Raw genomic sequence first — 56,973 nt, 5'->3', positions numbered from 1 at the left:
GACCTTCCTGCCGTTGAAGTCTTCCTTCACGACCGCGGCCAGTTCGCCTCTGATGACATGGATGTTCGCCACCATCGGCGCGATCTGGTTCGTGGCGATGCAGCGGTCGACGTAGGCCGTGAAGCCGTCCAGGTCGGCAAAGACCGACATCAGCGACATGCGCACCGAGTTGCTGGGCTTGAGGACGCCGAAATCGATGCTGCTGAGCGGAGGCTCATGGTGGTGGAAGTGGAAGACCGCCTCGCTTGCTAGGCTCTCCATCAGCACGGTGTCCGTCTGCAAAGACCAGATCGCGGCATCGACTTGGTTGCGGATCGGCTGGGCATCCTGCGTCCAAACGGGGCGCCCGAGGCCCTCGTTGAAATACTTGAGGCGCTCGGTGTCGGAGAGCGCCATGGCGCGCTCCATGAGCAGCGACCCCGTGCGGAGCTGCCCGATCACGGCGCGGGCGTTGTCGCTAAGGAAGATCCCCGGCGTGTCCCCGGCCGCAATCTTCGCCGCGTGGTTCGCCGGCTGTCCAAGGAACAGCGGCTCCGGCTCGTGCTTCCTGCCGCTGCTGATGGCGACCGCCTTGCCCGTGTCGATGCCGATGCGCACGCGGGTGTTGAGCTTGGTCTTGCCCAAGCGTGGGGCGGCCGCCTCGATGGTGTCCTTCAGCGCGTTTGCCATGGCGATGGCGCGAAGGACGCGCTGCCGCTCGTTGCCGCTGCCGGGAGGGGTCACGACGACCGCGTGCAGCCGGGGTCCGTGGAAGTCGACCCGCTGCGCCTCGTAATCGGCGACGATCCGGTCAGCTGCCGAGTAGTGCAGGTGCAGAAACTGCATGAGACGTCGGCTTGCGGCCTCGGTCTCGCGCCCCTCCTCAAGCATGACATCGTGGTAGTCGATGAGGTTCACGTAGACGTGGACGCCGTCGACCAAGACAGCCTTGCGATCCGGGACACTGAAGATGGGCGCCTCGTCCCGACCTAGGGACTTACCGCGCGCCCGCAGGTCGATACGACGCCTGTCGAGATAGCCTTGGTCGAAGCTTTCGACGACCACCGCCGCTTTCGGCACGGTGCCCATCAGGTTGGAGATGCGCGCGCGGCTGCGCGTGACGTCCCAGGCCATGGTCGGTCTTTCCTCAGTCAATGGAGAAGTGGGCAGGGTAGGTGCGGCCATGCTTGGCCGGCATGGCGAAGGGCTCGGGGCCAAACCGTGCCCGGGCGTCGGTGTCGAGGCGGTCGAAAACCCGGTCGCTGATGCGCACGGGCCCGTTCGGCTGTCCGTCCTTGGGCTTGTACTGCTCGAACCGGCTCGCGGTGTTCACGGTCTCGCCGATGATGGTGTAGGCGCTCCGTCCCCCAGCGCCGAAATCGCCGACGATGGCCTCACCAAGGTGCAAGCCGATCCGCAGGCCCATCGGCAGGCCGTTATCCGCCGCGGCCACGCCGACATCCCGCACGGCCGCCAGGGCCGCGTTCGCAGCGGCGTTAGCTGCCTTGACCAAGCGGGCCTCGTCCGGGCATGGCCAGAACGCCATCAGGCCGTCGCCGAGGAACTTGTCGACCTGCCCGCCGGCGGCGCTGATCGCGCGGACCTGCGGCTCGACCATCAGTTCGAGTGCCGCCGCGGCCGCCGCTGGCTCAAGTCCTTCCGCATAAGCGGAGAACCCCGAGATGTCGCTGAACCAAACGACCATGCCCTTGTTGATCGGCTTGATCTTGGTTGCGGCCATCCGCATGGCGCCGAGCGCTGCCTGAACACCGTCCGGGCAGACGAACCGTGAGACCATGCTCTCGATGTCCACAACCTCGCCGGTCAGCGCAGCCCGGTGCACGACGGCTTCGTCGAGCTTGACGACGAGCGCGCCGCAGACGGCTTCCAGCCACATTGCCCTGCACTCAGGGTCCAAGAACTCCAAAACCGACCGGTCAATTCTCCAGGCCGACGACCGCCGCGACGCGATGACATCGGCTCCACGCCGGGCCGGACCGCCGTCCTGACGGGGTCGGAAGAAAGCAGCCTCACCGATGATGTCTCCGGGCCCGCGGCCCGCGAGCTTGTGCGTCGAGCGGATGCAGAACTCCCCCGTCTCGACGATCCAGACGCAATCGGCCTCATCGCCGGCCCTGCACAAGACCTGGTCCTCCTTGCACGAGACCAGGTTGAACTCGGTCACGAGCGCGGCGGCCAACCGCTCCGGATTGGAAACGTAGCGGCGCAAAAACTGGTGCACGCCGGTTTCTTTCTGGGTGTCAACAGCCATGCCGAATCCTCAAAAATACGCTACTTAGCTTATCGCGCGATTAGCTGAGGTCAATAGCGGCGAGGTCCGCCTCGGACCACCCTGGTCGTTGGGCGGTCAGGTATCGGGAAGCGCTACCCGATACCCGACCTCGGAGTCGCTTTTGGCGCCTCCGAGGGGGACTCCGTAGCGCGCGCTTAACCCCCTCCGGGTCATGGTTTCCCCAGCCCCAGGGAGCGCACCCATGCCGTCGGAGTCGACCGTCTTCCACGTGGCCGACGTCCTGCTGGCCGCCGGGGAACGGCCCAGCCTGCGCAACGTGCGCGCGAGAATCCCGGCCGGCGGATCGCCCCGCGACGTCTGCAAGCACCTGCGCGCCTGGCGCAAACGGCGCGGCTACGACGCCAGGCTCGAACCCACCGACATGCCGAAGGCCGTGCGCGACAAGGGGCAGGCGCTCGCCACCGAGATCTGGAAACAGGCCAAGCGCGAGGCCACCCAGGCCTTCGCCCGCGAGCGCGCCACGGTCGAGGCCGACGCCGCCGACGAGCGCCAGGACCGCGAGCACCTGCTCGGGATGATCGAGACCCTCCAGGCCGACAACGCCTCACTAGTCATCCGAGCAGAGGCGGCCGAAGGCGAGGCCGCCCGCGTCCTCGCCCGCCTCGCCAAGGTCGAGAACCAACTCGACCGCTTCCGCGCCGAGGAGTTCTGGGACCGGGTCATGCGCGAGGTCGCCGAGGTCCTGGCCGAGCGCGGCGCCCTGACACCGGGCGAAATCCTACCCGAACTCAGGAGCTGGACCGTCCGCGGGGCGGCGCTCCACCGGGAGCCGCTCACCGCCGCCGTGCTCAGGAAGAAGATGGACGTCCGCGTCTCCTTCGGACGCTACTTCGAGCACCGGGATGAAGGGCGCTATTCACGCAGGGTCGGATAAGGGGGCGACGGCGAAGGCCCGTGCCGCCTCGCCTGCTTCGGCCCGAGCCGCTCGCGAAAACCTTTGGATCAGCCGCGGAGCGGCGGCGGCTTGCGGCCCTCTGGGAGCATGTCCCGCAGATGGTCGTGGACGATCCGGGCGCTGAACGGCTTGGCGATGAAATGCGCACCGTCCGGAAGGTCGGCCGGGCCCGGCGTGGCCTGCCCGGACGCGACGACGATGCGGATGTGCGGCCAGTGGCCCGCGGCGTGCCGGGCAAGGGCGAACCCGTCCAACTCCCCGGGCATCTGGACGTCGGTGAACAGCACGGAAAGCTCGGGGTGCCGTTCCCGCAGCAGGGCCAGCGCCGCGTCGGCATCCGTGGCTTCCAGGGTCTCGAACCCGGCGTCTTCGAGGATGTCCAGCGCGTCCATGCGGATGAAGGCATCATCGTCGACGACGAGGGCGCAGGGGCGGGACTGTGGGGTGGGATCGGTCATGGCGGGGATTAAAGCCCGTCCGCCGTGAAAGGCTCCCTGGCCTCCGGCGTCGATGAAAATCCGTCGTGCGTAGGCCCGGTGCCGTCAGGCTGCGCCATGTGCGTCCAGCAAAGTTCGCGCATCACGCCCGCGGCCGGCGCCACGACCCGGCAACCATGGAACGCGAGCCGCGGGACATCGACCGGGAAGACAGCGCCCGCATCCGCTACGAGTTCATCGATAGTTGCCGCGTGGACGCCGGCGTCCGGAGCGTCCTCAGCCCGGCTCGTCACCCCGGGGCATGCCCGTCGCGGCGACACGCACGGCGAGATCCTTCAACTCCTGGCGCAGGTCGGCGAGGTCGCGCTCGCCGAGGCCGGTGCGGCAGACGACGGCCTGCTGCGCCTGCGAGACCCTGTCCTCCAGCAGCCGGCCCGCCTCCGTTAGGCCGACGAGGACGACGCGCCGGTCCGCGGCGCGGACCCGGGTGACGAAGCCTGCCGCCTCCAGCCGGTCGACCAGGGGCGTGACCGCGCTGGACGAGAGTTGCAGGCGGGCGGCCAGGTCGTGCACCGCCGTCACCCCGTCTTGCCAGAGCGCCAGCATGACGAGGTATTGCGGGTAGGTCAGGCCGAGCTCGCCCAGCAGCGGCCTATAGGCGCGCACCACCGAGTTCGTCGCGGCGTAGAGGGCGAAGCAGAGCTGATCGTCCAGCCAAAGCCCGCGTTGCTTCGTCGATGTCGCCATTGACCGGCGCTCCGTCCAGACGTTAATCGTTCACGCGTGAGCGATGCCGTCAACCAGCCGCCACGGCGGATCGCCCCGAGGGTCAGGTAACGGTCCCGGCCCGGATAGAGGGCGCCGCGGCGACAACCTCGGTGCGGCGCCTGGGCGGCCCCCGGTTGCCCGCTTATCCCTCGATGTCGTGCGGATACGTCGACGACGCAACCGGCATGGCAAAGGCTGGGACATCGGGAGCGGACTCATGGATGCGGTCAGCGCGCAGGACATCGTCGACACCGTGCGGTCGAGCCTGCTGGTGCTCGACCTCGACCTGCGGGTGCAGTCCGCCAACCGAGCCTTCTACCGGACCTTCGCGGCCGCCCCGGACGAAACCGTCGGACACCCCCTCTTCGCGCTCGGGAACGGGCAATGGGACATCCCGGAGCTGCGCAGGCTGCTCCTGGAGATCGTGCCGCGCGACGAGGCTATCGAGGGCTACGAGGTCGGGCACGACTTCCCCGGCATCGGCGTGAAGTGCATGCGGCTCAACGCGCGCAAGGTCCATCGCGAGGGCGGCGGCGCCTCGTTCGTGCTCCTGGCCATCGACGACATCACCGAGGAGCACGAGGCCCGTAAGGAAGCCGAACGGCAGAGGAGCCTCGCGCAGAGCATCGTCGACACCGTGCGCGACCCGCTCGTCGTCCTGGAGCAGGACATGACCGTCGTCACTGCCAGCCGGGCCTTCCTGCGCCTGTTCGAGGTCGAGGCCGGCGACCTGGCGGGGCTGTCCCTCTACGACCTGGCCCAAGGCCAGTGGCGCGTCCCGAGGCTGCAGGAGCTCCTCGGCCGGATCGTGCCCGACGACGCAACCCTCGACGGGTTCGAGATCGAGGACGAGTTCCCGGGCCTCGGCCGGCGCATCTTCAAGCTCAACGCCCGCAAGGTCTTCCGCCCCGGCAACCACGTGACGCGGCTGCTGCTGGTGTTCGAAGACGTGACCGAGACGCGCCTGATGGAGCGCCACCGCGACCTGCTCGCGGCGGAACTCGCCCACCGCATCAAGAACAGCCTGCAGATCATCACCTCGTTCGTCTCGTTCGAGATGCGGCGGGCCGCCGAGCCCTGCGTCGACGGCTACCGGGCGATGCAGGCGCGCATCAACGCCGTGGCCGAGCTCTACGACGTGATCTCGCGCTCGGCGACGCTCGGGCCGGTCCCGGCGGAGACCTACCTGAACGGCATCGCCGGCAGCCTGCGGTCGAGCCTGCTCGGCGAGGGACCCGGGGTGTCCATCGTCGTGACGGCCGAGCCGGTCGCGATCCGGACGGAACACGCGGTGACGCTCGGCCTAATCGTCAACGAGCTCGCGACCAACGCGGTCAAGTACGCCTTCTCGGACGGCAGGGGCCGCATCGACATCGGCCTGCGCCGCATCGACGACGGGGTCGTGCTCACCGTCAGCGACGACGGCATCGGCCTGTCGGGGTCCGCCGCGGGCAAGCCGAGCTCCGGGCTGGGCTCGCGCTTCGTCGAGGCGTTCGTCAGGCAGCTCGGCGGAACCATGGCCACCGCCGCCGGCGGCCCGGGGACGACCTTCACCGTGCGCTTGCCGCCCTCCGTGTTCGCCGAGGCCTGACCTCGACCGCGCCCGTGTTCCAGGACCGTGCCGTCGTGCCGCCGGAACGGCCAAGCTGGCCCGACGTTGGGCCGCTCGAACCCCGGCATCACCATGTCCCGATTGGATAGCCATTGCCGCCCTGCACGCCGACCGCCATCCATGAGGACCATTCGGGCATCGATGCGACCGGGCAGGAGGCGAGACGGCTCGCGGCGCTCGCCGGGTACGCCATGCTCGACACGGTGCCCGAAGCCGAACTCGACGACATCGTTCGCCTGGCCGCCCGGATCTGCGGCACGCCGGTCTCGCTGATCACCCTCGTCGACGACGTTCGCCAATTCTTCAAGGCCCGGTCGGGCTACGCGGGCGCGGAGAACGCGCCGCTCGATTCCGGCTTCTGCCCCCTCGTCGTGAACGCCGGTGCGCCGCTCGTCATACCCGATGCAAGCTCCGACCCCGCCTACGCGGAAAACCCGGCGACCCGCGACGCCGGCGTGCGGTTCTACGCCGGCGTGCCCCTGCTCACGGCCGACGGCCTCGTGCTCGGGACCCTGTGCGTCGTCGACGGCGACGCGCATCCCGGCGGCCTGGATGCGACGCAGGTCGAGGATCTTCTGGCGCTCGCCCGGCAGGTCATGGCCCAGTTCGAGCTCCGCCGAGCCGTGCGCGACCGCGACGAGGCATTGCGCCGGCAGCGGGCGGACGAGGCCCGCCACAGGCAGGTCCTGGCCAGCGCGGTGGACTACGCCATCGTCACCACGGACCTCGACGGTCGGGTCACCGGCTGGAACGCCGGGGCGGAGATGATCCTCGGCTGGAGCGAGGCCGAGGCTCGCGGCCGCCACGCCGACCTCTTCTTCACGCCGGAGGACCGGGCCGACGACATCCCCGAGAGCGAGATGCGGGCGGCGCGCGAGGAGGGGCGCGGGAACGACGAGCGCTGGCACCTGCGCAAGGACGGCTCGCGCTTCTGGGCCCTGGGCGAGATGATGCCGCTCACCGCCGAGGACGGGGGCCACGTCGGCTACCTCAAGATCCTGCGGGACCGCACCGAGCAGCGCCGGCGGGGCGAGCGCCTGCAACTCCTGGCCCGGGCCGCCGCCGAGTTGCTGTCGGCCGCCGATCCGGACGCGGCGCTGGTCCCGATCCTTGAGGCCGGCACCGAGGCGCTCGGCTTCGACCAGACCTACATCTACGTCTCGGCCGCGGAGGGCGAGCGTCTGGCGCTGACGCAGTCCGTCGGGCTCGGGCCGGAGTTCAGGGCGGTCCTCGGGGACGTGTCCTGCGACCTGCCCCTGTGCGGGATCGTGGCCCGCACGAGACGACCTTTCGTGCTCCCGCACATCCAGGCGAGCGACGAGCCACGGCATGCCATGGCGCGCGGAGCCGGGCTGACCGCCTTCGCCGGCTACCCCGTGCTCAGCCACGGGCGTCTCTCCGGGGTGATCTCCTTCGCCTCGACACGCCAGCCCGACTTCGACGCCGAGACCTTGGCCTTCTTCACCACGGTCGCGCAGTTCCTGTCCACGGCGCGCGGCAGGCTCGACGACGAAGCCGCCCTGCGGGCCAACGAAACGGACCTGGAGCGGCAGGTGGGCGAACGCACGCGGGCCCTGATGATGGCCGAGGAGGCGCTGCGTCAGTCACAGAAGATGGAGGCTGTCGGGCAACTGACCGGGGGCGTCGCGCACGACTTCAACAACCTGCTGACCATCATTCGCTCGTCGGTCGACTTCCTCCGCCGGCCGGACCTCGCGGCCGAGCGCAAGCAGCGCTACCTCGACGCCGTCTCCGACACGGTCGAGCGGGCCGCCAAGCTCACGGGGCAGCTCCTCGCCTTCGCCCGGCGTCAGGCGCTCACCCCGGAGGTGTTCGAGGTCGGGGCCCGCCTGCGCGCCGTCGCGGACATGCTCGACACCGTCACCGGCGCGCGCATCCGGGTGGTGACGGAGATGGATGGGGCGCCCTGCCACGTCCGCGCCGACGTCAGCCAGTTCGAGACCGCGCTCGTGAACATGGCGGTCAACGCCCGGGACGCGATGCAGGGCGAGGGAACCCTCACCCTGCGCCTCGTCTGCGGGGCGGCCCTGCCGTCGATCCGGGGCCATGCCGGATCGGCCAGCCCGTTCGTCGCCGTGTCGCTCACGGATACGGGCAGCGGCATCCCGACGGACGCGCTGCCGCGGGTGTTCGAGCCGTTCTACACCACGAAGCCCGTTGGCCAGGGCACTGGGCTCGGCCTGTCCCAGGTGTTCGGTTTCACCAAGCAGTCCGGCGGCGACATCGCCGTGGAGAGCGAGCCGGGCCGGGGAGCGACCTTCACCCTCTACCTGCCCGAGGTGCCGGCGCCGGTCGTCGTCGAGGGCACCCGGGCGGCCGAGGTCCCGACCGCCACAGGGCTTTGCCTACTCGTCGTCGAGGACAACCTGGAAGTCGGTCGCTTCGCCACGCAGATCCTGGAGGACCTCGGCAACGAGACGGTGTGGGCGACGAACGCCGAGGAGGCGCTCGCCGAGATCGAGCGGACGCCGGACCGGTTCGACGCGGTGTTCTCCGATGTCGTCATGCCCGGAATGGGCGGGGTCGCCCTCGCGGAGGAGCTGCGCCGCCGCCTGCCGGACCTGCCGGTGGTCCTGACCTCCGGCTACAGCCACGTCCTCGCCCAGGACGCCTCGCACGGGTTCGAGCTCGTGCATAAGCCGTACTCGGCCGAGCAACTCTCGCGCATGCTGGGCAAGGTCACCGCGCCGCGACGCGACGGCATCGTCCGGTAAGCCCGCGAACGGTCACGGGCAGAAAGGCAACCCCCGCCTTTTGCAGGCCCGTCTGAAACCTTTCGGGACGAGCCATCGTACAGGCCGGCATACGCCCGGCCAGGGCACGGCACGGGGCCCGGCCCCGGCGCCCGAAGTGGTGTGTCCGACGCCGCTCGGCTGGAGACAATTTGTTCGTAAGATCAGGAGCTTGCGGCACGTTCCTTACCTTGCCTCCTCGTGCGAAGGGGATTCCTTCCCCGTACAGGAGACATCGAATGAAGATCACTACCCTCGCGCTCGCCGCCTCGGTCCTCGGGGGCCTCGCGCTCGGAACCGGTGCCGCCTCCGCCGCCCCGATGGGCCCGAACGGCCTCCAGGCCGGCCCGGCCGGCATCACGCAGGTCCGCATGACGCATGGCGAGCGCATGATGATGAAGAAGCGCATGATGCATAAGAAGATGATGAAGCGCCGGATGATGAAGCGGAAGATGATGATGAACCGCATGTAAGCGGCCATCACGAACGCGGCGGTCCAACCCTCGGGTTGGCTGCCGCGCCCCGCGGTTCCCAGGATATGTACGCCTCGTGCCCCGCACCTATCTGACGCGCTCCGCCCCCGACACGGGCGAGGTGGAGCATCGGCGCTGGATGTTCCGGCACCCCGCCGTCATCCGGATCACCCACTGGATCAACGCCCTCTGCCTGTTCGTCCTGCTGACGAGCGGCCTGCAGATCTTCAACGCCCACCCGGCCCTGTACTGGGGCAAGGTGTCGAGCTTCGACACGCCGCTGATGGCGATGTCCTCCACCGAGGACGATCCGCCCAAGGGCGTCACGACGGTCCTGGGCCGCACGTTCGACACCACCGGGTATCTCGGTTCCTCGGCGGGCTCGGACGGCGAACCGGCCGACAGAGGGTTTCCGTCGTGGCTGACGCTGCCGAGCGACCAGGATCTCACAGGCGGGCGTAGCTGGCACTTCTTCTTCGCCTGGGCCTTCGTCCTGAACGGCGCCCTGTACCTTCTGTACGGGCTGCTGAGCGGACAGCTTCGCTTCCGCGTCGTCCCCCAGCGCGACCAAGTCCGACACTTCGGCGCCTCGGTGTGGGAGCACCTGACGCTGCGCTTCCCGCAAGGCGACGAGGCCAAGCGCTACAACGTCATCCAGAAGCTCACCTACGGCGCCGTCCTGTTCGTGTTGCTGCCGGTGCAGGTGCTGGCCGGGCTCGCGATGTCGCCGGCGATGGACGCGGCGTTCCCGTTCCTCCTGACCCTATTCGACGGCCGGCAGTCGGCCCGGACGGTCCATTTCGTCGTGGCCGCGCTGCTGGTCCTGTTCGTGGTCGTCCACGTCGCCCTCGTGGTGCTGTCGGGGTTCCGGAACAACATGCGCGGCATGCTCACCGGATGGTTCGTGATCGAGCGCCGGATCGAACCCGCGGCGGGGGATGATGTCCGGGAGCACCGCGCATGATCCGGCAGCCGAACCGACGGTCCCTCCTGCTCGGTGCCACCGCGGCCGTTGGCACCGCGATGCTCGGCGGATGCGACCGTCTCGGCGAGGCCGAATGGTTCCGGCGCACGCTGAAGACCGGCGAGGATGCCAACCTGTTCGTCCAACGGCTGCTGCTGACGGAGCGGACGTTGGCCCCCGAGTACGCCGAGGCCGACATCTCGCCGTGGTTCAAGCCGAACGGCACCGAGGACCCGCCGGACAAGGCCTACAAGGCTCTCGCGCGGCGCAGGTTCGCGGATTACCGCCTGGAGGTCGGCGGGCTGGTCGAGACGCCGCTGAAGCTCTCGCTGGCGGAACTGCGCAGGCTCCCGTCCCGGACGCAGATCACCCGCCACGATTGCGTCGAAGGCTGGAGCGCCATCGGCCAGTGGACGGGTGTCCCTTTGGCCGACCTTCTGGGGCAGGCCAAGCTCAAGCGTGAGGCGCGCTACGTCGTGTTCCACTGTGCCGACACGATGGATCAGGGCGAGGACGACGGCGCGGATGCGGCGGACGATGGCGACCCGGGCGGCCAGGAGGCTGGCGGCAACGCCAACCCGGCCATGACGAAGCAGTCCGGTGGTGGAGAGGACAAGCGCGACTCCGGCGGGCAGCAGGCCGCGGATGCCGAGCCGGCATCCGAGCCGGTGCGATACTACGAGAGCATCGACCTGGTGGACGCGTTCCACCCGCAGACCATCCTGGCCTACGAGATGAACGGTAAGCCGCTGCCGGTGGCGAACGGGGCGCCCTTGCGCCTGCGGGTGGAGCGCAACCTCGGCTACAAGCAGGCCAAGTACGTGATGCGCATCGAGGTCGTGGACAGCTTCGCCGGCATCGGCGGGGGCAAGGGCGGCTACTGGGAGGACCAGGGCTACGCTTGGTACGCGGGCATCTGACCGGATACGGCAGCCGTAAACCCGGTCCGGCGCAGAGCTAACGCTCCGCGATCAGTTCCCTGATCCGCGAGGCGAGCGCCTCCATGGCGAACGGCTTGGTCAACACCTGCATGCCGGGTTCCAGGTGCCCGTGGCCGAGCACCGCGTTCTCGGCGTAACCCGTGATGAACAGCACCTTGAGGTCCGGGCGCCGTTCCCGCCCGGCGTCGGCCATCTGACGCCCGTTCATTCCGCCCGGTAGGCCGACATCGGTCACCAGCAGGTCAATGCGTACGTCCGATTGAAGCACCTTGAGGCCCGCGACGCTGTCGGCCGCCTCGATGGCCGTATAGCCGAGATCCTCCAGCACCTCGGTGACCAGCATGCGCACCGAGGGCTCGTCGTCGACGATCAGCACCGCCTCGTCCCGTCCCGCGCGGGCGGCCTCGGTCAGCCTCGGCATCGCGTCGTCGACGTCGGCGTCACCGTAGTGGCGCGGCATGTACAGGCACACGGTCGTGCCTTGACCGACCTCCGAGTAGATCCGGACCTGTCCCCCCGACTGCTTGGCGAAGCCGTGGATCATCGAGAGCCCGAGGCCCGTGCCCTGGCCGATGGGCTTGGTCGTGAAGAAAGGCTCGAACACCCGGGCGACCACCTCCGGGGGCATGCCGGTGCCGGTATCCGTCACGCACACCGACAGGTACTGGCCCTCCGGGACGTCGTGCTTGACCGCGGTCGGTCGATCCAGCCACTTGTTGGCCGTCTCGATGGTGATGCGGCCGCCGTCCGGCATGGCGTCGCGGGCGTTGATGCACAGGTTGAGCAGCGCATTCTCAAGCTGGCCCGGATCGATCAGCGCCGGCCACAGGCTCGCGGCCCCCACGACCTCCAGGGCCACCTGCGGACCGATGGTCCGGCGGATGAGTTCCTCCATGCCGGCGATGAGGCCGTTCACGTTCGTCGGCTTGGGCGTCAGCGTCTGGCGGCGCGAGAAGGCCAGCAGCCGGTGCGTCAGCGCGGCCGCGCGCTTGGTCGCCCCCTGCGCGACCGTCATGTAGCGGTCGAGATCGCCGAGCCGACCCTGGCCTATGCGGGCCTGCATCAGTTCCAGCGAGCCGGAGATGCCGGCGAGCAGGTTGTTGAAGTCGTGCGCCAGGCCGCCGGTCAACTGCCCGACCGCCTCCATCTTCTGGGACTGGCGCAGGGCCTCCTCGGTCCGGGTCAGCGCCTCCGCCTGCTCCCGTTCGACGGTGACGTCCCGCCCCGTCGCGTAGGCATAGTCGCCGGCCGGCGCCGCGACCCAGGATATCCAGCGGATCGAGCCGTCCCTGTGACGGTAGCGATTGACGATGCGGGGCTGGCCGCCCACCGAGGCGAGGGCGTTCGCGTCCGCGGTCCCGGCCTGGTCGGCTGGGGCTATGAACTCGTTCACGTGATGGCCGACGAGTTCCTCGGGCGCGTAGCCGAGCATCGTCGTCCAGGCCGGGTTGACGCGACGGAACACGCCGTCGAACCCGATGACCAGCAGGAGGTCTGGCGAGGTGTTCCAGAGGGTGTTGAGCTCCAGGGTGCGTTCCTGGACCTGCTGTTCGAGCGTGTCGTTCAGCGTCCGAAGCTCCTCCTCCGCACGCTTGCGGGCGGTGACGTCGTTGAAGAAGATGGCGATCTGCCGCTCGGCCGGGTCGCCGACCCGGATGGCGCGCACGTCGAACCAGCGTTCGAACGCTTCCGCGTAGCTCTCGAAGTTCGCCGGCTCGCCGGTCGAGGCGACGCGCCCATAGGTCTCGAACCAGAACCGCTCAAGGTTGGGCGCGAACTCGGTGACCCACTTACCGCGCAGGTTGACCCCGGCCTGTCGCTCGAAGGCGGGATTGGCCTCAAGGAAGCGGTAGTCCACCGGCCGGTCGTCGACGTCGAACTTCACCTCGACGATGGCGAAGGCGGTCTCGACCGTCTCAAGCAGCGTCCTGAAGCGGTCCTCAGTCCGACGGAGACGCTGACCCGCCTCGTGCTGCCCGGTGCGGTCGCGCAGAATCTTGACATAGCCATGGTGGCCGCCGTCGTCGCCGCGCAGGGGCATCAACTCGCCGGAGGCCCAGAACTCGGTCCCGTCCGCGCGGCGATGCCAACGCTCGTCGTTCGCCCGACCCTCGGCGAGGGCGGTCCGCATCTCCGTCTCCGGTATGCCGGCGGCCCGGTCCCGTTCGGTGAAGAGGCGGTCGGCCGGCGTACCGAGGATCTCCTCGCGTCGCCAACCGAAGATGGCCTCCGCCCCGGCGTTCCAGTCCGTGACGATGCCGTCGAGATCGGTCACCACGACCCCGAAGTCGATGGCGCTCTCGATGACATGCTGGAGGTGGCGTCGTGCGGGCATGGTTCCCTGTAGCCGATTCCCCGGCGAAAGTTGGGGCCGCCCCGCGCGGGGCGGCTCGACACGCCGGTGCTCGCAGGCCCACGCGGGTGGCCGTCAGGCCTCGCCCCGGAACCCGGCGACCGGTGCCGTCAGCGTGCAGACGACGCCCTCGGGCGGGTAATCGAGCTCGGTGATCCCCCCGACCGAACCCGCCAAGCCCCGTTCGATGAGCTTCGAGCCGAACCCCCGGCGCGTCGGGGGCGTCACCGTCGGCCCCCCGCATTCCCGCCAGACCAGGGTCAGGTCCCGCCCTTCGGCGCCCCCGCCCAGCGCCCAGGTCACGCTGACCCGCCCCTCCGGCCGGCTCAGCGCGCCGTACTTGGCGGCGTTGGTGGCGAGTTCGTGCATCATCAGCGCGACGGACAGCGCCGGCTGCGGTGCGCAGGTGACCGGTGGACCCTCGATGCGGAAGCGCGTCCAACCGTCGTCGTCATGGACCGCCAGGGCGCCCTCGACCACGACGGCGAGGTCCGCGCTCTCGCCCGTGCCGTGCATCAGGATGTCGTGCGCCTTGCCGAGCGCGATCAGGCGCGAGGCGAGGGTTTCCCGGGCCGAGGCGGCATCGGGCGCGTTCCGGAGTGTCTGCGTGGCGATGGCCTGCACCATCGCGAGGATGTTCTTCAGGCGGTGGGACAGCTCGTGGTTGAGCAGCGCTTGCCGCTCCTCCGCGTGGCGGCGCTCCGTCGCTTGGCGCACGAGGCTGGCGACCTGGCGTGCGAACGCGACCTCGTCCGGGTCCCAGGCACGGGGCCGCGCGGCGTTAAGGTAGAGCACGGCGACGATGCGCCCGCGCTCGATGACCGGCAGGTTGACCAGGGCGCGCACCGACACCCTCTCCAGGACAGGGGCGCTGTCGACCGTGCGCGGGTCCGCGCGCGTGTCGGCGATGACCACGTCGCGACCCTCGCGCAGGTCCCGGGCGTAGCCGCCGTAGTCGTCCATCCGGTAGGTGCCCGCGAGCGACGGGAACGCGGGCGCCGTCCAGTCCCGCGTCACCGTGAACGTCTCGCCGTCGGCCGCGACGGTGCCGTAGCCGACCCGTCCGACCCCCAGGGTCTCACCCAGCACACGCGCGCCCATCAGGGCGATGGCTTCGGGGGTGCCGCCGTCGCGCAGGCCCGCACTGAGTTCGAGCAGCGCGGCCTGGCGCTCGCCGGCTCGCTTGCTTGAGGTGACGTCGGTGACGACACCGGTGAAGCGCACCGGGTGCCCGGCCGGGTCGTAGCTGATCCGGCCGAGCGAGTGGACCCACGTGACGGTCCCGTCGGCCCCGACCAGACGGTATTGGCTGTCGAAGCCCGGGTGGCCCATCATGGCGGTCTGGATCTCGACCCCGACCGCCGCCAGGTCCCCCGGGTGGATCGCCCGCATGAAGTCCGCGAGGGGGGCGCCGGCGGCCGCCATCCCCGGGCTGACCCCGAACATCCGCGCGAAGGCATCGCTGCCGCGCATGCGGTCGGGGGGGATGTCCCAGTCGTACCAACCCACCGTGCCGGACGCCTCGAAGGCGAGGCTCAGGCGCTGCTCGCTGTCAACCAGGGCCCGTTCGGCATCACGCCGGGCCGTGACGTCGCGGAACAGCAGCGCCACCTCGCGCCGGTCCGCCGGCTCGACCCGGTGCGCGGCGACCTCGATACGCCGCCCGGCCGCGACGAAATCGCGCTCGAAGCGCACCGCCCGCCCGGTATCCAGCACCTCGCGGTAGGTCTCGACCCAGCCGTCGGCCTCGTCCGGTGCCAGGTCGCGGATGGTCCGCCCGACGATCCCGGCGATGCCGGTGTTGCGTTCGTAGCCCGGGTTGGCCTCGACGTGCACGTAGTCGCTCGACGGACCGTGCGGGCCGTCGAGGAACCGGATCACGCAGAACCCCTCGTCGATGGTCTCGAACAGGGTTCGATAGCGTTGCTCGCTGGCGGCCAGCGCGGCGCGGATGGCGCGCTGCTCGGTGACGTCGCGCGACACCCCGGAGAACCGCGCCGGCCGGCCCCGCCCGTCGGCGAGGATCTCGGCCTTCCGTGCGATCCAGCGCAGGGCGCCGTCGTCGGCGCGGCGGATGCGATACTCCACGTCGCGAGGCGGCGCGCCGCTGTCCCGCGTGGCGGTCGTGGACACGAGATGCGCGTCCTCCGGGATCACCAACGCCTCGAACGCCGTGGCCGGGTAGCTGTCACGCTCCGGCAACCCGTAAAGCCGGCAGAACTCGGGGGGCGCCAGCAGGACGTTGTCGGACAGGCGGACGGTGAACAGGCCGATCCCGCCGGCCTCCTGGGCGCGCTGCAGGTTGGCCGCCGTCTCGGCCAGCGCCTCGCCGGTGCGGCGCTGCTCGGTGCGATCCCGCAGGATCTTGACGAAACCCAGATGCGAGCCGTCCGGCGCGCGCAGTGGCATCATCTCGCCGTTGGCCCAGAACCGCTCGCCGGACTTCCGCAGGTGCCAGCGCTCGTCGACGCCGCGCCCCTCGCTCAGGGCGCCGTGCATCTCCTTCTCCGGAATGCCGGCGGCACGGTCCTCCGGGGTGAAGAACACGTCTGCCGGCTTGCCGACCATCTCCCCGGCCGACCAGCCGAGGATGCTTTCCGCGCCGGCGTTCCAGTCGGTCACTTCGCCGGCGCGGTCGAGCACGATGATGCCGTGGTCGGTCGCGCTCTCGAAGATCGCCTTGTAGTGGGCCTCACTGACGGCGACGCGCCGTCCCGCCGTCCGGCGTTCCTCGGCCAGCGACAGCAGGCGCGCGACGGTGCCGAAGAACTGCAACGCCTCCTCGTCATAGGCCGACTGCAAGGTCGAGCCGAACGAGATTACCCCTAGCGTTTGCCCCGCGCCGGTGACCGGATAGCTCGCGAAGGCATCGATGCCGCCGTCCCGGGCGATCCGGTGGCGGGGTTCGCTGCCGGCCTGGACCGCTTCGAGGATCAGCGGGCGGCCGGTTTCGGCGACGATGCCGCAAAGGGGAACGTCGAACGAGACCCGTCGGAGGGACGCACGGACCGCCTCGTTGACGCCGATGGCCCCGGTGAGGGTCAAGGTGCGGTCCCCCGCATCGACGGCGTAGACGTAGCTCTGGTCGAACCCAAGCGCGTGCGCCGCCCCGGCCAGGATCGGCTCCAGCGCCCCGGCCGGATCGTCGCTGCCGAACAGGGCCTCGGAGGCGAGCGCGAGCGTCTCCAGGCGACGCTCGCGGCGCAGGGCGGCATCCTGCAGGGCGAGGACGTCGTTGCGCTCGGCCAGCGCCCGCCGCGCTTCGAGGTGCTGCATCGCCTGCGCGGCGAGCAGGCGCAGGCCATCCGCCTGCGTCGGGCCCAAGCCGGCCGGGCGGGGCCGATGGTCGAGCACGCACAGGCTGCCGAGCACTCGCCCTTCGTCGGTGCGCAGCGGCGCTCCGGCATAGAAGCGCACGAAAGGCTCGCCGGTGACGAGGGGATTGGCTGCGGTCCGCGGATCGGCGGCGAGGTCCGGGATCACCAGCACGTCCGGCTCGGCCAGCACGAACTTGCAGACCGAACTGTCGAGGTCGGTCTCGCAACGGGGGAAGCCGGCGTTCGCCTTGAACCATTGTCGGTCGTCGCCGACGAGGCTGACCAGGGCGACCGGCGCGTCGCAGAGCGTCCGGGCCAGTTGCACCAGACCGTCGAAACCCTGTTCGGCCGGGGTATCCAGGATGTCGTACGATGCCAGCGCACTGAGACGCCGGGCGTCCGGGGCGAGGGCGGCGGGGGAGTTCGGATCGGGCCTTACGGACATGCTCGTACGACGGGAAGTATCTCGCCGGAATCCTAGCGCATGCGCGGGCACGCTGTCAGCGGCCAAGCCCGGCTTAACGAGGCCATCCCTGAAGGAAGGCCGGTCACATCGTCGACAAGCCGCTGGCGGGACCGTAGACCGCGGCACGGGCGCCGGCTGATGGCCGCTACATCGCGAACGACCGGATCGACTCGATGAAGCGGCGCTCGTCGAACGGCTTGCCGTGGAAGACGCCGCGCGCCGGGATGGCCGCCACGTCCGGCCTCACCGCCCCGGTGAGGATCAACTCGATGGGCGGCCAGCGTTCGCGCACCATCGCGGCGAGCCTCAGGCCCATGAGCGAGCCGCGCACGTCGAGGTCGGCGACTACCACCCGGATGTCGTCCCGCGTCTCCAGGATGCCGACGGCCTCGGTGGCGTTCACGGCCTCGACCGCCTCGCAGCCCGCATCCTCGATGAAATCGGCCAGCATGAAGCGCAGCAGCGGCTCGTCCTCGACGAGCAGCACGCACGGACGACGGGGTGGGGCACGTTGGGCCAAGCGCGACGACCTCCGGGAAAAGCCGCGACGCCGGACGCCAGGGCATGGCCCCGCCGACGCCGCACCGGTGCAGATAAGCTTCGCGGAGGCATAATCGAGCGGCACGCGTCGGGTGGCCGCCGGCCCGTACGGACCGTGGGCGGTCGCCATGACGGGAAACGGGTCCCGGAACCCGGCATGGCGTCGCTCCGTCCTCAGTGAGCCGCGGACGACCGATGAGGCGCGAGCATGCCGGCGCTGGCGGCCAACGGCACGTCGAGCGTACAGCGCAGCCCGGCGGCTCCCATGTCGATGGCGACGCGACCGTCGAGCTCGCGTTCCACGCTGGCGCGGATCAGGCGCGAGCCGAAACCGGGCCGCCCCGGCGTCCCGGCGGACGGTGCGCCCTCCTCGACCCAGTCCAGGCACAGGCGGCGCGCGCCGACGTCGTCCACAATCGTCCGCCAGGTCACGCGCACCGTCCCGTCCTCGACCGACAGCGCGCCGTGCTTGGCCGCGTTCGTGACGAGCTCATGGACCGTCATGCCGAGCGACAGCACGTGCCGGGCCGGGAGGTCGACATGCGGCCCGTCGACGACGAAGCGGTCGGGGCCGTCGCGGTAGGGGCCGATCTCGCCCTCAAGCATCTCGCGCAGGGAAGCGCCCGACCAGTCCTCCCGGGTGAGCAGGTCGTGGGTCTTCGACAGCGCCAGGATGCGCGCCTCCAGCCGCTCCCCGGGTGCCTCGCCGCCGCGGCTTGCTTGGCGGGCCAGGGCCTGGACGGTGGCCAGCGTGTTCTTCACCCGGTGGTTCAGCTCGTGCAGCAGCGTGACCTGCCGCTCCTGCATCTCGCGCCCCCGGGTGATCTCGTCCCTCAGGTCGGCCTCGTTGCGCTGCAGGCTCGCGGCCATGCCGTCGAGCTTGCGCCCGAGACGCCCGAACTCGTCGCCGCGGGTCATGCCGATCCGGGCGGACAGGTCGCCCCCGCGCCACGCGGCTGCAGCCCGCAGCAACCGGTCGAACGGGCGGCGGATGAAGAACCGTGCGGCCAGGAGGGCGGCGCCGAGGGCGAGCAGGACCCCGAGCCCGATGAGGACCAAGCCGCGGCGGGTCGCGGCGTCGACGTCCGCGAAGGCGACGTCCCGGTCGCGCCCGACGGTGACCCAGGCGCCGGCGGCCGGTCCCTTGGGGGTGGCGTTGGCGAGGACGCGCTCGCGTCCGTCGATGCCGAGGTCGACCCGCACGCCCTCGCCGCGGTCCGCGAGGATCTTCTGTCGCTCCCCGGGGATGGGCTTGCCGACCCACTCCTGCCCGTCGGGTCGGCGGATCATGATGACCTTGTCCGGGTCGGCGACGGTCAGGGTGGTCGACGGGAGCCGCAGGTCCTTCTGCAGGTGCAGAGACAACCAGTCGAGGTCGACGGCCGCGACGAGGACGGAGCCGACCGCGCCGTCGGGCCCGGGCAGCGGCTTGGCGAAGTGGACGCTGTCCTTGCCCGTGGCGACCCCGCGGGCATAGCCGCCCATGGCGAAGCCACCCTTGGCCATTGCGGCGCGATGGTAGGCCCGGCCCGCGTTCGAGTAGGAGCCCGGCGGCGAGCCGATGCTGTTGCAAACGACCGTCCCGTCCGGGCGCGTCAGCGCAAGGAGGTTGAGGTGGGGCAGGTCGGTGGCGGCGCCGCGGAGGTAGTCGGTGCACGCGGCGGGATCGAGGGCGCGTACCCGCGGGTCGCGGGCGACCAGGTCAAGCGACTGCCGCACCGTATCGGCGACCTGGGCGAGGTCGTCGGCGACCGCGCGCGCCGTGGCGACGGTGTCGGCTCGCACGGCCTCGTCGCGGGAGGCGCGCAGCGCGTACTCGTTGTAGCCCTGGATGACGAGCGCCGGCGCGAGGGCGAGCAGGACCAGCAGGACGATGCGCGTGGTGAGCGTCATTCCGCGGTCATCCCGGGGACGCGGGCCGCGAGGGCGTCGACGGGGAACGGCTTCGTCGCCCCCCCAATCGCCGGTCCGAGGTGGCCGCGGTCGGGCGCTGCGCTTTCCGGGTCGCCGGGGAGGCCGAAGTCCGTGACGCGCGGGTGAGCGGTCCCGACCCGCCGCGTGACCGCCGCACGCATGGCCCCGCCGCCGCGCGGGGAGGAGTCCTTGGTACGCATGATCTCAGCGGCTTGCCGCGTGAACGGTCGAGTTGACGTTCCGGTGGTCCCGATAGTCGTTCTCGCGCTCGTCCAGCAGGCGCAGGGCCGCGCGGACGACCTCGCTGAAGTTTCCGTAGCGTCCCGAGGCCAACAACCGTTCGGCGACGGCGTGCAGCTCCGGACTGAGCGAGATGGTGACTGATCGGCGAGCGGCCATGCCGGTCCTATCGCCTGTGTGACCTGTTCACACAATGAGCTAGGTCGTCACGGCCTTCGGGGCTTGCATTTCAGGCGCGGGGAGCGGGATGCGGACGCCGACCCGCAGCCCGTCGCCCTCGAAGGCGATGTCGACCTCGGCCGCGACCTGTGCCGTCAAGATCTTGTTCAGGAGACGCGTCCCGAATCCCTCGCGCGTGGGAAGGGTCGGGGGCGGCCGGTCATGCTCGCTCCAGGTCCAGGCGAGCCAGTGGCCGGCCGGGCCATCCTCGATCTTCCACGACACCACCACCCGCCCGCCCGGATGCGCCAGCGCGCCATGACGCAGGGCATTGGTCGTCAGTTCGTGCAGCGCCATGCTGACCGGCACCGCGAGTTCCGAGGGTAGCTTAAGCCGCGGCCCATCGAGGGTAACCCGGCCTCCCTCGTCGTAGGGATCGAGCTCGGCGCGGAGCAGGCCCTCGAAGGAGGCGACCTGCGCCTCGTCCTCGGTGATCAGCGCGTGTGTCCGTGCGAGCGACACGATGCGACCGCCGAAGGCCTTGGAGAACTCTGCCATTGTGACCGACGAGCGCATCGTGGCGTTCAGGACGGCCTGGACGGTGGCCAAAGTGTTCTTCACCCGGTGGTGGAGTTCGCGCACCATCAGGGCCTGGCGGTCCTCGAACGCGCGCCGCTGGGTGACGTCTCGCTGGGCCGAGACCCAGTTGGTGATGCGCCCTTCCGCGTCGCGGACCGGGGTGATCAGCCATTCGACTCGATAGGTCGAGCCGTCCTTGCGATAGTTGAGTGCCTCGCCTTGGAAAGCCTCGCCGGCGAGCAAGGACTTTCGTGCCGCGTCGAGGGGTGCCCGTTCGGTTTCCGGTCCCTGGAGGAAGCGAGGTGAGCGCCCGACAACCTCGTCGGGTGCATACCCGGTAAGGCGGACGAAGGCAGGATTGGCGTAGAGGATGGAGGGTCCGGGTTCGTCGAGGACAGCGGTCGTAATCAGCACGGCCTCCCCGGTGGCCTCGACCGCGGCCAGGAGGAGACGCAGGTCTACCCCGTTGAGGCCTTCATCCACTCGCCCTGACAACTCTACGCCCCTTCGCCCGAACCGGCCGCTTCCAGAACCCGCGATGGCGTGGATCAGGCGATGCACCTGGCTTTACAACCCGCCGACAGACCCCCGGTTGCGACCAGGTTTGCGAGCACTACGAACGATGCGGGCGTCCCCATCGGCGGGTGTCCGCGTTTCGTCATGGACATCGCCGCCGGGTTCGATTCCCGTTGTAATGGACATGCCGGTCGTCGCCGCTGAGGCCGGGAGCACGAAACTGAAAGTCGTGCCGCGGTCGAGGACGCTTTTCGCGTTCAAGACCCCGCCCTGTCGCTCGACCAGGTCCCGGCACAAGAGCAGGCCCAGACCACTGCCACGCTCACCCGCCGTTCCGTTCGTCGTCGTCCGCCTGTCCAGCCGGAACAGGTCATCGACCTTGCCAGGCGGCATGCCGATGCCGGTGTCGGTCACCGAGATCTCGACCTCGCCGCCGTCGCGCCGACCGGCCACCGTGACGGTTCCGCCCGGCAGCGTGAACTTGACCGCGTTGCTCACGAGGTTGCGCAGCACCGTGGCGAGCATGTCCCGCTGTGCCCGAACGACGACCCGCTCGCACGTTACCACCAGTCCGATGCCCTTATCGGCGGCGGCCTCGGCCGCACCTTGCATCACCTCGGTCGCGACGGCGCCGAGGTCGACGTCGGTCAGGGTCACCGCCATCGTGTCCATCTGCAGGCTCGCCCAGGAGAACAGGCTCTCCAGGAGCGCGTAGGCCTGCGTCGCCGCCTCGTGAATGCCTTTCGCGCGGCGCTCGATGGCCGTGGGGTCGCGCGCCGCGACGGCGTTGCCCAGCACCTCCGAAAGGCCGAGCAGCGCCTGGAACGGGTTGCGCAGGTCGTGGGCGATGATCGAGAACAGCAGCGACTTTTGCCGGTTCAGCGTGTCGAGTTCTAGCGTCTTCGCCTCCGCCTCCCGCCGCGCGGCGGCGAGTTCTGCCTGGAAGGCCTGCCGGGCCTCGGCGTAGCGGATCGCACGGGCCAGGCCGGAGGGCGTGACCTCTGCCTTGTCGAGGTAGTCCAGCGCGCCGGCCCGCATCAGCCGCGTCGCCAAATCCGGGTCGGCCTCGCCGGTCAGCATCAGCACCGCCCGCGCCTGCCCCTCGGCGGCCAGCAGCGTCCTGAGCAGCGCGAACGTGTCTATGCCCGGCAGCCGGTAGTCGAGCAGCACGCAGTCGAAGGTTTCCGCCGCGGCGAGGCGCAGGCCCTCGTCGCCTCCGGACGCCTCCGTCAGCGTGTGCGCGAGCCCGGACTTGACCAGCGCACGGCGCACGGCGGCCCGGTCGACCGCGTCGTCGTCGATCAGCAGGATGCGGGTCGGGGGCGTCACCGGGGTGGCTATGCCGGGAACTCCACGACCTTCCAGTAGTGTTCCAGCAGCGCCACCGCCTCCATGAAGGTGTTGGCCGGGTCGCGCTTGACGATGTAGCCGGCGACGTTGTGCCCGTAGGCACGCATCCGGTCCTCGTCCGCCTTCGACGTGGTGATCATGAACACCACCGCCGAGCGCAGGTCCTCGTCGGCGCGCACCGCCTCCAGGAACTCGATGCCGTTCATGCGCGGCATGTTCAGGTCGAGCAGGATCAGGTGGGGCTTCGCCAAGCGCTCGCGTCCGTTCTCGCCGCGCAGGATCTCCAGCGCCTCGATGCCGTCGCGGGCGACCGTGATCGGGTTGCCGATCTTGCTCTTCTTGAACGCGCGCTTGAGCCCCTGGACGTCGACCTCGTCGTCGTCGACCAGCAGGATGTTAACCGTCGAGCCCATCCGCCTGTCCCTTCCGGCCGTCGAGCGGCCACGTGAAATGCACCGCCAGCCCGCGACCGTCCGGCCCGTCCGCGAGCCAGACCTTACCGCCCTGCCGGTCGACCAGCTTGCGCACGATGGCGAGCCCCATGCCGCTGCCCTCGACTTCGTCGCGGGGTTTGAGCGTCTGGAACATGCCGAACACGCGTTCGCGGAACTGCTCGGGGATGCCGGGGCCGTCGTCGGTCACAACGAACTCGACCGCGCCCCCCGCCGGCTTGGCCTCGACCCGGATGTGCCCTTCGGCCGGCCGGTCGTGGTGCTTGATGGCGTTGCCGATCAGGTTCTGCAAGGCTTGGGTGAGCGGCGCCCGGGCGGCGTGGAGCGTCGGGAGGGAGGTATCCGCCGTGATGGTGAACCCTTCGGGCGGGCTGACCAGGACCGCGAGTTCCTCCACGAGCGCCCGTGTGTCGACCATGTCCATCGTCGCGTCCGCCCGTCCGGCCCTGGAGTAGGCCAGGAGGTCGTCGAGGAGGCTGTCCAGCCGACGCACGCGGCTCTTGAGGAGCTCCATGTTCGTCTGCACGTCGCCGGTCAGCGAGCCTTCCAGATCCTCCTCGATCCACCCGACGAGGTTCTCGATGCCGCGCAGCGGCGCCTTCAGGTCGTGGGAGGCGACGTAGGCGAACTGCTCCAGTTCCTCGTTGGAGCGGCGCAGGTCGATGGCGTGGCGGGCGAGCCTGCGCTCCATCCCCTTGCGTTCGGTGATGTCGGTGTTCGTCCCGAACCAGCGCAGGATGCGACCGTCCGGCCCGCGATGCGGTTGTGCCAGCGACAGGAACCAGCGGTACTCGCCGTCGGCGCCGCGGAGCGGGAAGGTGTCCTTCCACGGCTCGCCGGTCCGGAACGCCTCGCCGATGCGCTCCACGACGCGCTCGACGTGGTCGGGGTGGTGGACGTCGCGCCAGCCCCACCCGCGCATCTGTTCGAGGGTGGTTCCGGTGTAGTCGTACCAGCGCCGGTTGTACCAGATGATGTCGCCATTCGGCTCGGCGACCCAGGCCATCTGCGGCAGCGCGTCCGCGAGGGCGCGGAAATCGTCCGTGGTCAGGTTCGCGGCTCGCTCCACGCGAGGGGCTCCTTCAGATGGGGGCGTCCGTGGGGCCCGGCACGGGACCCCGGCACACGCCATACACATGGCTTGAGGCCGCGTCATGCGGTCCCCGACGCGATGGTTGCAGCCGTCACGCGCCGGAGCCAGGCAACCATGTGCCCGCTCGCGAGCTAACCCGGTCCATCATTCCGGAGACAACCATGCGCATCATCACCGCGCTCGCCCTGTCCTTCGCCACGGTGGCCGCCGCGGCGGCCGAGCAACCGAAGGAGGACGCCGTCGCCATCGGGCCGTGGAAGATCGAGGCCATCTCGAAGGGCCAGAAGTTCGAGCGGTGCACGATGAGCCGGACGACCGATGACGGGGTCGACGTCCGCTTCACCCGTGACGCGGACGGGCTCGACCTGACGATGAGCTCGCCCAAGTGGAAGCTCGGGCGCGGGAAGAGCTACCCGGTCGAATTGGTTGCCGGTTCCTCGACCCTACAGGCGGACGTCGCCGCCTCCGGCAACGCGGTGTCGCTGCCGGTCAAGGACGACAGGTTCCTGCGTTCGCTCAAGCTCGCGGACGGACTGGACGTGAAGGGCGAGGGCGCGACCATCAAGGTTGCCCTGGACAAGAGCGCGGCAGGCCTGGACCGGCTGGAGGTGTGCTACGCCAAGAACGGCTCGGCAACCGAGAAGAACCCGTTCGTGGCGCCGAGCGGCAAGCCGTAGTCGACGACCGCCCCCATCGACCTGAGGGCCTGCCGCCGTCGTCGCGGCAAAAATCGCTGATGAACGAAAGCGCGGAGCCGCCAATCGGCCAACGACTCCGCACTTACTCTAGGTTGATCCGGTACGGAACATTGAGGTCCGAAACCGGATCTTTGAGGCGGCTATCACCTCAGTGATGCGCCAGGATCGCCAGCAGCAGCAGGGCGATGATGTTGGTGATCTTGATCGCCGGGTTCACCGCGGGGCCGGCGGTGTCCTTGTAGGGATCGCCGACGGTGTCGCCGGTCACCGCGGCCTTGTGGGCGTCGGAGCCCTTGCCGCCGTGGTGGCCGTCCTCGATGAACTTCTTGGCGTTGTCCCAGGCGCCGCCGCCCGACGTCATCGAGACGGCGACGTAGAGGCCGGTGAGGATGACGCCGAGAAGCATCGCGCCCACCGCCGCGAAGGCCTGGCCCTTGCCGGCGATGGCCTGGATCACGAAGAACAGCACCACCGGCGACAGGACCGGCAGCAGCGACGGCACCACCATCTCCTTGATCGCCGCCTTGGTCAGCATGTCGACGGCGCGGCCGTAATCGGGCCGCTCGGTCCCCTGCATGATGCCCGGCTTCTCGCGGAACTGGCGACGGACCTCCTCGACCACCGCCGCCGCGGCCCGGCCCACCGCCGTCATGGCGATGCCGCCGAACAGGTAGGGGATGAGCCCGCCGAGCAGCAGCCCGACGACGACGTAGGGGTTGGAGAGCGAGAAATCGACCGTGACCCCCTGGAAGAAGCGGTACTGGGTCGGCGATGCGTTCTTGATGAAGTAGTTCAGGTCCGAGGTATAGGCGGCGAACAACACCAGCGCGCCGAGACCCGCCGAGCCGATGGCGTAGCCCTTGGTGACCGCCTTGGTGGTGTTGCCGACGGCATCGAGCGCGTCGGTGGACTTGCGCACCTCCTTGGGCAGTCCCGCCATCTCGGCGATGCCACCGGCATTGTCGGTGACCGGGCCGAAGGCGTCGAGGGCGACGACGACGCCGGCGAGCGCCAGCATGGCGGTGACCGCGATGGCGATGCCGAACAGGCCGGCGAGCCCGTAGGTGACGATGATGCCGGCGACGATGACGATCGCCGGGAGCGCGGTCGATTCGAGCGAGATCGCCAAGCCCTGGATCACGTTGGTGCCGTGGCCGGTGACCGAGGCGTGGGCGATCGACTTGACCGGCCGGTAGCCGGTGCCGGTGTAGTACTCGGTGATGACGACGATCAGCGCCGTGATGACGAGGCCCGCCACCGCGCACAGGAACAGGCTGAGCGAGGTGAAGCTCTCGCCGCCCGCCGTGGTGAAGCGGGTCGAGAAGCCGCCGAACATCACGAGGTTGAGGCCGGCGATCGCCACGATCGAGAGTGCGCCGGCGCCGATCAGGCCCTTGTAGAGCGCCCCCATGATCGACTGGTTGGAACCGAGCCGCACGAAGAACGTGCCGATGATCGAGGTGACGATGCAGGCCGCCCCGATCGCCATCGGGTAGAGCAGCATGGTCTCGAGCACGTTGCGGCCGCCGACATCGGTCTGGCCCGAGAAGAAGATCGCCGCCAGCACCATGGTGGCGACGAGGGTGACCGCGTAGGTCTCGAACAGGTCGGCCGCCATGCCGGCGCAGTCGCCGACGTTGTCGCCGACGTTGTCGGCAATGGTGGCGGGGTTGCGCGGATCGTCCTCGGGGATGCCGGCCTCGACCTTGCCGACGAGGTCGCCGCCGACATCGGCGCCCTTGGTGAAGATGCCGCCGCCCAGCCGCGCGAAGATCGAGATCAGCGAGGCGCCGAAGCCGAGCGCCACGAGGGCGTCGATGACCTCGCGGCTCGCCGGGCTCAAGCCCGCGATGCGGGTGAGGTAGGTGTAGTAGAGCGCGACGCCGAGGAGCGCGAGGCCGGCGACCAGCATGCCGGTGACGGCGCCCGACTTGAACGCGACCGACAATCCGGCGCCGAGCGACTGCGCCGCGGCCTGCGCCGTGCGGACGTTGGCGCGTACCGACACGTTCATGCCGATGAAGCCGGCCATGCCCGACAGGACGGCGCCGATCAGGAAGCCGATGCCGACCTTGAGGCCGAGGAACCAGGCGAGGAGCCCGAACAGGACGACCCCGACGATCCCGATGGTGGCGTATTGGCGGCGCAGGTAGGCCTGGGCGCCCTCGGCGATCGCGCCGGCGATCTCCTGCATGCGCTGCGTGCCGGCATCGCGCCGCATGACGTCGTTGATGGTGACGATGCCGTAGGCGACGGCGCAGAGGCCGCCCAGGATGATGAGCAGGAGTGCGGTCATTCTACCGTCCTTGATTGTCGGGCTTATCCCGCGACGTCGGACGGCCGAGATGGCGAGCGGCCGTTTTCGCGACGCGGGCCTCCCTCCCTTGTGAGCGGGGGCCGCGCGACAGCACGGATCCGCGTTCACAGTCGTGCCAAACTTCCCACCCGAGCGCAAATGCTCCCAAGCTTCGTCCGCTTGAGACTTTCGGCGTCGCGCCTCGGCCGGGGGATCGTCTCGCGTGAGCTCCGGCTGATCGTGCCGCGCCGCAGCGATCGCCTCAGAAGTGGCTGAAGGAGCCCGCGCGGAAGTGGCGGATTCCGCCTTGCGCGTCGCGGAACACCGGCGGGGCGCCGCCCTCGGTCACGGTGCCGATCTCGGCGAGCGGCACCCCGGCCCGCTCGGATGCCGCCCGCAGGGCCGGCACCGCGGCGGGATCGGCCGTGCACAGGATCTCGTAGTCGTCGCCGCCGGTGAGCGCGACGTCGAGGAGGTCCGGCTTGACCGCGAGGGCGGCCCGCGCGGCCTCCGACAGGGGGATGCGGTCGATCTCGATCTCGGCGCTCAGGTCCGCCGCCCGCATCATCTTGGCGAGGTCGCCGACGAGGCCGTCCGAGACGTCCATGGCGGCCCGGGCATGCGCCCGCAGGTGCGGCGCGAGGGCGAGGCGGGCGCGGGGATGCAGGTAGCGGTCGACCAGGGCGGCCCGGACCGGATAGGTCAGCGCCTCGCCCCACGGCGCCACGGGCTTCTGCCGCAGCCTCAGGCCGAGCGCCGCGTCGCCGATGCTGCCGGAGACGAGGATCCGATCGCCGGCCTGCGCGGTGCCTCGCCGCACCATCGTGCCGGACGGGACCTCGCCGAGCGCGGTGATGCCAAGAAGCGTGGGGCCCGCCGCCCGCACGGTGTCGCCGCCGAGGAGCGGGCAGCTCGCGAGCGCTGCCGCCTCGCTCAGGCCGGTGCAGAAATCGGCGAGCCAGGCCTCGTCCCACTCGTCGCAGAGCGCCAGGGTGAGGAGGAAGCCCCGCGGCTCGGCACCCTTGGCGGCGAGGTCCGACAGGTTCACGCCCAGCGCCTTGCAGGCGATCGAGGAGGCGGGATCATCGGGAAAGTAATGGACGCCCGCGACGACCGCATCGGTGGTCAGCACGAGGTCGTGGCCCGGGCTCGGCACCAGCAGGGCCGCGTCGTCCCTCAGCGACAGCCCGCCTTCGCCCGCGAGCGGCGCGAAGTAGCGGGCGATCAGTTCGTCTTCAGTGGGGCGGGGCAGGGCGGAGCGGGCCATCGCGGGGGAGGGGTCTCGCGGCGAGGGACGGAGTGCAAGGGAGCACGACCCGCCTGAACCTCAGCCGACAGCTAGGGCCCAGCCCGGCCGGACCGCAATGGCCTAACGCAAGAACCTGAAGATTTTTATCGACGGTCCGACACCGCGGCCCCGCTGGTGCGCGAACTCTTGCTCAGCCGGCGCGCGAGCCCTTGTTGAAATCCTCCGGCCGTACCGCGCGGCCGACCTTGTCGAGCACCGCGTTGACGAGACCGGGCTCCTCGCCCTCGTAGAAGCTGTGGGCGACGTCGACGTATTCGGAGATCGCGACCTTCACCGGCACGTCGCGGCGGAACATCACCTCGTAGGCCCCGGCGCGCAGGATCGCCCGCACCACCGCCTCGAGGCGGCGGAGGGGCCAACCGGCGGCGAGCGCCGCGTCGAGGCGCTGGTCGATCGCCCGTTGCTCGTCGACGGTGCCGCGCAGGAGGTCGCGGAAGAAGGCGGTCTCGGCCGGCGGATGCTCGACCTCGTCGATCACCTGGCCGATCCAGAAGGCCTCGAACTCGGCCAGCGCGTCGATGACGCCCTTGCCGGAGATCTCCATCTCGTAGAGGGCCTGGACCACCGCGAGGCGGGCGCCGCTGCGTTCTGCGGGCTTCATCTCACTCGGTCTCCGGGTTGCGGCGGGGCGTGAAGCCGATGGTGCGGTCCTGGCGGCCCGCCTCCTCGGCGCGGCGAAGCGCCAGCACGGCCAGCGCCGCTTCCGCCGCGCCGCCGCCCTTGTTCATCTCGGCGACGCGGGCGCGGGCCTGGGCCTGGGCTTCGGTCTCGACGGTGAGGATGCCGTTGCCGAGCGGCATGCGCAGCACGACCGACAGGTCCATCAGCGCCCGGGCGCTCTCGCCCGCGACGATGTCGTAGTGGCCGGTCTCGCCGCGGATGACGCAGCCGAGCGCCACCACGGCGTCGTAGGGCTTGTGGGCGCGGGCGGCGGCCTCGAGCAGGATCGCCACCGCCTGGGGGATCTCCAGCGCCCCCGGCACCGTGACGACCACGGACTCTGCACCGGCGGCCTCGATCGCGGCCGTCGCGCCGGCGAGCAGCTCGTCGGCGATGTCCTCGTAGTAGCGGGCCTCGACGACGAGCACCCGGGCTCCGGTGAGCTGGGGCCTGACGGCGCCGCTGTCTCGGCGTGGCGTGACCATGGCGAACTTCTTCAAAGATCTCGAACGGCGCCGGGGCGAGCGCGCGGCCGGGCGGCCTCGCTGCGGGGCGTCACCGGCGGGGGAGGGCGAGCACTAGACCAGAAGCGGCCCCTCCCACAAGTGCGCGGGCCTCCGCAGATCGTCGCTGCTTGCCAACCGACGACAATCCGGTCATCCCGGCGCCAGAGCCGGGCGTCGCAACCCGGCCGCCGCTTGCAATTCGGCCGCGCCAACGACGCGCCGGGGAGGAGACAGCCGTGACGTCCGACATCGAAGCCCGCACCATCAGGCGCATCAGCTGGCGCCTGATCCCGTTCCTGATCGTCTGCTACTTCGTCGCCTATCTCGATCGGGTGAACGTCGGGTTCGCCTCGCTGACGATGAACCGGGACCTCGGCATCTCGGCCACCGCCTACGGCCTCGGGGCCGGGCTGTTCTTCATCACCTACTTCATCTTCGAGGTCCCCTCGAACCTGGCGCTCGAGAAGTTCGGCGCGCGCCGCTGGATCGCCCGCATCATGCTGAGCTGGGGCCTGATCTCCGGCGGCATGGCCTTCGTCGGCGGCGAGGCCAGCTTCTACATCATGCGCCTCCTGCTCGGCGCGGCCGAGGCCGGCTTCTTCCCGGGCATCATCTTCTACCTGACGCTGTGGTTCCCGGCGGCCTACCGCGCCCGCATCGTCTCGCTGTTCATGGTGGCGATCCCGCTCTCCAGCGTCATCGGCTCGCCGATCTCCGGCCTGCTGCTCGAGCTCGACGGCGCGCTCGGCTTCAAGGGCTGGCAGTGGCTCTACGTGATCGAGGCGCTGCCGGCGGTGGTGCTCTCGGTGATGACCTACTTCTACCTCACCGACCGCCCGGCCGACGCCAAGTGGCTTGCCGCCGACGAGCGCGCCTGGCTGGAGCAGACGCTCGCCGCCGAGGCCGCCCGCACCCCGCGCCAGGGCCACGTGCCGCTGACCCAGGAGATCCTCAACCCGCGGGTGCTCGCCATCGCGGTGGTGTATTTCGGCGCCGTGGCGCTGCTCTACGCCTTCGGCTTCTTCTTGCCGCAGATCTTCAAGGGCTTCGGTCTCACCAACGCCCAGACCGGCTTCGTGATGATCATCCCGTACGCCGTCGGCACCGTCGGCATGCTGTGGTGGGGCAAGCGCTCGGACGCCAAGCGTGAGCGCCGCTACCACCTCGCGGCGGCGCTCGCCTGCGCCTCGCTGTGCACCGTCGGGGCGGCGCTGGTCGGCGACCCGATCGTCAAGGTGGTGCTGTTCTCGGGCGCCGCGCTCGGCATCTTCGGCGCGCTCCCGATCACCTGGACGCTGCCGACCGAGACCCTGTCGGGGGCCGCGGCCGCCGGCGCCATCGCGGTGGTGAACTCGATCGGCAACCTGTCGGGCTTCGTCGCTCCCTACGCCGTCGGCGCCATCAAGGACTGGACCGGCAGCTTCACCGGCGGCCTGCTGCTGATCGCCTGCGCGGGCATCGTCGGCATGATCACCGTGCTGCGCCTGAGCCATACCGGCGCACCCGCGGTGCAAGGCCGCGTCGGCGCCGCCGCCGAGTAGGCCATCTCGCGCCCGGCCGGGGCGGCCTCCGGGCCGCCCCGGTGCAGTGCGGTACGCCCTGCAACACACTCGCGGAAAATCTGGAATTCCTCTGGTTCGACGCGCCTTTTCGCCCTGGATTCCGGGGCTTGGCCGTGCCAGAGAGCTACCCGCGCGGCGACGCCCGGTCGCATTGCCGCGATGAGCGGGGAGGTGCTTCGGTCCGGCAGGACCGGGGTTCGACGAACCCCGCCGACCCTTCCTGCGGGCCTCACGCCGCGCGCCGCGCCGGCGGTGGGCCCGCCGCCGTCAACGATTCTTGCGTCAACGATCTCTCGGGAGAGCCGGAACTTGGCCACCACCGCCGCCCCCTCGGACGCCGCGCATCCCCACGGGTCGACCCGCCGGGACTTCCTGTTCCTCGCCACCGGTGCGGGCGCCGTGGTCGGGGCCGCCGCCCTGGCCTGGCCCTTCGTCGCCTCGATGGCGCCCGACGCCGAGACGATCGCCGCCGGCGCCCCGATCGACGTCGACCTCACCCCCATCGCCGACGGCCAGATCGTCAACGTGTTCTGGCGCGGCAAGCTGATCTTCGTGCGCCACCTCACGGAGAAGGAAGTCGCCGACATGAAGGCGGTCGCCCCCGCCGGCATGATCGACCCGGCGCCGTTCCTGGGCCGCGTCAAGGACGGCCACGAGCGCTGGCTCGTCGCCTACGGCAACTGCACCCATCTCGGCTGCGTGCCGATCGCCAACGCCAACGGCCACGAGGGCTGGGGCTGCCCCTGCCACGGCTCGCAGTTCGACGCGGTGGGCCGGGTGACCCGGGGCCCGGCGCCGATCAACCTGCCGATCCCGCCCTACGCCTTCCAGGGCGACACCAAGGTCCGCATCGGCGAAGGCGCCACCGCCTGATCTTTCGCCGATCGTGAAGCAACGCCAGACGCGGGCTGCCCCATGAGCGCACACGCCACAACCTACGTCCCCAAGAGCCGCATCGCGAAGTGGTTCGAGGCCCGGCTGCCGATCGTCGGCCTGGTCCATTCCTCGTTCATCGCGTTCCCGGTTCCCCGTAACCTGAACTACTTCTGGACGTTCGGCGCGATCCTGATCGTGATGCTGGGCTCCCAGATCATCACCGGCGTCTGGCTGGCGATGCACTACCAGCCCTCGGCCACCGAGGCGTTCAACTCCGTCGAGCACATCATGCGCGACGTGAACTACGGCTGGCTGCTGCGCTACATGCACGCCAACGGCGCCTCGATGTTCTTCATCGCGGTCTACGTCCACATGTTCCGCAACCTCTACTACGGGTCGTACAAGGCCCCGCGCGAGGTGCTCTACATCCTGGGCGTGATCATCTACCTGCTGATGATGGCGACCGCGTTCCTCGGCTACACCCTGCCGTGGGGCCAGATGTCGTTCTGGGGCGCTACCGTCATCACCAACATCCTGGCGGCGATCCCGATCGTCGGCGACACCATCCAGAGCCTGCTCTGGGGCGGCTACTCGGTCGGCAACCCGACCATCAACCGCTTCTTCTCGCTGCACTACCTGCTGCCGTTCATGATCGCCGGCGTCGTCGTCCTGCACGTCTGGGCGCTGCACGTCACCGGCCAGAACAACCCGACCGGCATCCCGATCAAGACCGGCAAGGACGCGGTGCCCTTCACTCCCTACGCGACCATCAAGGACGTGTTCGCGGTGGTGGTGTTCTTCGCCTTCTTCGCCTACTGGATCTTCCTGCAGCCGAACTACCTCGGCCATGCCGACAACTACATCCCGGCGAACCCCGCGGTGACGCCGGCGCACATCGTGCCCGAGTGGTACTTCCTGCCCTTCTACGCCATCCTGCGCGCGGTGCCGGACAAGCTCGGCGGCGTGGTGCTGATGTTCGGCGCGGTGATCATCCTGGCGCTCGCGCCCTGGCTCGACACCTCGCGGGTCCGCTCGGCCAACTACCGGCCGATCTACCGCCAGTTCTTCTGGCTGTTCATCTTCTGCTGCTTCCTGCTCGGCTGGCTCGGCTCGAAGCCCCCGGAGGGCGGCTACGTCCTCGCCTCGCGCATCGCCACCGTCTACTACTTCGCCCACTTCCTGATCGTGATGCCGCTGGTGGGCCTGTTCGAGACGCCGAAGCCCCTGCCGGGCTCGATCCTCGAGAGCGTCACCGGCCCGGGCAAGCAGGTCGGCTCCTCCGGCCTTCCCGCCGGCGCCGCCGCTGCTCCCTCGACCAAGGGATAAGCGACGCCGCGAGGCGGGGGCCGCGGGCTCCCGCCTCACGACCGCCCATCAGAATGACGACGCCGCAAGGGGCATCGAGGGGAATGATCAGAACACGTGCTCTCGTGGCGGCCGCTCTCGCCGCGATCCTGTCGGCCGGCGCCGCCTCGGCGGAGGACCACGGGCCGGTGCCGCACCGCGAGAAGTGGACCTTCTCGGGGGTGTTCGGCACCTTCGACCAGGCGCAGCTGCAGCGGGGCTTCCAGGTCTACCGCGAGGTCTGCTCGAACTGCCACAGCCTGAGCTACATCCGCTTCCGCAACCTCGAGCAGGAAGGCGGACCCGACTTCTCCGCCGCCCAGGTCAAGGCGCTGGCGGCCGAGTACAAGGTCAAGGACGGGCCGAACGATTCCGGCGACATGTTCGAGCGGCCCGGCCGCCCGGCCGACAAGATCCCGGCGCCGTTCCCCAACGAGCAGGCCGCGGCCGCCGCCAACGGCGGCAAGGCGCCGCCGGACCTGTCGCTGATGGCCAAGGCCCGCACCTTCGCCCGCGGCGGCCTGTGGTTCATCATTGATTGGCTGCCCTTCGTCGGCTACACCGAGCAGGGCCCGGACTACATCCACGCCCTCCTCAACGGCTACAAGGAAGAGCCGCCGAAGGACGTGACCGTGCCGCCGGGCGGCCACTACAACGAGTACTACCCGGGCCACGTCATCGCGATGCCCAAGCCCCTCAGCGACGGTCAGGTGACCTACGCCAAGGGCGCCAACGGCCAGCCGGTCGCGCCGGAGACGGTCGATCAGTACTCGCGCGACGTCACCGCCTTCCTGATGTGGACGGCCGAGCCCCATCTCCTGGCGCGCAAGTCGCTGGGCCTGCGGGCGATCCTGTTCCTGCTGGTCCTGGCGGGCCTGCTCTACTACGTGAAGAAGAAGATCTGGTCGGACGTCGGCGGCGAGACGCACGGGCTGCAGCCCGAGCTGCACAAGACGAGCTGACCGGCACCCGAGAGCGATACCAGAGGCCCCGCGAGGGGCCTCTTTCGTTTCGACCACACATCGTTTCGGCCACACGAAGGAGAACCCCATGGTCAAGGCCGTGCTCGGAGTGATCGGCGGGTCGGGCGTCTACGACCTGCCCGGGCTGGAGGACGTGCGCGAGGAGGCGGTCGCCTCGCCCTGGGGCGAGCCCTCGGACGCCCTGCGGATCGGCCGCATCGGCGACACGACGGTGGTCTTCCTGGCGCGCCACGGCCGCGGCCACCGACTCTCGCCGTCGGGCATCGACTACCGGGCCAACATCGACGCGATGAAGCGCGTCGGCGTCACCGACATCGTCGCGCTCTCGGCCTGCGGCTCGTTCCGGCAGGAGCTCTATCCGGGCCTGTTCGTGCTCGTCGACCAGTTCGTCGACCGCACGGTCGGCCGGACCTCGTCGTTCTTCGGCAACGGCTGCGTCGCCCACGTCTCGATGGCCCATCCGGTCGGACCGGCGCTCCAGGCCCGCATCCTGGAGGCGGCGGAGGCCGAGGAGATCGCGGTCAGGAAGGGCGGCACCTACGTCTGCATGGAGGGGCCGCAATTCTCCTCCTACGCCGAGTCGCTCACCTACAAGGCGCAGGGCTACGACGTGATCGGCATGACCAACATGCCGGAGGCCAAGCTCGCCCGCGAGGCCGAGATCACCTACGCGACGATCGCCATGGTGACCGACTTCGATTGCTGGCACCCGGAGCACGGCGCGGTCGACGTCGCCGCCGTGGTGGCGGTGGCCCGCGCCAACGCCGCGAAGGCCGCCCGCCTGGTGAGCCGCCTCGCCCGCGACCTTCCGGCCGAGCGGGTGCCGTGCCCGGCGGGCTCCGACCGGGCGCTGGACGGTGCGATCATGACCGCGCCGACCCACCGCGACCCGGCCCTCATGGCCAAGCTCGACGCGGTCTGCGCGCGGGTGCTGGCGGCGGGCTGATCCCCGGTTGCCGAGGCGCCCTGATGCGCGCGAGGGTATAAAGCCCGGATCACCCCTGGCGTTTCCGCGGGCTGCCTTCTAACAAGGCAGCCCGTTTTCCGTTGGCGACAGCACTTCCCCGATGACCGACACCCCCCTCCGCGCCGGCCGCGTCGACCGGCGCACCGCCGAGACCGACGTCAGCGTCGCCCTCACCCTCGACGGCACCGGCAAGGCCAGCATCGCGACCGGGGTCGGCTTCCTCGACCACATGCTGGAGCTGCTCGCCCGGCACGCCCTGTTCGACCTCGACATCAAGGTGACGGGCGATCTCCACGTCGATCAGCACCACACCACCGAGGATTGCGGCATCGCGCTCGGCCAGGCCTTCGCCCAGGCGCTCGGCGACAAGCGCGGCATCCGGCGCTACGCCGACCTGCACCTGCCCATGGATGAGGCACTGACCCGGGTCGCCGTGGACATCTCCGGCCGGCCGTTCCTGGTCTTCCGCACCACCTTCGCCCGCGAGAAGATCGGCGCCTTCGACACCGAGCTGGTGCGCGAGTGGTTCCAGGCCTTCGCGATGAATGCCGGCATCACGCTGCACGTCGAGACGTTGTACGGCGACAACCAGCACCATATCGCCGAGAGCTGCTACAAGGGCCTGGCACGTGCCTTGCGGCACGCGGTCGAGGTCGATCCCCGCGAGGGCGGCCGCGTGCCGTCGACGAAGGGCTCGCTCTAAGGCCGCAACGACGGATCCCGGGGGGAACGGATGACCACCTACACCCTGCACGTGCCCGACGAGGTCGATCCCGCCGAGCCGGAAGCCCTGGACCGCGCGAAGCTCGTGCCCGACGCCTTCGTCTGGCCGGCCTTCTGGTTCTCCGCGCTGTGGTTCTTCTGGCACCGGCTCTGGCTCGCCGGCCTGATGGTGCTGGCGGCCGAGATCGTGGTCTGGCTCGCCGGGCTCGCGCTGGGGTTGAGCACGGCGGCGGGCTTCGCCATCGCGCTCCTCCTGTCCTGGCTCGTCGGGCTCGAGGCCTCGTCCCTGCGGCGCTGGACCTATGCCCGCACCGGCCGCCCGATCCGCGACGCGGTGACGGCCTCGGACGCCAAGGAGGCCGAGGTCAAGTTCGTCGCCCGCTGGCTGCGGGAGGAGGGCGCGCGGATGGGCACTGCCCCGTCGCGGCCCGCCGCTCCGGCCCATGCCCGGTCCGAGAGCCCGGCGCTCGGCCTGTTTCCGGAAGCGCAGGGCCAACGGTGAGCCCCGCAACCACGCCACCATGCGCGCCGCCCCGGGCCGGCGGCGCGATCCGGGAGAAGCTCCGTTGAGCGCCGACACCGTCGCCATCATCGATTACGGCTCGGGCAACCTGCACTCGGCCGCCAAGGCCTTCGAGCGCGCCGCCCGCGAGGCCGGCACCGAGGCCCGCATCGTCGTCACCTCCGACCCCGCGACCGTGGCGGCGGCCGACCGGGTCGTGCTGCCGGGCGTCGGCGCCTACGCGGATTGCCGGCGCGGGCTCGACGCCGTGTCGGGCATGGTCGAGGCGATGACCGAGGCGGCGCACGGGCGCGGCCGGCCGTTCCTCGGCATCTGCGTCGGCATGCAGCTGCTGGCGAGCCGCGGCCTCGAATACGAGGTGACGCCGGGCCTCGGCTGGATCCCGGGCGACGTCGCCCCGATCACGCCGGCCGATCCCGGCCTCAAGGTGCCGCATATGGGCTGGAACACGCTGCAGGAGCGCCGGCCCCATCCGCTCCTCGATGGCATCCCGACCGGCCCGGACGGCCTGCACGCCTATTTCGTGCACAGCTACGCGCTCAGCCCGGCCGAGCCCGACGACGTGGTGGCGAGCGCCGATTACGGCGGGGCGGTCACCGCCATGGTGGCGCGCGGCACCATCGCCGGCACCCAGTTCCACCCCGAGAAGAGCCAGACCCTCGGCCTTCGCCTGATCGGCAACTTCCTGCGCTGGCGCCCCTGACCGGGCGCCGGCCCCCCGACCCACTCCAGCCTTGCGGTGACGACGCGTGATCCTGTTTCCGGCCATCGATCTCAAGGAAGGGCGCTGCGTCCGCCTCGTGCAGGGCGACATGGCCCAGGCCATCGTTTTCAGCGACGATCCGGCCGCGCAAGCGACCACCTTCCAGGAGCAGGGCTTCCCCTGGCTCCACGTGGTGGATCTCGACGGCGCCTTCGCGGGCGCGCCGATGAACGCCTCGGCGGTCGATGCGATCCTGGCGGCGGTGACGATTCCGGTCCAGCTCGGCGGCGGCATCCGCGAGATGCGCACCGTCGAGGGCTGGCTCGCCAAGGGCGTCAGCCGGGTCATCATCGGCACCGCCGCGGTCAAGGACCCGACCTTCGTGCGCGAGGCCGCCCGCCGCTTCCCGGGCCAGATCGCCGTCGGCATCGACGCCAAGGACGGGCGCGTCGCGGTGGAGGGCTGGGCCAAGACCTCGACGGTGACGGCGGAAGAGCTCGGCCGGCGCTTCGAGGATGCCGGCGTCGCCGCGATCATCTACACCGACATCGCCCGCGATGGCATCCTCAAGGGCCTCAACATCCCGATGACGCTGGGCCTCGCCCAGGCGGTGAAGATCCCCGTCATCGCCTCCGGGGGATTGGCCTCGATCGAGGACGTCCACCGCATCCTCGAGCCCGATTGCGCGAGCCTTGCCGGCGCCATCACGGGACGGGCGCTCTACGACGGCCGCATCGACCCGAAGGAGGCGCTCGCCGCCATCGCGCGGGCCCAGGCCCAGCAGGAGAAGGCACGGCCCGCCGGCTGAGGCGGACGGGCCCGCCCCGTGATAGGATCGCGGCAGGCTTCCGGAGGCATGTGACGGCGTGACGACCGCGACTCGCAGATCCAAGCCGGTGGGCCCGGGCCCGTTGGCGACCTCCTACGACGACGATCTCTACGGCTGGGCGATGGAGCAGGCCGCGGCTTTGCGCGCCGGCGCATTCTCGGCGATCGACCGTGAGAATCTGGCCGAGGAGATCGAGACTCTGGGACGCTCGCAATTGAGCAGCCTCGTCAGTGCCTGGCGGGTCGTGCTGCTGCATATGCTGAAGTTCGATCATCAGCCCGACCGTCGCTCGCGAAGCTGGGCGCTCTCGATCCGCGATCAGAGCGATCAGGCGGCCGACGTTCTCGCCGACAGTCCGGGCCTGAAACGGCGGCTCGACGAGGCGGTGGTGCGGGCCTATCGCGGGGCGCGCCTCGACGCTGCGCGGGAGACCGGCCTTCCGCTGCACGTATTTCCCGAGGAATGTCCCTACACGCGCGACGAGATGCTCACGCGCGACTTCCCGATCGATCCCCGAACCTGAAACGGCGCCCGTGCTCAAGACCCGCATCATCCCCTGCCTCGACGTGAAGGACGGCCGCGTCGTCAAGGGCGTCCAGTTCCTCGAGCTGCGCGACGCCGGCGATCCGGTCGAGGCCGCCAAGGCCTACGACCGGGCCGGGGCCGACGAGCTCTGCTTCCTCGACATCACGGCGAGCCACGAGGCGAGAGGCATCCTGCTCGACGCGGTGAGCCGCACGGCGGAGGCCTGCTTCATGCCGCTCACCGTCGGGGGCGGCGTGCGCAAGGTCGAGGATATCCGCACGCTGCTGCTCGCCGGGGCCGACAAGGTGTCGATCAACACCGCGGCGGTGAACGACCCGGACCTGGTGGCGCGGGCGGCGGAAAAATTCGGCGCGCAGTGCATCGTCGTGGCGATCGACGCCAAGCGGGTCTCGGGCGAGGGCGAGGCACCGCGCTGGGAGATCTTCACCCATGGCGGCCGCAAGCCCACCGGGATCGACGCCGTCGAATTCGCCCGCCTCGTGGCGGCGAAGGGCGCGGGCGAGCTGCTCGTCACCTCGATGGACCGCGACGGAATGCGCTCGGGCTACGACATCGGGCTCACCCGGGCGATCACCGATGCGGTCACCGTGCCGGTGATCGCGTCGGGCGGCGTCGGCGGCCTCGACGACCTCGTGGCGGGCGTGCGCGACGGGGGCGCGAGCGCGGTGCTCGCCGCCTCGATCTTCCATTTCGGCCAGCACACCGTCGGGGAGGCCAAGGCCCATATGGCGGCGGCCGGCCTCGCCATGCGGCTCGACCCGACGCCCTGACCGTCCGACCATGGCGGCCGGGACGGGCGCGGGAAGCCGCTTGACCACCCGGCTCCGCCGGCCCCAGGGTTCGCGTACAACTCCAATGGCAGCCTGATGACCGCCTTCTCCCTCGCCGACCTCGACCGCATCGTCCGCGAGCGGGCCGCCGCCTCACCGGAGGAGTCCTATACCGCCAAGCTCGTGGCCGGCGGGCCGGCGCGGCCGGCTAAGAAGCTCGGCGAGGAGGCGGTGGAGGCCGCGATCGCCGCGGTGCAGGGCGACCGCGACGGGCTGACGGCGGAGGCGGCGGACGTGCTCTATCACCTGCTGGTGGTGCTGCGCGCCGCCGAGGTGCCGCTGGAGGCCGTGATGGCCGAGCTGGAGCGGCGCACCGCCCAGAGCGGCATCGCCGAGAAGGCCGCGAGGAGGCCCGCATGAGCGAGGCGGGCATCAACGATCGGCTCGGGCCCGGCCCGGCCCCGACGCTGGGCGCGGCGCAGCTCGCCGCGAGCCTCGACGAGGCGACCGACCACCTCTCGCCCTACCGGGTCTTCTCGCGCGAGGAATGGGCGCATCTGCGCGCCGACACGCCGCTCACCCTCACGGCCGAGGATGTGATGCGGCTGCAATCGCTCAACGACCCGATCTCGCTCGAAGAGGTCATCGCCATCTACCTGCCGCTGTCGCGGCTGCTCTCGCTCTACGTCGCGGCGACGCAGGGGCTGTTCAAGGCGACCCAGCGCTTTCTCCTCGCCGAGCGCGAGGTGAAGGTGCCCTACATCATCGGGGTCGCTGGCTCGGTCGCGGTCGGCAAGTCGACCACGGCCCGGGTGCTCAAGGCGCTGCTCGCCCGCTGGCCCAACACCCCGAAGGTCGACCTGGTCACCACCGACGGTTTCCTGTTTCCGAATGCCGAGCTGAACCGCCTCGGCCTGATGGAGCGAAAAGGCTTTCCCGAGAGCTACGACACCCCGACGCTGCTGCGCTTCCTCGCCGACATCAAGGCCGGCAAGCGCCACGTCGCGGCGCCGCTCTACTCCCACCTCGTCTACGACGTGGTGCCGGGGGAAACGACGGTCGTCGACCGGCCCGACATCCTGATCGTCGAGGGGCTGAACGTGCTCCAGCCGGCGCGCCTGCCGCGGGACGGCACCGCGATTCCCTTCGTGTCGGACTTTTTCGACTTCTCGGTCTATCTCGACGCGCACGAGGACGACCTGCACCGCTGGTACGTCAACCGCTTCCTGCGCCTGCGCCACACCGCCTTCCGCGATCCGCTCTCCTACTTCCGGAAATACGCGGAGATCAGCGAGGAGGAGGCCCTCAACACCGCCGACGGGCTGTGGAACCGCATCAACCTCCTGAACCTGCGCGACAACATCGTGCCGACGCGCCAGCGCGCCAGCCTGATCCTCGCCAAGGGCGCGAGCCATCGGATCGAGAGCGTGGCGTTGCGCCGGCTGTAGGGATGCCGCTTGCGTCGTCCGGTCAAGGAAGCGCCCACGCCGAGTTCGAGACTTGGAGGTCGATGGCGTGGGCGCATGCCGATGAGCGAGGCAGTCCGCCCACTTTATGGGATCGGGGTGGCGCCGCCATCACCCGTTTGGGGGGAGGCCCGATCCAGGCCTACTGGTCCAAGTCTCGTTGGTCCAAGTCTCGTTGGTCCAAGTCTCGCTGGTCCACGTCGTCGTCCAGCGGATAGGCCGCCTCGACCACGTAGGGCCCGCCGCCGACCGAATCCCGCGCCGAGTAGAGCGCCACCCGCCGGGCCGTGAAGGTCAGCCGCGGAAACACCGGCTGCATCGCGAGGTATTGCGCCACCCCGTCCGGGCCGGCGCCGCGCTTGAGCCGCGCCAGCGTCACGTGCGGCGTGAAGCGCCGGGTGTCCGGTGCGGCGCCGAGCTGGCGCAGGATGCGCTCGTGCTCGGCTTGCAGCTCCGAGAGATCGGGATCGGGCACCACCCGGGCGAAGAGCGCGTGCGGCCGCTCGCCGCCGAAGCTCGCGAGCCCGTCGAGGGCGAGCGTCAGGGGAGGGCGGGGCCTGGCCTCGGCCAGGGCCGCGGCGATCTCCTCGGCCATGCCGCCGTCGACGTCGCCGATGAACCGCAGGGTGACGTGGTAGTCCGACGGCTCGACCCAGCGGGCGCCGGGCAGGCCGCCCCGGAAGGCCCCGAGCATCAGGCCGGTCTCGGGCGGGACCTCGATTCCGGTGAACAGGCGCGGCATGGCGGCTACGCTCCCTTGCGCAGGCGCGTCAGAAACTCTTCCACGCTCGGCAGGATGCCGGAGACGATCCGCGCCACCCCGGCCTTGGTCGGGTGCAGGCCGTCGGGCAAGTTGAGGCTGCGGTCGCCCGCGATGCCGTCGAGGAAGAACGGGTAGAGGAGCAGGCCGTAGCGCGCGGCGAGCCTCGGGTAGATCGCGTCGAAGCGCTTGCCGTAATCGGGCCCGAGATTCGGCGCCGCCCGCATCCCGGCGAGCAGGACCGGGATACCCCGGGCCTTGAGCCCGGCGACGATCGCGTCGAGGGCCTTCTCGGTCACCGCCGGGTCGGTGCCGCGCAGCATGTCGTTGGCGCCGAGTTCCAGGATCACCCCGTCGGTTCCGTCCGGCACCGACCACGCCGCCCGGTCGAGCCCGCCGGTCGCGGTGTCGCCCGAGACGCCCGCATTGGCGATCGTCACGGCATGGCCGCGCGCCTTCAGGGCGGCTTCGAGCTGTGCCGGGAAGGCGGCGTCGGCCGGCAGGCCGTAGCCCGCGGTCAGGCTGTCGCCGAGCGCGACGAGGGTGAGCGGGCGCTCGGCGGCGCCGAGCGGCATGGTCAGGGTCATCAGCAGCGACACGATCAGAAATGCGAGTGCCGCGCGGCGGCCATCATGGCGGACCAGGGTTGCACGGCCCATATCGGGCCGGCGGGCCGCCTGTCTTGCGTTGGTCCGTCCCACTCGTCACCTCCGGCCGCGACCGATCCGGTCGCCGCGTACAGATCGGCTCTTCGCGCATGACCGACAAGGCCACCGGACCGGCGATCGCGCTCCACGGCGTCGATCTCAGCCTCGGCCGCGGCGCCGCCCGGGTCCACATCCTCAAGGGGATCTCGCTCGACGTCGCCCCGGGCGAGGCGGTCGGCCTCGTCGGGCCGTCTGGCTCGGGCAAGTCGACCTTGCTGATGACCATGGCCGGGCTGGAGCGGCCGGATTCGGGACGGGTGGTGGTGGAGGGCACCGACCTTGCCGGGCTCGACGAGGACGCGCTGGCACGCTTTCGCGGCCGGCGCATCGGCATCGTCTTCCAGTCCTTCCACCTCGTGCCGACCATGACCGCGCTCGAGAACGTCGCGCTGCCGCTCGAGCTCGCCGACGCGCCCGACGCCCATGCCCGGGCGGCGCGGGAGCTGGAGGCGGTCGGCCTCGGGCACCGGCTGCACCATTACCCGGCCCAGCTCTCCGGCGGCGAGCAGCAGCGCGTCGCCATCGCCCGCGCGATCGCGCCGGAGCCCGCGATCCTGGTCGCGGACGAGCCCACCGGCAACCTCGACGAGGCGACCGGCGCGCAGATCGTCGACCTGCTCTTCGCTCTCAAGCGCGACCGCGGCGCGACCCTGGTGCTGGTCACCCACGATCCCGGCCTCGCCCGGCTCTGCGACCGCACGGTGCGGCTGCGCTCGGGCCTGATCGACACCGCGGTGAGCGCGTAGGGACCCCCATGCACGGCAGCCTTCCCACGCTCCCCGGCGGTCGTCCTTCCGGCCCTCCTGCCGGGGCCGGTCATTCGTCGCCCCTGCCCCTGACCCTGCGCCTCGCCTTGCGCGAGCTGCGCGGGGGGCTGCGCGGCTTCACGGTGCTGCTCGCCTGCATCGCCATCGGGGTCGCCACCATCGCGGGCGTCGCCTCGCTGTCGCGCTCGCTTTCCGACGGGCTCGCCCGCGAGGGCCGGAAGATCCTCGGCGGCGACGTGACCTTCGGGCTGATCCACCGGGAGGCGAGCCCGCAGGAAAAAGCCTTCCTCGACGCGCACGGCCGCGTCTCGGTGGTGGGCTTCACGCGCGCGATGGCCTCGGCCGGGGACAAGGGCGCGGCGCTGGTCGAGCTGAAGGCGGTCGGGCCCGATTATCCGGCGGTGGGCGATCTCGTCACCGAGCCGCCGCTGCCGGCCTCCGCGATCTTCGCTCAGGCGGACGGCGCCTACGGCGCCGCCGCCGATCCGGCGCTCCTCGCCCGCCTCGACCTCAAGCTCGGCGACCGCCTCACCGTCGGCGGGGCCGAGATCGTGCTGCGCACGGTGCTGACGAGCGAGCCCGACAAGATCGCGGGCGGCATCGGCTTCGGGCCGCGTCTGATGGTCTCGCTCGACGCGCTCAAGGCCTCGGGCCTCGTCCAGCCCGGCAGCCTCAACCGCTTCGTCTACCGGGTGATGCTGCCGCAGGGCGACGACGCGGCGGTCGAGCGGCTGATGGCCGAGGCGCGCCAAGCCCTGCCGGAGGCCGGCTGGGAGGTCCGCTCGCGGCTCAACGCCGACCCGCGGTTCGCCCGCAGCATCGAGCGCTTCACCCAGTTCCTGACGCTGGTCGGCCTCACCGCGCTCCTCGTCGGCGGTGTCGGCGTCGCCAACGCGGTGCGGGCCTTCGTCGAGCGCAAGCGCGCCTCGATCGCGACACTGAAGAGCCTCGGCGCTCCGGGAAGCCGGGTGGTCGGCATCTACCTGACGCAGGTGATGCTGATTGCCGGAATCGGCATCCTGGGCGGCCTCGTCGTCGGCGCCGTGCTGCCCTTCGCCCTCGACGCCGCCTTCGGGTCGCTGCTGCCGCTGCCGCTCAACCCGACGCTGGTCCCGGGGGAACTCGTGGTCGCGGCCCTCTACGGGGTGCTGACGGCGCTCGCCTTCGCGATCGGGCCGCTCGGGCGCGCCCACGACGTCGCGGTGTCCGGGTTGTTTCGCGATACCGTCGATCCCGACCGGCGCCGGCCGCGGCCGCGCTACCTCGCGATCCTGGCGCTGGCGCTGGCCGGCCTCGTCGCGCTGGCGCTCGCCACCGCCTACGACCGGTGGGTGGCGCTGATCTTCATCGCGGCGGCCGGGCTCGCCTTCGGGCTGCTCCGCCTCGTCGCCGTCGGGCTGATGGCGCTCGCCCGCCGCCTGCCGCGCCCGCGCCGGGCCGCGCCGCGTCTGGCGCTCGCCAACCTCCACCGGCCCGGTGCGCTCACCCCCTCGATCGTGCTCTCCCTCGGCCTCGGCATCACGCTCCTCGTCGCGCTCAGCCTGATCGACGCCAACATCACCCGGACGCTGACCCGCTCGCTGCCCGCCAAGGCGCCGAGCCTGTTCTTCCTCGACATCCCGGGCCGCGAGGCGGAAGCCTTCGACCAGTTCCTCGGCCGTGCGGCGCCGCGGGCCAAGATCGAGCGGGTGCCGATGATGCGCGGGCGGATCACGGCGCTGAACGGCGTGCCGGCGGGCCGGATCAAGGCCGGCGAGGATGCCGCCTGGGTGCTCGACGGCGATCGCGGCATCACCTACGCGGAGGACCTGCCGGACGGCTCGGCGATCACCTCCGGGACGTGGTGGAAGGGCGAGGCGGCCGGCAAGCCCCTCGTCTCCTTCGACGAGCAGCTCGCCCGCAGCCTGAACCTCAAGGTCGGCGACACCGTCACGGTCAACGTGCTCGGGCGCAGCCTCACCGTCCCGATCGCCAACCTGCGCCACGTCGAGTGGCGCAACCTCGGCATCAACTTCGTGATGGTGTTCTCGCCCGGTACATTCCGGGGGGCGCCGCACAGCGACCTCGCGACGCTGACCCTGCCGGAGGGGCCCGACGCCGCCCTGGAGGCCCGGATCCTGCGCGACGCCGCCAAGGAATTTCCCTCGGTGAGCAGCGTGCGGGTGAAGGACGCCCTCGATGCGGTCAACGACCTCGTCGGCAAGCTCGTCTTCGCGATCCGCGGCGCCAGCGCGGTGGCGGTGGCCACCAGCCTGTTCGTGCTCGCCGGCGCCCTCGCCGCCGGCCATCGGGCCCGGCTCTACGACGCGGTGGTGCTGAAGACGCTGGGCGCCACGCGGGGGCGGCTGCTCGCCGCCTACGCGATGGAGTACGGTGCGCTCGGCCTCGCCACCGCACTGTTCGGGCTCGCCGCCGGCACGCTCGCCGGCTGGGTGATCCTGACTAAGGTGATGCGGCTCGACTTCGCCCTCGACCTGTCGGGTGCGGTCGTGGCGGCCGGCCTCGCGGTCGCCGCCGCCATCGTGCTCGGGCTTGCCGGCACCTGGCGCATCCTCGGGCAGAAGCCGGCCCAGTACCTACGAAATCTTTAGGGTTTTTAATCCATCCGCCGCCCTGCGGCGGATGGACGTTGCGTTTTGGCGGGCCTCGCCCGGTCAAGGTCGGCTCACGCCCTTGTGCACCCCGCGGGCGCGCCACATATTCCGGTCAAGGCGCTCGGCCCCGCGAGGGACCGGATGCCGGCACGACGCAACCAGCGTCCGAGGGTCGCGTGAGAGCCTCGCACCGCATTCATCCACGCTAGAGAGCTTCCGAAGGAAACTCCCATGGCATTCGAGAACAGCCCGTTCCGGCAGGGCAACGCGACTGGCTACGGCGGCCCGACCGGCTACGCCCAGGGCCAGGTGCAGGTCGATCAGGGCCTGCGCGCGTTCATGCTCGGCGTCTACAACAACATGATCATCGGCCTGGGCATCTCCGGGCTGGTGGCGGTCGGCATCAACAAGCTCGCGGTGGCGACCTCGTCGGCGGACGCGGTGGCGCGGATCGGCTCGATCCCGCTGACCAGCTTCGGCCGCACGCTCTACGCCACCCCGCTGATGTGGGTGATCGCGCTCGCGCCGCTCGCCTTCATCTTCCTGTTCTCGTTCCGCATGGAGCGGATGTCGGCGGCGACAGCCCGCACCACCTTCTTCGCCTTCGCGGCGGTGATGGGTGCGTCGCTCTCCACGCTGCTCATCCGCTACACCGGGGCGAGCGTCGTCCAGGTCTTCTTCATCACCGCGGCGGCCTTCGGCGGCCTGAGCCTCTACGGCTACACGACGACCCGCAGCCTCTCGGGCATCGGTTCGTTCCTGGTGATGGGCCTGATCGGCCTGGTGATCGCCAGCCTGGTCAACATCTTCCTGGCCTCGAGCGCGCTGCAGTTCGCGATCTCGGTCATCGGCGTCCTGATCTTCGCCGGCCTGACCGCGTACGACACGCAGAAGCTCAAGGAGATGTACCTCTACGGCAACTTCGACGGCGAGGCCGCCGCCAAGGTGTCGGTGTTTGGTGCCCTGACCCTGTACCTGGACTTCATCAACATGTTCCAGTTCCTGCTCTCGCTGATGGGCAACCGGAACAACTGAGCCGCGATTCCCGGGGGCGCCGACGCCCCCGGACGGACCCGACGAGAAGCCCCGGCCCGCAAAGCGGCCGGGGCTTTTTTCGTGGGACACCCGCACATCCATTGACGCCGAAAAACCTCTGACTTACGTCAGAGAAATGCCGATCGATCCCACCAGCCGTATCCGCCGCTTCAACCGGGCCGTGACCGCCGAGGTCGGGGCTCTCGACACCTCGTTCCTCGGTCGCGGCCGGCCGCTCGGCGCCGCCCGGGTGCTGAACGCCATCGGGCACGGACGCGGCGAGGTCGGGCTCCTGCGGGACTATCTCGGGCTGGATTCCGGCCTGCTGAGCCGGTTCCTGCGCGGCCTGGAGGAGGAGGGTCTGGTCGTCACGCTGCCCCACCCGGGCGATGCGCGGCGCCGGGTCGCGGCCCTGACCGAGGCCGGACGGCGGGAGTTTTCCGCCTACGAGGCCCTGTCGAACGACCGGGCGGCGGAGCTGCTCGCCCGCTTCCCGAAGGGCGAGGAGCTCTTGCGTGCCATGGACCTCGTCGCGACGGCACTCGGCCGCGACCGGATCGCGATCGAGGAGACCGATCCGCGCGGGGAGACGGCCCTGCATTGCCTGACCGCCTACTACGCCGAGCTCGGACGCCGCCTCTCGACCGGCTTCGACGTCTCGCTCTCCCGCGACCCGGAGGCCGCCGACATGATGCGCCCGCGCGGCGTCTTCCTGGTCGCGGTCTCGGACGGGCTGCCGATCGGCTGCGTCGGGCTCAAGGGCAAGGGCGGCGAGATGGCGGAGATCAAGCGGCTCTGGGTCTGCCCCTCCGCCCGCGGCCTCGGCCTCGCCCGCCGGCTGATGGAGGCCGCCGAGAGCGCGGCGCGGACCCTCGGGATCACCACCCTGCGGCTCGATTCCAACAGCGCGCTCACCGAAGCGTTGGCGCTCTACCGCCGCACCGGCTGGGTCGAGATCGACCGCTTCAACGACGATCCCTACCCGGACTTCTTCTTCGAGAAGCGGCTGTGACGGGCATCGTCGCTTCCCCCACCGGTTCCGCCACCCCGGAGGGTCGACCGGTCGAACCCGTTGCCGCCGGCTCGGACCGATCGGCAACCTTCCTTCCGCCGAGGCCGACGCACGCGATCGCCACGGTGTTCGCGATCGGGCCTCGGTTGCCCGAGAGACAAACGCGTCTGGGAAACGCGGGAGCGGTTCAGCCTCCCGGGATCGCTCCCCCTGGAAGCGGCGGTCACGGATCTTCCGGCCAGACGAGCATTCCGCCCGGGTGAGCGCCGTCAGAGAACGAGCCGCATCAGGACCGTGACCGCCACCGACGCCGCCACGGCGAGGCCGAGGGCGAGCGGGCTGTCGATGGTGCGGTAGCGCGAGATGTCCTCGACGAGCGCCGCGGCCCGGGGGGCGGTGAGCGGGGAAGCCTCGCGCCTCACCGGGTTCAGGGCGGGGTGTCCGGTCACGCTTGCGCTGGTCACGGCCGTCGTCATCGCGGTTCCTCCTCGTGGATCGCCGCCATGATGGCCGCGCCCGGGGAGGGGGCCTTGATCCAGCGCAAGCGCGCTCGCCCGCAACGGGCGTTTTCGCGCTCCGCTGGACGAAAGGGACTTCAGCGCAGCGTCAGGATGTCGGCGAACACCGCGTCCCAGGCCGCCCCGTCCATCGCCACGAGGCCGAGGCTGCGCAGGAAGAACGCGCCCTCTGCGGCGAAGAACGCGGTGCGGGCGCGGCGCTCGGCGTCGCAGGCGGGATCGAACTTGGCGATCCAGCCGGCGTACCAGTCGCGGACGCGCCGCAGGTGCTCGGGCGATTGCAGCAGCGTCACCAGCATGCCGACCATCCGGGTCTGGGCGACCTCGTCGATCCGGCCGGCCGCGGCGATGTAGTGGCGGGTCTGCTCCAGCGTGTCGGCCCCCGACGGCAGGCTCTGGGCGAGCTCGGCATCGAGCGCCGTCATCCAGCGCTCGACGATCGCCGCGATCAGGTCGTCCTTGGTGCCGAAGCAGTATTGCAGGCCGCCCTTGGTGATGCCCGAGGCCTTGGCGACCGCCTCGAAGGTCAGGGCCGCCGCGCCGTCGCGCAGCACGATCGCCTCGGCGGCCTCCAGCACCTTGTCCCGGTCGATCGTGCGCGGTCGCCCCATCCCGAACCCCCTTTTCAATCCGTACGTATGGATTTAAACGCGGACCTCGCTTCGTGCAACCGACCGGAGGTCAGATGCCGTCCCCGCGCCGAAACTCCCGGCATCTGCCGCTCGCCGCCCTGGTCTGCCTTTGCGCGGCCGCCTGCAAGCCCGCCTCCGAGGATCGGTCGGCGGCCGCGGCGCCGGCGCCGGACGTCGCGGTGGCGCGGGCCGAGGCGGCGACCGTGCCGCGCCTCGTCGATCTGCCGGGGCGCCTCGTCCCGACCCGCGTCGCCGAGGTCCGGGCCCAGGTCGCCGGCATCATCCAGGAGCGGGCCTTCGCGGAGGGCAGCCTCGTGCGCAAGGGCGACGTGCTGTTTCGCATCGACCCCTCGGTCTACCGCGCCGAGGTCGACGCGAAGGCCGCCGCCCTCGCCCGCGCCGAGGCGACCCGGATTCAGGCGCTGCGGCAATCGGAGCGCACCGAGACGCTGGTGGAGAGGCAGGCTGCCAGCACCGCGCAGGCCGACATCGCCACCGCGACCCTCCGCCAGGCCGAGGCCGACGTGGCGAGCGCCCGGGCCCTGCTAGCCCGCGCCCGGATCGATCTCGACTTCGCCACCGTGCGCGCGCCGATCGACGGCCGCATCGGCCGGGCCCTCGTCACCGAGGGCGCCCTCGTCAGCCAGGGCGAGGCGACGAAGCTGGCGCTGATCCAGCAGGTCGACCCGATCTTCGCCGACTTCAACGCCGCGGCCTCCGAGGCCGGCCTGCTCGCCGAGCGTGCGGCCGGACGGGACAGCCCGGCGGTGCGGCTGGTGATGCCCGACGGGTCGCTCCACGGCGATGCCGGGCGGCTGCTGTTCACCGACGTGAGCGTCGATCCCGGCACCGGGCAGGTCTCCCTGCGGGCGACCTTCCCGAACCCGGCCGTCGCGCTCCTGCCGGGCACCTATGTCCGGGTTCGCCTGGCGCAGGGGATGGCGGCCGGCGCCGTCGTGGTGCCGCCCCAGGCGATCCAGCGCTCGAGCGCCGGCGTGCCCCAGGTCTACGTCGTCGGCCCCGACCGGACGGCCGCCCTGCGGCCGGTGCGGGTGGGCGCGCTCACCGATTCCGGCTGGATCGTCGAGGACGGCCTGCGGCCGGCCGAGACCGTCGTGGTCGAGGGCTTCCAGAAGATCCAGCCCGGCCTGGCGGTGAACCCGCTGCCCTGGCCGGGCGTGCGCACCGCCGCGAAGCCCTGACGACACGATCCCACGGGACGAGGACCGGCCATGACCCGCTTCTTCATCACGCGCCCGATCTTCGCCTGGGCGATCTCGATCTTCATCATGCTGGTGGGCGCGATCGCGATCGCCTTCCTGCCGGTGTCGCAATACCCGGACGTCGCCCCGGTCACGATCCAGGTGACGGCGACCTATCCGGGCGCCCCGCCCGAGCGGCTCTACGACGGCGTCACCCGGATCATCGAGGAGGAGCTGAACGGCATCCCGGGGCTGATGTACTTCGAATCGACCAGCGACACCTCGGGCCAGGCCCAGATCATGGCCTCCTTCGCGCCGGGCTCGGACCCGGCGAAGGCGACCGTGGCGGTGCAGAACCGGATCAAGCGGGTCGAGGCGCGGCTGCCCCGCGCCGTGACCCAGCAGGGCGTGATCGTCGAGGAAGCGAGCACCAGCTTCCTGCAATTCGTCGTGGTGACCTCCCGCGACGGCGGCCTGAGCGAGAGCGATCTCGGCGACCTCGCCGCGCGCCGCCTGCTGGGCGAGCTGCGCCGTGTGCCGGGGGTCGGGCGCGCCACCCTGTTCTCGTCCGAGAAGGCCCTGCGGATCTGGATCGATCCGGCAAAGCTCGTCGGCTTCAACCTGACGCCCGGCGATGTGACGGCCGCGGTGGGGGCGCAGAACGCCCAGGTCGCCTCCGGCCTCGTCGGCGCCCAGCCGGCCCGGGACGACCAGCGCATCGCCGCGAGCGTGCTGGTGAAGGGCCAGCTCACCGGCGTCGCCGAGTTCGAGGAGATCGTGCTGCGGGCCAACCCGGACGGCTCGCTGGTGCGTCTGCGCGACGTCGCCGAGGTGAGCCTCGGCGCCCAGTCCTACGCGATGCAGACCCGTCAGGACGGCCGCCCGGCCGCCGGCATCGGCATCCAGCTCGCGCCCGGCGGCAACGCGCTCGCCGCCGCCACCGGCGTCAAGGCGAAGATCGCCCAGCTGCAACGGACGTTGCCGGCGAACGTCAGCGTCACCGTGCCCTACGACACCACGCCCTTCGTCGAGGTCTCGATCAAGAAGGTGCTGATGACGCTCGCCGAGGCGATGGCGCTCGTCTTCGCGGTGATGTTCCTGTTCCTCCAGAACATCCGCTACACGATCATCCCGACGATCGTGGTGCCGGTGGCGCTCGCCGGCACCTGCGGCGCGCTGCTCGTGGCCGGCTTCTCGATCAACGTGCTGACGATGTTCGGCATGGTGCTGGCGATCGGCATCCTGGTCGACGACGCGATCGTGGTGGTGGAGAACGTCGAGCGGATCATGGCCGAGGAGGGCCTGCCCCCGAAGGAGGCCACCGCCAAGGCGATGGGCCAGATCACCGGGGCGATCGTCGGCATCACCTCGGTGCTGGTGGCGGTGTTCGTGCCGCTCGCGTTCTTCCCCGGGTCGGTCGGGGTGATCTACCGGCAATTCGCGGTCAGCATGGCGACCTCGATCGCGTTCTCGGCCTTCCTGGCGCTCTCGCTGACGCCGGCGCTCTGCGCCACGCTCCTCAAGCCCGTCGCCCCCGGCCACGGCCACGGCCACGCGGGCACCGGCTTCTTCGGCTGGTTCAACCGCCGCTTCCGGGCCGGCACGCTCGCCTACCGGGCCGGGGTCGCCGGGATGCTGCGCCGGCCCGTGCGCGCGCTTCTCGTCTACGCCGCCCTGGTGGCGGCCCTGGGCTGGGGCTACGCCCGGATGCCGTCGAGCTTCCTGCCGGTCGAGGACCAGGGCTACGTCATCGTCGACGCCCAGACACCGCCGGAAGCGGCCACTGCCCGCACCCGCGACGTGGTCGAGCGGATCGAGGCGCATTTCGCCGCCGAGCCGGCGGTGGCGGGCCGCACCACGCTGCTCGGCTTCGGCTTCTCGGGCCAGGGCCAGAACGCCGCCATCGCCTTCGTCACGCTCAAGGACTGGGCCGAGCGCGGCCCGGGCGACGGCGCCGAGGCGGTGAGCGCGCGGGCGAACGCCGTGCTGGGCGGCCTGCCCGACGCCATCGCCATGTCGCTCTCGCCCCCGGCGATCGAGGCGCTGGGCAATTCGAGCGGCTTCTCGTTCCGCCTCCAGGACAAGGCGCAGCAGGGCTACGCGGCGCTCGCCGCCGCCCGCGACCAGCTCCTCGCCGCGGCGAGCCGGAGCCCGGTCCTGGCCGGTATCTACGTCGAGGGCCTGCCGACGGCGCCGCAGATCGAGCTCGTCCTCGACCGGCAGAAAGCCAGCGCCCTCGGCGTGACCTTCGCGGACGTCAACGACGCGCTCTCGACGAGCCTCGGCTCGGCCTACGTCAACGACTTCCCCAACCAGTCCCGGATGCAGCGGGTGATCGTGCAGGCCGAGGCCGCCGCCCGGATGAAGGCGGAGGATCTGCTCGACCTCTTCGTGCGCAACGCCGCCGGCCAGATGGTGCCGCTGCGCTCCTTCGCCCGGGTCTCCTGGACGATGGGGCCGTCGCAGGTCGTCGGCTTCAACGGCTATCCGAGCATCAAGATCTCCGGCAGCGCCGCGCCGGGCTTCGCCAGCGGCGACGCGATGGTGGAGATGGAGCGGCTGGCCGCCCAGCTGCCCCCCGGCTTCGACTACGCCTGGACCGGGCAGTCGCTGCAGGAGAAGCTGTCGGGCTCGCAGGCCGTCTACCTCCTGGCGCTGGCGCTGTTCTACGTCTTCCTGTGCCTGGCGGCGCTCTACGAGAGCTGGTCGATCCCGCTCGCCGTCCTGCTCGTGGTGCCGACCGGCGTGGCCGGGGCGGTCTTCGCCATGCTGGCCCGGGACATGCCGAACGACGTCTACTTCAAGGTCGGGCTGATCACGGTGATCGGCCTCACCGCCAAGAACGCGATCCTGATCATCGAGGTGGCCAAGGACCTGGTGGCGCAGGGCCGGCCGGTGCGCGAGGCGGCGCTCGAGGCCTGCGGCTTGCGCTTCCGGCCGATCGTGATGACCTCCTTCGCCTTCATCCTCGGCGTCGTGCCGCTGGCGGTCGCCACGGGGGCCAGCATGAACAGCCAGCGGGCGATCGGCACCGGCGTGCTCGGCGGGATGATCACCGCCACGGTGCTGGCGGTGTTCGCGACCCCGCTCTTCTACGTGCTGATCGCCTCCGGCCTGCGCCGCCGCCGGACCGCGGCGGCCCCCGCCGGCCCGGTCCGCGCCGAGGTCCGGTGAGCGGCCTCCCGCTACAGCGAGCTGCCGCCGCAGACCACCAGCTGCTGGCCGGTCGTTGCGGCGGCCTCCGGCGACAGGAAGTAGGCGACGGCGGCCGCGACCTCGTCCGGCCGGATGAAGCGGCCGAGCGGCGGCAGCTTCGGCGCGACGGCGCCCCGCGACGGGTCGGTCAGCATCGGGGTCTCGGTCGCCGCCGGGGCGACGACGTTGACGGTGATCCCCCGGGGCATCTGCTCGGCGGCCCAGGAGCGGGCGAGCCCGACGAGGGCCGCCTTCGAGGCGGCGTAGGCGCCGCGCCCCGCCGCGCCCGCGGCGGTGCGGCTGCCGACGAGCACGACCCGTCCCCCCGGCGCCATGCGCGGGACGAGGAGGTCGGCCAGACGGCTCGCCGCCTCGACGTGGAGCCGCCACATCGCGGCGCCGTCCTCCGGCGCCAGTTCGCCGAGGCGGCCGACCCGCAGCAGGCCGGCGGCGTGGACGAGGGCGTCGACCCGCATCGCGCCGATCGCCGGCGCGATGGCGTCGAGGTCCGAGAGGTCGAGGGCGAGGGGGCGGTAGCGCGGATGCACGGGCCCGCCCGCGCTCCGGCTCACGCCGGTGACCTGCCAGCCCTGGTCGAGCAGGCGGGCGACGATCGCCGCGCCGATCCCCGAGCTCGCCCCGGTGACGAGGGCGTGGCGCACCGCCTCACTCACCGGCCGCCACCCAGGCCTCGCTCACCCGCACGTGCTTGATCGCCTGGCGGTGATACGTGAACGCGATGTGGATCGCCCCGTCCGGCGTCTGGGTGACGGACGGATACGACAATTCCCGGTTCGAGCGGTCGCGGGAGTTGTTGGTCATGCAGTAGCCGTCGCCGGTCTCGACGTCGCGCCGCTGCGGCCAGGTGCGGCCGCCGTCGGGCGAGATCGCGAGGGTCAGCGGGGCCCGCGGGGTGCCCCAGAACGCCGTGCGCTTGTTCGGGTCGACCGGAGCCGGGGCGGCGTCGGTGGCGGGCTCCTCGTCCTCGATCTCGTCGTAGAGCGAGGCCCGGCGCTCCGTCGCGGCCTCGGCGTTGGTCGCGTTGAAGACCAGCGCGACGTGGCCGTTGGCGAGCACGGTGGCCTGGATCGACGAGTTGTTGTTCGGCAGTTCCGTCGGCATCGGGGCCGACCAGGTCTCGCCGTTGTCGGTCGAGCGGCTCTCGTAGATCGAATCGGCCCAGCGGCTGCGGTAGAGCGCGAGCAGCGTGCCGTCCTTGAGGGCGAGCACGTTCATGTGCACCGCGCCGGTGCTGTCGGGCACAGCCACCTCGCGCCAGGTCTTGCCCCCGTCCGAGGAGATCATCACCGCGCTGGTATCGTCGTCGCCGACCCATTTGGCGCCCGGCACGCTCGGGCAGTGGAAGATCGGCAGGAGCCAGGTGCCGTTGCCCAGCACCGCCGGCGGCTGGCGCACGAAGGTGCCGCAGCCCGGCCGCTGCGCGAACAGGGTCTCGATCGGGCCCCAGGTCGTGCCGTGATCGTGCGAGATCCGCCGGCGCACCAGGGCGGTGTCCTGGTTGCCCGAGACCTGCGCGGTCCAGATCAGCCACAGGTCGCCGGTCGGTGCGTTGAACAGGATCGGGTTCTGCTCCGAGCGGGCGGGATCGTCGGAGAGCTTCTGCGCCGCGCTCCAGGTGTCGCTGCCGGCGGGCAGGCGCGCCCCGTAGACCGAGATGTCGGCCATGCCCTCCTGCGTGCCGCCGAACCAGACGCAGGCGAGGTCGCCGTTTCGCAACGGCATGATGTTGGCGGCGTGGTTCTGGACGCAGGGGCTCGGGATGAAGGCCTCGCGGCGGTCGGGATCGCCGGCGACCGGCCGGACCTCGCCGCTGCGGTCCATCGGCGTCTGGACGGTGTCGAGCATCGGTGTCTCTCCGGGGTCAGGCGGTGGTGGCGGGGCGGACGGGCTCGGGCTGCTCCTTGGCCGCCTCCTTGTCGCCCCAGCGGAAGACGCGTTCGATGCCCATCACGACGAGTGGCGCGAGCGCGGCGATGTACATGTTGTCGACGCCGTAGGGGTTGCCGAGCGCGTACCAGACCGTGGTGGCGAGCGCCGCGCCGAGGAGCCCGAGCGTCGCGCCGCGGTTCGAGCCGAACCAGGGCAGGTAGAAGCCGACCATCGCGACGATCGAGATCGACAGGCGAAGCGCGCGGGTGAAGAACGACAGCTTCAGGATCTCCGGGATGAAGAACACGAAGACCAGCGGCACCACGGCGATGACGAGCGAGAACACGCGGGTCATGCGCAGCTCCCGGGCCGCGTCCGGCTTCCAGTACGGCACGTAGAAGTCGCGCACGACGAGCGACGCGATGGCGAGCGCCACGGTGCTGACGCTGACGAAGATCGAGGCGACGAGCGAGGTGGTGACGACGCCCGCGAGCAGCGGGTGCATGGTCTTCAGGAAGATCGGCAGCGCGTAGAGGCTGTTCATGCTCGGATAGAGCGTCTTGGCGGCCAGCCCGATCAGCGCCAGCACGATGCCGAGCGGCAGGCAGAACGCCGCCGCGTAGAGGGCCGAGGCCCGGGCCGCCGAGGCGCTCTTCGTCGAGGAGATCGCCTGGACGATGAACTGGGTCGAGAAGATCGCCCCGACCGTGCCGAAGGTCCAGGCGAAGATGGTGGCGGCGCCGATCTTGCCGTCCCAGCTGAAGTATTCGGGTGGAAGCGCCGCCTGCATCGGGGCGATGCCGCCGGTGGCCGAGAGCGCGACCCACAGGATGATGCCTATCCCTGCAACCTTGATGGCGCTGTGCAGGATCGTCACCCAGGCGATGCCCTTCAGCCCGCCGAACACGTAGTAGAACGTGCTCACCGCCGCGATGATGCACATCGCGGTCGGGATGTTGACCCGGAGCGCCGTCGAGATCGCGGCCGCGCCGCTGACGTAGTTGCCGACGTTCACGAGTAGCAGCGCGTAGATCATGATGACCGAGACGGTCATCATGGTCGACTTGCCGTATTTCTGCGCGATCGCGGCCGAGATGGTGTACTCGCCCGAATCGTAGATCCGGCGGACGATCAGGAGCCCGAACAGCAGGAAGCCGATCGAGGCGCCGAGCACCGACCAGGCGGCGGCGATGCCCGAGTTGAACGCCTCCTGCGCGGTGCCGACCGTCGACTTGGCGCCGACGAATTCCGACATCAGCAGCACGCCGACGACGAGCGCCGGCATCGAGCGCGACGCGGTCATGAACTGGGCGTTGGTGCGGCTGCGCAGCTTCAGGGTCAGCCAGCCGGTGAACAGGATGTAGGCGACCACCATGACCGCGATGGTCAGGCTCTCGCCCTCGGTGAATTCATGCATGGGCGTGTCCTCGGGTAGTGTATTAGTAATTAACGACTTGATGACCCATCCCTTTCCCGGACGAAAGCAGCGTCAGCGGAAGGAGATCCGGGAAAGGGGCCGTAATGGAGGTGAGAAACCTGACCGGCATCTTGGCGCGCCGTTTCCGGGCCGATCTCAGGAGGCCCGGGCCAGCCCCCCGGTCGTCCCCAGCAGCGCGGCGCGCTCGGCCTCGGAAAGCGGCATTAGCGGCGGGCGCAGGCGGTGCCAGCCGGCATCGCCGGTGCGCTCCGCCGTCATCGCCTTGAGCGAGGCCATCTGGGCGAAGCGCGAGGCGCGCTCGCGGGTGGCGACCACCCGGGCTTGCGCCGCCGCGACCGCGTCGGCCT

Annotated in this window: 51 protein-coding genes (2 of these 51 cut by a window edge); 26 read left to right on the top strand and 25 right to left on the bottom strand. The window is 70.7% G+C overall.

Annotated features, from left to right (window positions below; translation table 11 throughout):
- Positions 1-1,113, bottom strand: partial view of an adenylate/guanylate cyclase domain-containing protein gene (locus V3T34_RS08435; protein WP_305076644.1) — the 5' portion only. Its footprint begins 498 nt before the window's first position; only the first 1,113 of its 1,611 coding nucleotides appear in the window; its start codon is at positions 1,111-1,113; its stop codon lies beyond the left edge, outside the window.
- A gap of 13 nt (positions 1,114-1,126) precedes the next feature.
- Positions 1,127-2,251 carry a cyclic nucleotide-binding domain-containing protein gene (locus V3T34_RS08430; protein ID WP_305076643.1) on the bottom strand — a complete coding sequence of 375 codons (1,125 nt, stop codon included), beginning with the start codon at positions 2,249-2,251 and terminating at the stop codon, positions 1,127-1,129.
- Between the two features lie 223 nt (positions 2,252-2,474).
- On the opposite strand from V3T34_RS08430, the gene V3T34_RS08425 reads away from it, so the two are divergent.
- A complete protein-coding gene (locus V3T34_RS08425) occupies positions 2,475-3,167 on the top strand; it encodes a DNA-binding protein (protein WP_305076642.1) in 693 nt (230 codons plus the stop codon).
- A gap of 68 nt (positions 3,168-3,235) precedes the next feature.
- On the opposite strand, the gene V3T34_RS08420 is transcribed toward V3T34_RS08425, so the two are convergent.
- Both V3T34_RS08420 and V3T34_RS08415 read right to left on the bottom strand, forming a co-directional pair.
- A complete protein-coding gene (locus V3T34_RS08420) occupies positions 3,236-3,646 on the bottom strand; it encodes a response regulator (protein WP_305076641.1) in 411 nt (136 codons plus the stop codon).
- A 255-nt stretch (positions 3,647-3,901) separates the two neighbouring features.
- A complete protein-coding gene (locus tag V3T34_RS08415) occupies positions 3,902-4,372 on the bottom strand; it encodes a MarR family winged helix-turn-helix transcriptional regulator (RefSeq protein WP_305076640.1) in 471 nt (156 codons plus the stop codon).
- A gap of 238 nt (positions 4,373-4,610) precedes the next feature.
- On the opposite strand from V3T34_RS08415, the gene V3T34_RS08410 reads away from it, so the two are divergent.
- The 5 genes from V3T34_RS08410 (at position 4,611) to V3T34_RS08390 (ending at position 11,115) form a co-directional block, all read left to right on the top strand.
- Positions 4,611-5,984, top strand: coding sequence for a sensor histidine kinase (locus V3T34_RS08410; protein WP_305076639.1), 1,374 nt, complete (start codon positions 4,611-4,613; stop codon positions 5,982-5,984).
- A 113-nt stretch (positions 5,985-6,097) separates the two neighbouring features.
- Entirely contained in the window at positions 6,098-8,740 is a 2,643-nt protein-coding gene (locus tag V3T34_RS08405; protein ID WP_305076638.1) for a GAF domain-containing protein, read from the top strand.
- Between the two features lie 257 nt (positions 8,741-8,997).
- A complete protein-coding gene (locus tag V3T34_RS08400; RefSeq protein ID WP_238208239.1) occupies positions 8,998-9,231 on the top strand; it encodes a hypothetical protein in 234 nt (77 codons plus the stop codon).
- A gap of 76 nt (positions 9,232-9,307) precedes the next feature.
- The gene (locus tag V3T34_RS08395) at positions 9,308-10,195 is read left to right on the top strand and encodes a cytochrome b/b6 domain-containing protein (protein ID WP_305076637.1); all 888 of its coding nucleotides are present in this window, start codon (positions 9,308-9,310) and stop codon (positions 10,193-10,195) included.
- Positions 10,192-11,115: a molybdopterin-dependent oxidoreductase gene (locus V3T34_RS08390; RefSeq protein ID WP_305076636.1), complete on the top strand. Its 924-nt coding sequence runs from the start codon at positions 10,192-10,194 to the stop codon at positions 11,113-11,115. Before V3T34_RS08395 ends, V3T34_RS08390 begins: the two co-directional genes overlap by 4 nt.
- A gap of 37 nt (positions 11,116-11,152) precedes the next feature.
- Here V3T34_RS08390 and V3T34_RS08385 read toward each other — a convergent pair whose 3' ends face one another.
- The 9 genes from V3T34_RS08385 to V3T34_RS08345 all read right to left on the bottom strand — a co-directional run bounded on the left by V3T34_RS08385 (position 11,153) and on the right by V3T34_RS08345 (position 24,091).
- The gene (locus tag V3T34_RS08385) at positions 11,153-13,471 is read right to left on the bottom strand and encodes a hybrid sensor histidine kinase/response regulator (RefSeq protein WP_305076635.1); all 2,319 of its coding nucleotides are present in this window, start codon (positions 13,469-13,471) and stop codon (positions 11,153-11,155) included.
- Positions 13,472-13,564: 93 nt separating this feature from the next.
- Positions 13,565-17,251, bottom strand: a complete 3,687-nt coding sequence (locus V3T34_RS08380; RefSeq protein ID WP_305076634.1) for a PAS domain S-box protein — start codon at positions 17,249-17,251, stop codon at positions 13,565-13,567.
- Positions 17,252-17,417: 166 nt separating this feature from the next.
- On the bottom strand, positions 17,418-17,792 hold the full coding sequence (locus tag V3T34_RS08375; protein WP_305076633.1) for a response regulator: 375 nt from the start codon (positions 17,790-17,792) through the stop codon (positions 17,418-17,420).
- Between the two features lie 194 nt (positions 17,793-17,986).
- Positions 17,987-19,705: a sensor histidine kinase gene (locus V3T34_RS08370; RefSeq protein ID WP_305076632.1), complete on the bottom strand. Its 1,719-nt coding sequence runs from the start codon at positions 19,703-19,705 to the stop codon at positions 17,987-17,989.
- A gap of 225 nt (positions 19,706-19,930) precedes the next feature.
- On the bottom strand, positions 19,931-20,125 hold the full coding sequence (locus V3T34_RS08365) for a type II toxin-antitoxin system ParD family antitoxin (protein WP_305076631.1): 195 nt from the start codon (positions 20,123-20,125) through the stop codon (positions 19,931-19,933).
- Between the two features lie 39 nt (positions 20,126-20,164).
- Positions 20,165-21,187 (bottom strand): HWE histidine kinase domain-containing protein, encoded by a 1,023-nt coding sequence (locus V3T34_RS08360; RefSeq protein WP_305076630.1) that lies wholly within the window; start codon positions 21,185-21,187, stop codon positions 20,165-20,167.
- Positions 21,188-21,271: 84 nt separating this feature from the next.
- Positions 21,272-22,549 carry an ATP-binding response regulator gene (locus V3T34_RS08355; protein WP_305076629.1) on the bottom strand — a complete coding sequence of 426 codons (1,278 nt, stop codon included), beginning with the start codon at positions 22,547-22,549 and terminating at the stop codon, positions 21,272-21,274.
- A gap of 8 nt (positions 22,550-22,557) precedes the next feature.
- On the bottom strand, positions 22,558-22,983 hold the full coding sequence (locus tag V3T34_RS08350) for a response regulator (protein WP_305076628.1): 426 nt from the start codon (positions 22,981-22,983) through the stop codon (positions 22,558-22,560).
- Positions 22,967-24,091, bottom strand: a complete 1,125-nt coding sequence (locus tag V3T34_RS08345) for a sensor histidine kinase (RefSeq protein WP_305076627.1) — start codon at positions 24,089-24,091, stop codon at positions 22,967-22,969. The genes V3T34_RS08350 and V3T34_RS08345 overlap by 17 nt, the downstream gene beginning before the upstream one ends.
- Positions 24,092-24,276: 185 nt before the next feature.
- On the opposite strand from V3T34_RS08345, the gene V3T34_RS08340 reads away from it, so the two are divergent.
- Positions 24,277-24,792: a hypothetical protein gene (locus V3T34_RS08340; RefSeq protein WP_305076626.1), complete on the top strand. Its 516-nt coding sequence runs from the start codon at positions 24,277-24,279 to the stop codon at positions 24,790-24,792.
- Between the two features lie 169 nt (positions 24,793-24,961).
- On the opposite strand, the gene V3T34_RS08335 is transcribed toward V3T34_RS08340, so the two are convergent.
- The 4 genes from V3T34_RS08335 to ribH form a co-directional block, all read right to left on the bottom strand.
- Entirely contained in the window at positions 24,962-27,109 is a 2,148-nt protein-coding gene (locus V3T34_RS08335) for a sodium-translocating pyrophosphatase (RefSeq protein WP_060850120.1), read from the bottom strand.
- Between the two features lie 262 nt (positions 27,110-27,371).
- Positions 27,372-28,376 carry a thiamine-phosphate kinase gene (thiL, locus tag V3T34_RS08330; RefSeq protein WP_082742889.1) on the bottom strand — a complete coding sequence of 335 codons (1,005 nt, stop codon included), beginning with the start codon at positions 28,374-28,376 and terminating at the stop codon, positions 27,372-27,374.
- Positions 28,377-28,548: 172 nt separating this feature from the next.
- A complete protein-coding gene (gene nusB, locus V3T34_RS08325; RefSeq protein WP_060850121.1) occupies positions 28,549-29,019 on the bottom strand; it encodes a transcription antitermination factor NusB in 471 nt (156 codons plus the stop codon).
- Position 29,020: 1 nt separating this feature from the next.
- Positions 29,021-29,563, bottom strand: coding sequence for a 6,7-dimethyl-8-ribityllumazine synthase (gene ribH / locus V3T34_RS08320; RefSeq protein ID WP_060850869.1), 543 nt, complete (start codon positions 29,561-29,563; stop codon positions 29,021-29,023).
- Positions 29,564-29,820: 257 nt separating this feature from the next.
- On the opposite strand from ribH, the gene V3T34_RS08315 reads away from it, so the two are divergent.
- From V3T34_RS08315 to coaA, 13 genes are all read left to right on the top strand, one after another.
- Positions 29,821-31,125, top strand: a complete 1,305-nt coding sequence (locus V3T34_RS08315) for an MFS transporter (RefSeq protein WP_060850122.1) — start codon at positions 29,821-29,823, stop codon at positions 31,123-31,125.
- Between the two features lie 330 nt (positions 31,126-31,455).
- The gene (petA, locus tag V3T34_RS08310) at positions 31,456-32,019 is read left to right on the top strand and encodes a ubiquinol-cytochrome c reductase iron-sulfur subunit (protein WP_060850123.1); all 564 of its coding nucleotides are present in this window, start codon (positions 31,456-31,458) and stop codon (positions 32,017-32,019) included.
- Positions 32,020-32,061: 42 nt separating this feature from the next.
- Positions 32,062-33,348, top strand: a complete 1,287-nt coding sequence (locus V3T34_RS08305) for a cytochrome b (RefSeq protein ID WP_060850124.1) — start codon at positions 32,062-32,064, stop codon at positions 33,346-33,348.
- An 83-nt stretch (positions 33,349-33,431) separates the two neighbouring features.
- A complete protein-coding gene (locus V3T34_RS08300) occupies positions 33,432-34,328 on the top strand; it encodes a cytochrome c1 (RefSeq protein ID WP_305076624.1) in 897 nt (298 codons plus the stop codon).
- Positions 34,329-34,416: 88 nt separating this feature from the next.
- Positions 34,417-35,295: an S-methyl-5'-thioadenosine phosphorylase gene (locus V3T34_RS08295; RefSeq protein ID WP_060850126.1), complete on the top strand. Its 879-nt coding sequence runs from the start codon at positions 34,417-34,419 to the stop codon at positions 35,293-35,295.
- A gap of 121 nt (positions 35,296-35,416) precedes the next feature.
- Complete coding sequence (gene hisB, locus V3T34_RS08290; protein ID WP_060850127.1) at positions 35,417-36,019, top strand: imidazoleglycerol-phosphate dehydratase HisB; 603 nt, start codon at positions 35,417-35,419, stop codon at positions 36,017-36,019.
- Between the two features lie 30 nt (positions 36,020-36,049).
- Positions 36,050-36,541 (top strand): DUF2628 domain-containing protein, encoded by a 492-nt coding sequence (locus V3T34_RS08285; RefSeq protein WP_305076622.1) that lies wholly within the window; start codon positions 36,050-36,052, stop codon positions 36,539-36,541.
- A gap of 64 nt (positions 36,542-36,605) precedes the next feature.
- Positions 36,606-37,265, top strand: coding sequence for an imidazole glycerol phosphate synthase subunit HisH (hisH, locus tag V3T34_RS08280; protein ID WP_305076621.1), 660 nt, complete (start codon positions 36,606-36,608; stop codon positions 37,263-37,265).
- Positions 37,266-37,311: 46 nt separating this feature from the next.
- Positions 37,312-38,073: a 1-(5-phosphoribosyl)-5-[(5-phosphoribosylamino)methylideneamino]imidazole-4-carboxamide isomerase gene (gene hisA / locus V3T34_RS08275; RefSeq protein WP_305076620.1), complete on the top strand. Its 762-nt coding sequence runs from the start codon at positions 37,312-37,314 to the stop codon at positions 38,071-38,073.
- Between the two features lie 103 nt (positions 38,074-38,176).
- Positions 38,177-38,617 carry a DUF29 domain-containing protein gene (locus tag V3T34_RS08270; RefSeq protein WP_305076619.1) on the top strand — a complete coding sequence of 147 codons (441 nt, stop codon included), beginning with the start codon at positions 38,177-38,179 and terminating at the stop codon, positions 38,615-38,617.
- Positions 38,618-38,627: 10 nt separating this feature from the next.
- Positions 38,628-39,410: an imidazole glycerol phosphate synthase subunit HisF gene (gene hisF, locus V3T34_RS08265; RefSeq protein WP_200601859.1), complete on the top strand. Its 783-nt coding sequence runs from the start codon at positions 38,628-38,630 to the stop codon at positions 39,408-39,410.
- Between the two features lie 96 nt (positions 39,411-39,506).
- The gene (locus V3T34_RS08260; protein WP_060850133.1) at positions 39,507-39,830 is read left to right on the top strand and encodes a phosphoribosyl-ATP diphosphatase; all 324 of its coding nucleotides are present in this window, start codon (positions 39,507-39,509) and stop codon (positions 39,828-39,830) included.
- A gap of 47 nt (positions 39,831-39,877) precedes the next feature.
- Positions 39,878-40,858 (top strand): type I pantothenate kinase, encoded by a 981-nt coding sequence (gene coaA, locus V3T34_RS08255; protein ID WP_058617119.1) that lies wholly within the window; start codon positions 39,878-39,880, stop codon positions 40,856-40,858.
- A gap of 160 nt (positions 40,859-41,018) precedes the next feature.
- Here the strand turns inward: coaA and thpR are convergent, their stop codons facing one another.
- Together thpR and V3T34_RS08245 are read right to left on the bottom strand one after the other, a co-directional pair.
- Complete coding sequence (thpR, locus tag V3T34_RS08250) at positions 41,019-41,618, bottom strand: RNA 2',3'-cyclic phosphodiesterase (RefSeq protein WP_305076618.1); 600 nt, start codon at positions 41,616-41,618, stop codon at positions 41,019-41,021.
- Positions 41,619-41,623: 5 nt separating this feature from the next.
- A complete protein-coding gene (locus tag V3T34_RS08245; protein WP_305076681.1) occupies positions 41,624-42,223 on the bottom strand; it encodes an arylesterase in 600 nt (199 codons plus the stop codon).
- Between the two features lie 170 nt (positions 42,224-42,393).
- On the opposite strand from V3T34_RS08245, the gene V3T34_RS08240 reads away from it, so the two are divergent.
- The 4 genes from V3T34_RS08240 (at position 42,394) to V3T34_RS08225 (ending at position 47,751) form a co-directional block, all read left to right on the top strand.
- On the top strand, positions 42,394-43,089 hold the full coding sequence (locus tag V3T34_RS08240) for an ABC transporter ATP-binding protein (protein WP_305076617.1): 696 nt from the start codon (positions 42,394-42,396) through the stop codon (positions 43,087-43,089).
- 8 nt (positions 43,090-43,097) lie between these two features.
- Positions 43,098-45,701: an ABC transporter permease gene (locus tag V3T34_RS08235; protein ID WP_305076616.1), complete on the top strand. Its 2,604-nt coding sequence runs from the start codon at positions 43,098-43,100 to the stop codon at positions 45,699-45,701.
- A gap of 234 nt (positions 45,702-45,935) precedes the next feature.
- Complete coding sequence (locus V3T34_RS08230; RefSeq protein ID WP_060850137.1) at positions 45,936-46,739, top strand: Bax inhibitor-1/YccA family protein; 804 nt, start codon at positions 45,936-45,938, stop codon at positions 46,737-46,739.
- Between the two features lie 136 nt (positions 46,740-46,875).
- A complete protein-coding gene (locus V3T34_RS08225; protein WP_305076615.1) occupies positions 46,876-47,751 on the top strand; it encodes a bifunctional helix-turn-helix transcriptional regulator/GNAT family N-acetyltransferase in 876 nt (291 codons plus the stop codon).
- A 269-nt stretch (positions 47,752-48,020) separates the two neighbouring features.
- Here the strand turns inward: V3T34_RS08225 and V3T34_RS08220 are convergent, their stop codons facing one another.
- Positions 48,021-48,227, bottom strand: a complete 207-nt coding sequence (locus V3T34_RS08220; protein ID WP_060850139.1) for a hypothetical protein — start codon at positions 48,225-48,227, stop codon at positions 48,021-48,023.
- Between the two features lie 119 nt (positions 48,228-48,346).
- Complete coding sequence (locus V3T34_RS08215) at positions 48,347-48,880, bottom strand: TetR/AcrR family transcriptional regulator (RefSeq protein ID WP_060850140.1); 534 nt, start codon at positions 48,878-48,880, stop codon at positions 48,347-48,349.
- 74 nt (positions 48,881-48,954) lie between these two features.
- On the opposite strand from V3T34_RS08215, the gene V3T34_RS08210 reads away from it, so the two are divergent.
- Positions 48,955-50,103, top strand: a complete 1,149-nt coding sequence (locus V3T34_RS08210) for an efflux RND transporter periplasmic adaptor subunit (protein ID WP_305076614.1) — start codon at positions 48,955-48,957, stop codon at positions 50,101-50,103.
- A 30-nt stretch (positions 50,104-50,133) separates the two neighbouring features.
- Positions 50,134-53,277: a multidrug efflux RND transporter permease subunit gene (locus V3T34_RS08205; protein WP_305076613.1), complete on the top strand. Its 3,144-nt coding sequence runs from the start codon at positions 50,134-50,136 to the stop codon at positions 53,275-53,277.
- Positions 53,278-53,288: 11 nt separating this feature from the next.
- Here the strand turns inward: V3T34_RS08205 and V3T34_RS08200 are convergent, their stop codons facing one another.
- The 4 genes from V3T34_RS08200 to V3T34_RS08185 form a co-directional block, all read right to left on the bottom strand.
- Positions 53,289-53,972, bottom strand: coding sequence for an SDR family NAD(P)-dependent oxidoreductase (locus V3T34_RS08200; RefSeq protein ID WP_305076612.1), 684 nt, complete (start codon positions 53,970-53,972; stop codon positions 53,289-53,291).
- On the bottom strand, positions 53,965-55,164 hold the full coding sequence (locus V3T34_RS08195; protein WP_305076611.1) for a sialidase family protein: 1,200 nt from the start codon (positions 55,162-55,164) through the stop codon (positions 53,965-53,967). The genes V3T34_RS08200 and V3T34_RS08195 overlap by 8 nt, the downstream gene beginning before the upstream one ends.
- 16 nt (positions 55,165-55,180) lie before the next feature.
- A complete protein-coding gene (locus V3T34_RS08190) occupies positions 55,181-56,605 on the bottom strand; it encodes a sodium:solute symporter family protein (RefSeq protein WP_305076610.1) in 1,425 nt (474 codons plus the stop codon).
- A gap of 156 nt (positions 56,606-56,761) precedes the next feature.
- Positions 56,762-56,973 carry the end of a dihydrodipicolinate synthase family protein gene (locus V3T34_RS08185; protein ID WP_305076609.1) on the bottom strand. 706 nt of this gene lie beyond the right edge of the window, so only the last 212 of its 918 coding nucleotides appear in the window; its start codon lies off the right edge, out of view; it ends in the stop codon at positions 56,762-56,764.

Origin of the sequence: Methylobacterium ajmalii, from assembly GCF_036448855.1 — a bacterium.
GTDB lineage: Bacteria > Pseudomonadota > Alphaproteobacteria > Rhizobiales > Beijerinckiaceae > Methylobacterium > Methylobacterium ajmalii.
The sequence above is the reverse complement of the archived record's forward strand: the minus strand, read 5'-3'. Positions and strand labels throughout refer to the sequence as shown.

Excerpts from the sequence above, each read along its gene's own strand:
- V3T34_RS08430 (WP_305076643.1), bottom strand. The coding sequence starts at position 2,251 with ATGGCTGTTGACACCCAGAAAGAAACCGGCGTGCACCAGTTTTTGCGC.
- V3T34_RS08425 (WP_305076642.1), top strand. The coding sequence starts at position 2,475 with ATGCCGTCGGAGTCGACCGTCTTCCACGTGGCCGACGTCCTGCTGGCC.
- V3T34_RS08420 (WP_305076641.1), bottom strand. The coding sequence starts at position 3,646 with ATGACCGATCCCACCCCACAGTCCCGCCCCTGCGCCCTCGTCGTCGAC.
- V3T34_RS08415 (WP_305076640.1), bottom strand. The coding sequence starts at position 4,372 with ATGGCGACATCGACGAAGCAACGCGGGCTTTGGCTGGACGATCAGCTC.
- V3T34_RS08410 (WP_305076639.1), top strand. The coding sequence starts at position 4,611 with ATGGATGCGGTCAGCGCGCAGGACATCGTCGACACCGTGCGGTCGAGC.
- V3T34_RS08400 (WP_238208239.1), top strand. The coding sequence starts at position 8,998 with ATGAAGATCACTACCCTCGCGCTCGCCGCCTCGGTCCTCGGGGGCCTC.
- V3T34_RS08390 (WP_305076636.1), top strand. The coding sequence starts at position 10,192 with ATGATCCGGCAGCCGAACCGACGGTCCCTCCTGCTCGGTGCCACCGCG.
- V3T34_RS08385 (WP_305076635.1), bottom strand. The coding sequence starts at position 13,471 with ATGCCCGCACGACGCCACCTCCAGCATGTCATCGAGAGCGCCATCGAC.
- V3T34_RS08380 (WP_305076634.1), bottom strand. The coding sequence starts at position 17,251 with ATGTCCGTAAGGCCCGATCCGAACTCCCCCGCCGCCCTCGCCCCGGAC.
- V3T34_RS08370 (WP_305076632.1), bottom strand. The coding sequence starts at position 19,705 with ATGACGCTCACCACGCGCATCGTCCTGCTGGTCCTGCTCGCCCTCGCG.
- V3T34_RS08365 (WP_305076631.1), bottom strand. The coding sequence starts at position 20,125 with ATGGCCGCTCGCCGATCAGTCACCATCTCGCTCAGTCCGGAGCTGCAC.
- V3T34_RS08350 (WP_305076628.1), bottom strand. The coding sequence starts at position 22,983 with ATGGGCTCGACGGTTAACATCCTGCTGGTCGACGACGACGAGGTCGAC.
- V3T34_RS08340 (WP_305076626.1), top strand. The coding sequence starts at position 24,277 with ATGCGCATCATCACCGCGCTCGCCCTGTCCTTCGCCACGGTGGCCGCC.
- V3T34_RS08335 (WP_060850120.1), bottom strand. The coding sequence starts at position 27,109 with ATGACCGCACTCCTGCTCATCATCCTGGGCGGCCTCTGCGCCGTCGCC.
- thiL (WP_082742889.1), bottom strand. The coding sequence starts at position 28,376 with ATGGCCCGCTCCGCCCTGCCCCGCCCCACTGAAGACGAACTGATCGCC.
- nusB (WP_060850121.1), bottom strand. The coding sequence starts at position 29,019 with ATGAAGCCCGCAGAACGCAGCGGCGCCCGCCTCGCGGTGGTCCAGGCC.
- ribH (WP_060850869.1), bottom strand. The coding sequence starts at position 29,563 with ATGGTCACGCCACGCCGAGACAGCGGCGCCGTCAGGCCCCAGCTCACC.
- V3T34_RS08305 (WP_060850124.1), top strand. The coding sequence starts at position 32,062 with ATGAGCGCACACGCCACAACCTACGTCCCCAAGAGCCGCATCGCGAAG.
- V3T34_RS08300 (WP_305076624.1), top strand. The coding sequence starts at position 33,432 with ATGATCAGAACACGTGCTCTCGTGGCGGCCGCTCTCGCCGCGATCCTG.
- V3T34_RS08295 (WP_060850126.1), top strand. The coding sequence starts at position 34,417 with ATGGTCAAGGCCGTGCTCGGAGTGATCGGCGGGTCGGGCGTCTACGAC.
- hisB (WP_060850127.1), top strand. The coding sequence starts at position 35,417 with ATGACCGACACCCCCCTCCGCGCCGGCCGCGTCGACCGGCGCACCGCC.
- V3T34_RS08285 (WP_305076622.1), top strand. The coding sequence starts at position 36,050 with ATGACCACCTACACCCTGCACGTGCCCGACGAGGTCGATCCCGCCGAG.
- V3T34_RS08260 (WP_060850133.1), top strand. The coding sequence starts at position 39,507 with ATGACCGCCTTCTCCCTCGCCGACCTCGACCGCATCGTCCGCGAGCGG.
- thpR (WP_305076618.1), bottom strand. The coding sequence starts at position 41,618 with ATGCCGCGCCTGTTCACCGGAATCGAGGTCCCGCCCGAGACCGGCCTG.
- V3T34_RS08245 (WP_305076681.1), bottom strand. The coding sequence starts at position 42,223 with ATGACCCTGACCATGCCGCTCGGCGCCGCCGAGCGCCCGCTCACCCTC.
- V3T34_RS08240 (WP_305076617.1), top strand. The coding sequence starts at position 42,394 with ATGACCGACAAGGCCACCGGACCGGCGATCGCGCTCCACGGCGTCGAT.
- V3T34_RS08235 (WP_305076616.1), top strand. The coding sequence starts at position 43,098 with ATGCACGGCAGCCTTCCCACGCTCCCCGGCGGTCGTCCTTCCGGCCCT.
- V3T34_RS08230 (WP_060850137.1), top strand. The coding sequence starts at position 45,936 with ATGGCATTCGAGAACAGCCCGTTCCGGCAGGGCAACGCGACTGGCTAC.
- V3T34_RS08225 (WP_305076615.1), top strand. The coding sequence starts at position 46,876 with ATGCCGATCGATCCCACCAGCCGTATCCGCCGCTTCAACCGGGCCGTG.
- V3T34_RS08220 (WP_060850139.1), bottom strand. The coding sequence starts at position 48,227 with ATGACGACGGCCGTGACCAGCGCAAGCGTGACCGGACACCCCGCCCTG.
- V3T34_RS08215 (WP_060850140.1), bottom strand. The coding sequence starts at position 48,880 with ATGGGGCGACCGCGCACGATCGACCGGGACAAGGTGCTGGAGGCCGCC.
- V3T34_RS08210 (WP_305076614.1), top strand. The coding sequence starts at position 48,955 with ATGCCGTCCCCGCGCCGAAACTCCCGGCATCTGCCGCTCGCCGCCCTG.
- V3T34_RS08205 (WP_305076613.1), top strand. The coding sequence starts at position 50,134 with ATGACCCGCTTCTTCATCACGCGCCCGATCTTCGCCTGGGCGATCTCG.
- V3T34_RS08195 (WP_305076611.1), bottom strand. The coding sequence starts at position 55,164 with ATGCTCGACACCGTCCAGACGCCGATGGACCGCAGCGGCGAGGTCCGG.
- V3T34_RS08190 (WP_305076610.1), bottom strand. The coding sequence starts at position 56,605 with ATGCATGAATTCACCGAGGGCGAGAGCCTGACCATCGCGGTCATGGTG.